This is a genomic window from Pseudomaricurvus alcaniphilus, assembly GCF_011440395.1.
Taxonomy (GTDB): Bacteria; Pseudomonadota; Gammaproteobacteria; order Pseudomonadales; family Cellvibrionaceae; genus Pseudomaricurvus; species Pseudomaricurvus alcaniphilus.
On the sequence record NZ_JAAOIX010000009.1, the window covers coordinates 114499 to 172169 of the forward strand.

The following is a 57671-nucleotide window of genomic DNA, read 5'->3' on the forward strand; positions in this document are numbered from 1 at the left end:
CGATATCCAGCTGAGCTTCGAGCACGTCCTCCAGCTCTTCAGCATCCTCCAGTAGCGCCTCGGCACCACCGGCAAACTGGCACAGCTCCAGCTCTGAGGCGTCGCCGTTAAATGCATCCGTATCGTTGTCACGCCAGTAGGCGCTGCCGGCCAGCTGCAGGCCGTCGCTGATAAAATGAAAGCCGTCGAGAGACGCCATGCGCATGTGGTTGCGGGTATTGTCCGGGGCGGTAAACACAGCGCGGCGATCTTCCTGCAGCAAGCCCAACGGTGAGGCGCCATTGCCCGTCAGGTCGCTGTCGCCCTGTTGCAGTGCCAGGTTGAGGCCGGAGCGGTCGGCATCGCGCCAGCTGAGGCTGCCATACCAGCGCAGGGTCTCCGAGGGGGAATGATCGCGCCAGCCGTCCTCCCGCAGGCTGTCCACATTTACATAGTAGCCCCACTGGCCGTTGTTGCCCCCCGCTTCCAGCACGCCTCGCTCGCGCCCCCAGGAGCCGGTCGCCATCTCCAGCTGCCGTCCGTCAAAATTGAAACCGTTCTTCATTGTCGCGACCACCGCCCCGCCCAGGGTATTGAGGCCAAACAGCGGGTTGGCACCACTGTGCAGGGTCAACTCGGCGATGGCCGAAGCCGGCAACAGGTCCCAGTTGACCGCATCGCCGAGCGGTTCGTTCAGGCGCACGCCATTCTGGTACACCGTCATGCCCTGGGGCAGCCCCAGCAGCGGCGAAGCGGTAAAGCCGCGAAACTGCAGATCGGGCTGCAGCGGGTTATTTTGCGCCGAATTAATGCTGACACTGCCGAGACGACTGTTGGCGAAGTCAGTGACATCCAGCTGATGGGAGCTGCGCAGTTGTTCGGCAACAGCGTGTTGCACCCCATAGGGCAAACGCTGCAAATCCGGCGCCAGGCCGCTGACCGGAGTTGCCGCCACCACTTCCACCTCCTCCATCGGGCCCGCCTGCAGGGCAGCACAGGGCAGCAAAAAAGAGGGCAGCAAAAAAGAGGGCAGCAGCAAACTGCACCAAAGACAGCGCAGAGCCAGGGTTCGGCATTGCCGGGGCAGATTGAAGAATGACGGTTGCAGCAGTGCAGGCAAGTGCATAGCGGAGTGCCTCTCGGCAGCGTAATTATTATCGATGTGGCGCTGCCAGCCATCCTAGACCGAGCCCGACAGAGGGGTAAATGCTGCTTTCGAACCAATCACTATGGTTCCCGGGGAGGATGGCCTTGCTGAGGCCTGCCCCCCCGGAAGCAGTTGGCGACCTGCGCCGATTTAGACAACTGCACGCACTGCCAGCACCCCTGCGGCTGGACAAACAGACTTAACGCTCGCTACACTGGCGGATTGATAAAACGTAACGCACGTCATAGCTGCTACCAAGCGGGCTGTGGTTGCCGGACACCAGCCGCAACCGGCACCCACGCGCAAGAACTGAACAGTGGTTCATACCGCCGCCTCAAACGGTGGCATTAAACATGACTGGCAGAACTCTATAGTGATACGGTTCTGCAACCATTAGTGCCAGCATCAACGCAGCTGTTTTACTGGAGAAAACCATGGCCAGAGGCAATTCCAAGGCAAACAATTCCCACGCCACGATACTCAAGGTATCGATTGAACTGTTTGCACAACACGGCTTTGAAGGCGTTACCATGCGCCAGATAGCGCAAGCAGCAAAGGTTACCCTACCGGCGATTTATCATCACTTTGGCAACAAGGAAGAGCTCTACCGGGCGGTCGAAACTGACTTGTACGGCCAGCATGCCGACAGTCTGCTGGTTGACCTGCACGCCGCCGCCAGCCCGGAAGAGTGCCTGCGCCATTTTATCGGCAACCTGATCGACCGCCTCGAATCCGACCCGGCCTATTTCAAACTGGTACAGCGCAATCTGGTGGAGGATTGGCCAGAGAACCACCAGTTTTTGGTTGATCTGTCATTGCAGGGTGTATTCGATGAACTGAAAAAACTGCTCAACACCTTTATTGATGGGAGCGGTGACGGCATGCAGCCGATTCTTATCTTTTCAATGATTTTCGGCTTTCTCACCCTGCAACCAGTGGCGAGGATGGTGAGCGGCTACCGCCTGGCCAAAGTGAGCCGCGCCAAAAAGCGTGCTATGCTGATCGACAATATCATCAGCTTTATCAAAGTCAGTCCGGCGGAATAGAGCGCCCTAACCATGACCAGTGCCGCTAACAATAAAAAGTCCGCGCCCTATTTATCCCGCACCAAGGTAACGCCCCCCCAACTGCCCCCCCAGGTCATGCAGCGCAGCCAATTGCTGGATCAACTCTGCGCCTATCCGGCAACGCGCAAACTGACCGTACTCCAAGCGCCCGCCGGATACGGTAAAAGCACCACCATGCGACAGGTTATGGCGCGCTATCAGGAGTTGGGCTTTGTCACCATTTGGCTTAACTTCGACCACCGGGACAACGACATTACCCGCTTTCTGGCTGCATTCAGCCTGGCCGTCGCCCCCCATACCGATGAACTGGACGAAACCAGCTACAAGCAGCAGCGCAATGAAGAGTTGGCCCACCGAATTATTGAAGGCCTGACTACCATGGCGCACCCCACAGTCATCTTTTTTGATAATCTGGAGGTGATTAAAAACCCGGCCGTAGCAGGGCTGATCACTCGGGGTATTGAAGCACTGCCGGACACTTGCCGTATCTTTATCGGCAGCCGTACCCAGCCCGCCATCGGTATGGCGCGGCTGAACACCAAAGGCCAGCTGACCCATGTCGATAGCGACGCGCTGCGCTTCAGCGAGAGCGAAACCCAATTTCTGTTGACACAAAAACAGTCCGCCCGGCTCACGCCAAAGCAAATTCAGCAATTATACAAGAGCACCGATGGCTGGCCCGCTGCCCTGAAGCTGGCGACATTTGCCCTGCAGGGTAAAACCAATGCCGACCAGGTGATTGCCAACTTCTCCGGCACCAACGCCGCCGTTGCCGCCTACCTTGCGGAGGAGGTGCTGGCCTCACTGCCACAGAACACACAGGATTTCCTGCTGCAGAGCAGCATCTTCGAGGAAATGGATGTCGACATTTGCAACCGGGTCCTGCAGCGGCAAGACAGCTTGGCGATCCTGCTCGATCTACACGATCGCAACCTGTTTATAAATATCTCCGATGAACAGGCCAACCTGTTTCGCTACCACAACCTGTTTCGCAATTTCCTCCAGACTCAACTCCAGCGCCGCCACCCGCAACAGCTTGCCACTCTGCACCAGGCGGCCAGCCAGGTCTATCTGGATCAGGGCCGCCATGTACCCGCCATCTTCCACGCCCTCAAGGCAGGGGACACCCAATTAGCACTGACACTGCTGCAAGAACAGGCCGACCGCCTGGTCGGTCAGGGTCGCATCGGCCTGCTTACCAGCCTGCTTGGCCAGGTCCCCATGGGGCTGCTAGACCAGCACCTGCACTTAAAGCTTATCTATGCCCTCTGCATGACCTATACCCGGGGCCCGCAACAGGCCTATGACCTGCTCAAGGATATGGACAACAGCGATCTGCCGCCAGAACCCAAGGCCTACCTGCTGGCACTGCGGCCGATGCAACTGGGAATGATGGATCGCATTGAGGAGGCTCACGCCCAGGGGTTGGCTGCACTGCCTGTCATCCAGGACGACACCCCGAACCCGAAAACCATCTTGTCCCAAAGCCTGACCCAGACCAGCATCATTCTGGGCGAACACGATGCGGCACGCAGCTTCTGTGACCAGGCCCGGCGCCGGCCCAGCTCCGGCAACGACCTATTCAACCAGGTCATCGCAGAATCGGCAGAGAGCAGCATTGACCTGATGCACGGGCATTTGCAGCAGGCCAGCCACCGCATCAAGCTCGCCATGGAGCGCCGTGCCGAACCGGACAATAGCCAGCGCAACCGACGCGGCATTACCATGGCCAGCATCCAACAAGCGGAAATATTGTACGAACAGGACCAGTGCCAGGCTGCCCGCAGTCTGTTGGCCACGAACTCCGCACTGGTACAGGACGTCGGGCCGCCGGATTCACTCATTACCGCCGTCGTCATCCTCTCGCGTATCGTTGACGATGACGGCGATTACGATCACGCCCTGCAACTACTGATCGAACTGGAAAACAGTGGCCACCGGCTGCAATTGCCGCGGGTAGTTGCCAGTGCCCGCCTGGAGCGTTCAAGGTTGTGGCTGGCACACGGCGATCACCAGGGCGCGCAGGCGCAACTCAAGTTGGCGCAGAGCACCTACGACTGGGACAGCGCCGCAAACCTCTGGTTTAGTGCCAACGATACGCTGACGCCGAGCCTGGTCCAGCTGCGCTTGCAGATCCGCAGCGGCCAAGCCGACAAGGCCGTACCCGAGGCCCGCAGGCAGCTCAAGGCGGCCGAGCGCAGCCACCGCGCCCGTCGCGCTTTAAAGCTGCGCATCCTGCTGGCGGAAGCCCTGTTCGCCAGCGGCGACCACAACTCGGCCCGGCGCACCATGAGCCAAGCTATGGAGTATTCTGCAAAGGAAGGGTTTGTGCGAACGTTGCTTGAAGAGGGGCCGTCGCTTACTCCTCTCTTCAAGGACATGGGGGTCAGCTGGCCCCCCATGCACCAGGGGCAGGAGAGCACACCCACTGGCGAGCACAGCGCGGCCAGCGCTCAACTATCGCCACAGCGGGTTATTGCCGCCATGCCCGAGGAAGACCGCCTGACCAATACAGAAATGAAAGTATTGTCGGTCCTGGCGCTGGGGCTTTCCAATATGGCCATGGCGGAAAAGCTGTTTGTATCCGAGTCGACCGTGCGCACCCACCTGCGCAACATCAACCTGAAACTGCACGCCAGCAACCGCACCGAAGCGGTGAGTATCGCCAGGCAGATGGGGCTGATCAGCTAGCGTCATTACCACGCAGGTGGCGACCCGGCGTCCATGAACCCTGTAGATTTCAGGCGTTTGCTGGATCCCCGCCTGCGCGGGGATGACTAAAAGCAGCGCTACTGGACGGACACCAGCTAGCCGAGCAGCGCTTTGTATTCATCCCGCAGCAAGCGCTTGAGCAACTTGCCATTGGGCTCGCGAGGCAACTCGTCGCGGAAATCGACCACCCTTGGGCACTTGATATTGGACAAATGCTCGCGGCTGTAATCGATCAGCTCCTGCTTCAACGCCTCGCTGGGCTCTACCGCTTTCTCCAGCTGGATCACCGCCCGCACTTCTTCGCCCAGGTCCCCGTGGGGCGTGCCGATGACGGCGGCATCAAATACTTTGGGGTGACTGATCAGCAAGTTTTCCACTTCCTGCGGATAGACGTTGACTCCCCCGGAGATGATCATGTTGCTTTTGCGGTCGGTCAAGTAGAGGTAGCCATTCTCGTCCACGTGACCGATATCGCCAACCGTCGCCCAACCCTTGTCGTTGTGCGCCTCCCGGGTCTTGGCCTCATCCTTGTGATAACTGAAGGCAGGCCCATCGCTGAAATATACCAGACCGTCGGTGCCCGGGGGGCATTCGTTGCCCTGTTCATCGACTATGTGCACGACACCCAGCAGCGCGCGTCCAACAGTGCCCGGGTTGGCAACCCACTCCTGGCTGCTCACCATAGTCATGCCGATGGTCTCGGTACAGGAGTAGTACTCCGCCAGTATCGGCCCCCACCAGTCAATCATGGCCTGTTTCACCGGGATCGGACAGGGAGCGGCTGCATGCACGGCCACTTTCTGGCTGGACAGGTCAAACTGCTGCCTTTCCGCATCACTTAACGCCAACAGGCGACTGAACATCGTGGGCACCCACTGGCTATGGGTTACCCGGTAAGCCTCAATGGCACGCAGGGCTTCCAGCGGACGAAACTTCTGCATCACTACCATGGTTCCTCCCAGCGCGGTCACCCCCTGCCCCCACTTCAGCGGCGCGGCGTGATAATACGGGGCCGGCGACAGGTAAACGCACTGCGGGTCGACACCGAAGCCTTTGGCCAACAAACCGGCGATGACGCAGCTGCTGCCCAATGGCAAGCCGGTCATGGCCGGCTTCACGCCCTTGGGAACACCGGTGGTGCCCGAGGAATACAGCATCTCACTACCTTCCAGGGTGTCGTTTACCGGTTTATCAGAAAAACTGTTAAAGGCATCATCCAGCAGGGGCAAGTCGGAGTAGGGATCCAGACTATAGATCTCCGGCGGATTGGGCAAATTGCCCACTTCCGCCAGAATCGCCGGCGCAGTTGCCGCAGTCACCACCAGTACCCTGGCGTCGCAATCAGCGACAATATAGGCCGCTTCGGTGCCTTTTAATCGGGTACTGAGAAAAGAATAGTACAGGCCCACATAGTGAGCGCCCCACTGCAAAGCGGTACACTCGAGACGGTTTTCAACACAATAGGCGACGTGGTCACCCGCCTTGAGCCCGAGCCACTGATAGAGCCGACCGAGACGATTGGCAAAGGCATCCAGTTGCCCGTAGGTCATCTGCTCCCCGCTCTCGGCCATGATTACAGCCGCTTTGCTGGCCAGCTCGGGCAAATGGGCACCGGGAAATAATTTTTGTTGCATCTCGCTCACCGTGTCACTCCTCTAAAATTTTGTCGATCTCTCGGCCCGTCAACCAGGCGCGATCACCTGAATCAAACGCCAATATACTTATATAAACCGCAGCATCCGCTTTAGCAGTCGGCTGACCCGGTCGGTATAGGGCGGGAACAGCATCCTGATGGTCATTACGCGGGTCTTCAACACCGCTCGCTCGTGAGAAAACGCTCGCACCCCCCACTCACCGTGGTAACTGCCGATTCCGGAATTGTTGACGCCGCCAAACGGCAGATTGTGATGCAGGAAGTGAGCAGCCACATGATTGATACACACACCACCAGAGCTGGTGGCGGCAATCAGCTGGTCGGCATTGGCAGACGAGTTGGACCAAATGTAAAACGCCAGCGGCTTAGGCCCGCTATTGATTGACTCAATGACATTGTCCAACGAGCCAAACGGAATAATCGGCAACAGCGCCCCAAAAATTTCCTCGCGCATCACTTCGGCATCGGCCGGGATATCGGTCAGCAGTGTGGGCGAGACAAAACAATTGTCGATATCCACATGGCCGCCAAACAAAACCCGGGCACCGCGGTTGACGGCATCCTCCAAAAGCCCGGCCACCCGTGCTGCGTGGCGCGAATTGATGGAGCGGGACAAGGGCGCCTGCAAGCCTTTGTCGCCGTCGCCATACCACTCGCGCAAATGCTCGCAAAACAGGCGGATAAACTGCTCCTGCACTGCCTCGTGCACGTATATATGATCGGGCGCGATACAGGTCTGGCCAGTATTGATGTATTTGGCCCAGGCAATGGTCTTGGCGGCCAGTTTTATATCTGCCGTTTCGTCAACCACTACCGGCGACTTACCGCCCAACTCCAGGGTCACACTGGTCAGGTGTTTGGCGGCAGCCCCCATCACCACTTTACCAATGGCGGGTGAGCCGGTGAAAAAGCAGTGATCAAACGGCAAATTCAACAGCGCGCTGGCGACATTCGCGTCACCTTCAAAAATGGCCACTTCCTCTTCGTCAAAAACCGCCTCTACTATTTCCACCAGCACGGCGGAAAAATGCGGTGCCACCTCGGACGTCTTGATCATCGCCGTGTTGCCACAGGCCACCGCTGGCACCAGCGGCCCAAGAGTCAATGTGAGCGGGTAATTCCAGGGGGCGAGAATCAGGCAGCGCCCGCGCGGCTCGTAACGGGTCCACGCCTGCGTCCCCAGCATGGGCAGAGTGGGCCTGACCCTGCGCGGCTTCATCCACTTTTTCAGGTGCCGGCAGTAGTCACTGATTTCCATTAACACCGGCATCATCTCGGTAAAATCAGTTTCTACCTCCGGCCGGTTAAAGTCTTTCTGGGCCGCCGCCACGATGGCCTCTCGGCGCTCGAGAATTTCCCGACGCAAACGCTTTAGCTTGGTGAGACGGGAATCAATGGTTGATGTTTTGAGGGCTTGTGCCGTGGCCTTCTGTGCATCGAAGACTCGCTCAATACGCTCGCTCAGTTCCTGGGTCAGGGGTTCAGGTATCACTACAGTTCACCAACATGCCATTGTTGCTCCTATGATAGGCCATCGTCCTACATCATCAATTGCGGCGAATCGTCGCATCCGACGAACTCTGCTGTCATCGAGAAAGCCCTGATCTGCTCCCGCAAGAATGACCCGAGCGCCGGGGCTAGGCAGCCCCCGCAGCTTCGAACCCGGGCAAATCGTCGCATCCGACGAACACTACTCCCCTGCGCTGCCATAGAGTAACGATGGTGCTACAGCCCTCATGGGGACAACATCGAACTATCGGCACAGGTACATTAACCAAAAGAACCGGATCACTATGATTACCCGCACACTATTCAATGATGACCACGAGATGTTTCGCGACGCCGTGCGCAAATTTGCCCAACAGGAAATTATCCCGCATCTGGAAATGTGGGATGACAGAGGCAGCATTGATCGAGACCTGTGGCGCAAAGCCGGAGAATACGGTTTTCTCTGCCCAACCCTGCCGGTGGAATATGGCGGCACGGGTGTCGACCGTACGTTCAGTATGATTTTGCTGGAAGAGCTCTCCCCGTTGAACGGTATCGGCATCTCTTTCGCCATGCACTCCGACATTGTCGCCTGCTATATCAATCGCTACGGCAACGAAAACACCAAACAGAAATACCTGCCGAAAATGGCTTCCGGCGAACTGATCGGCGCACTGGCGATGTCTGAGCCGGGTGCCGGCTCGGACGTTAAAGCCATTCGCACCACCGCAGTTCGAGATGGTGATCACTACATTCTGAATGGCTCCAAGACCTTTATCTCCAATGGCTACGAAAGCGGCGTTGTGGTGGTGGTCGCCAAAACCGACCCGCAAGCCGGTGCCAAAGGCGTCAGCCTGCTGGTTGTGGACGAGACCATGGCCGGCTTTGAGAAGGGCAAGAAACTTAAAAAGGTTGGCCTGAAGTCCCAGGACACTGCTGAACTTTTCTTCACCGATGTGCGCGTCCCCGTTGAGAACTTGCTGGGCGAAGAAAATCGCGGCTTCTTTTACTCCATGGAAGAGCTCTCCTGGGAGCGCACCCAGATTGCGGTGGCTGCGGTGGCCTGCGCCAAGGATTCCATTCAACGCACGATCGAGTACGTCAAAGAGCGCGTGGTTTTTGAACAGCCGGTAGCCAATTTTCAGAACACCCGCTTCAAACTGGCGGAATTACAAACCGAAGCCCAGATAGCGGAGATCTTTGTCGATCGCTGCATGGAGCTGGAGCTAAAAGGTCAGCTCGATAACACCACCGCTTCCATGATGAAGTACTGGACCACCGACCTGCAATGCAAGGTGGCCGATGAGTGTGTCCAGCTTCACGGCGGCTATGGCTTTATGCAGGAGTACCCGATCGCTCGCGCCTGGGTAGATGCCAGAGCCCAGCGGATCTACGGCGGCACCAATGAAATTATGAAAGAGCTGATTGCCCGGGATATTCTGGGTAGATAAGCAGCGCAATTGCAACGGATCTGCCGACAGGGATAGCGTAGTTAGAGGTCCGGGTGGCGGGGTTGAATAGCGAAATGCAGTAGCTATGACCAATACTGTTCAAGGAATCCCTGCATACACCAGGGTTCCTTGATACTACGAGGGAAAGAGATTGAAACTGAACATCAAACCCATGGACGCCGCCTGGTTCTATATCGAAAAAGCTAACCCTCCAGCCCATTTTGGACCACTTATCATTCTCTCCCCACCTGAGCACGCGAACCCTGGCTATGTCCAGGAGTTCGTCAACCAGTGGCGTAATTGCAAGACTTTTGCCGCACCTTTCAACTATCTTCTAACCCGCAGCCTTAGGCCGAAGTGGCAAATTCTGGAAGACAGCCAGGTCGATCTCGAGTACCACTTTCGACACTCTGCCCTGCCCAAACCCGGCAGTGAGCAGGAGCTGGGCGTCCTGGTTTCACGCCTGCACTCACACCCACTGGACAGAAGCCGCCCCCTCTGGGAGTGCCACGTTATTGAAGGCCTGGAGCATGGCCGCTTCGCCGTCTACCTGAAGCTGCACCACGGGCAACTGGATGGCATGGGGGCAGTAAAGCTTATAGAACGGGTTTTTTCCACTGACCCGGCAGCGCAGAATCTCTTGCCCCCCTGGTCAATCGGCATGAACAGTGATGCCAAACACAGCGGCAGCGCAGAAATCACCAGCCGCAAGGCGACCAAAAAGTCTCGATTGCCCGAGCTCACTAAAAAAGCCGTTATGCTGTCAAAGGTGGGGCTGAAAGCGGCGAATTACGTTATCGATGCCTACGATGGCCTGCACCCGGAGCTGTCGGCACCGTTTAAAGCGCCAAACACCATCCTCAACGGCCGTATATCCGATCAACGTCGCTATGCCACCCAGCACTATAAGCTCGACCGCTTGAAGCGAGTGGCGAAAACCGCCGATGTCAAAATGAATGCGGTGTTTTTGTCTATATGCGGCGGGGCGTTGCGCCGCTATCTGGCAGAGCAACAATCGCTGCCGGCCAAGAGCATGGTGGGCCAGGTGCCGGTCAGTATTCGCGCAGCCGACGACAGCAGCATCGGCAATGCCCTGGCCTTTATCTACGCCAATCTGGGCACCAATGTGGAAGACCCGCTTGAGCGCTTGATAGGGGTGCATAAATCAGCTGAATCGGCCAAGTTCGTGCAAGAGAGCTTGCCCAAAGATGGTATCACCGCGTTTACCATGTTAATGACGGCGCCGTTTATATCGTCAGTTATCATGGGTATGGGGGGCTATCTCAGCCCCGCTGCCAACCTGGTTATCTCCAACGTCAGCGGCCCACGTCAACGCCTCTACTTCAACGGCGCTCGGGTTGAACATATTTACGGCCCGTCCGTGTTGTTTCACGGCCAGGCGCTCAACATCACTATGTCCAGCTATTATGACCAGGTCGACATTGGCTTTACCGGTTGCCGCGACTCCCTGCCTTCGATGCAAAAACTGGCGGTCTATACCGGAGAGGAATTACAGCGCCTGGAAGCAGCGCTGGGCATAAAACCGGCAAAGCCCGCTGTGGCCAAAGGCAAGCCAGCCACAGCACTAAAAAAGTGACGGGGTAGCGGCACCTGGACAGGACGCGGCGCTAGTGCACCGCGTTTTTAGCGGGCGCCGCGACTTGAGATGCGTAACCCAACAACTCTTCATCAAAGTCATGTACCAGGGTATCAAGCATACGGCTAACTGCAGTCTGGATTCGCACTCGCTCTATATGTGGCCAGGTAGATTTCTCACCCTCCTTGAACAGCTCCATAATTTCCCCTCGGGTTTTTCCGGCCAGGACCGTCAAGGGGTTATGCAATCGAGCGGTGGGTAATATCGTAATATCGCCGGTGTAGTTTTGCGACAGAACCGAGGTATACATGTTCATTATTTTCTTCACCCCGGCACTTCGCCGAAATACTTTGGCAATCGTTTTGCCGCTCGCCAGCGACAATTCCTTGGTGGATTTCAAACACAGGTTTTTCAGAATACTGCCGTATCCATGCTGTTCCGGCCTGTCGTCGACAAAGGGCAACACCAACGGATTGGTCTGGCTGACAATAAAATGATTTACGCCGTACAGACGCGACAAGCGACTCATAGGTAAATCATTACTGACCGACCCGTCCACCCACTGCTGGTTTTTCAGGTAGGGTACTTTGCTGCCATCGGAGTTTCTCGCCGCCAGAGTCACCGGCGCCACAAAACCGGGCGCTGCGCAGGAGGCCTGTACCGCCTCGCGAATAAGGGCATTGGGGGACGTAATGGCGTTGAGTAGACGTGACCTTTGCTGGGGGTCCGACGGAGTGATGGAAATATTAATGTGAATACCGGTGAGCTTGTAAGCCTCTTGAAAGGTGAGATCCGGAATCAAGCGGTCGATATGGTTGCGCATTTCCTCGCCCGATACCTGTTCATTCCGAAAGCTTAAAAATTTATTGAACAATCCAACTTCGCGCTCAATCTCCAGCTTTAAATAATCCGGGTCGAAAATATTTCCCAACTCTTCTGAAGTATGAGTCCCGAGCAACGCTGCAGTGACCGCGCCACCACTGGCCCCGGAAACCACCTTTGGCAGCAATCCCTGCTCCCAAAGGGTCTTGACCACACCGAAATGAAAATAGAGCAGTGTGCCCGCACCACTCAGTAACAACGCCGAACGCCCATAACAGTGACTCACGCGCAGGAAAAATTCCCGCTTTTCCTCCAGCGCAATAGAAGTCACGCTATCACCAGCCAGATACTGCAGTGCAGCCGCTACTTCTTCGTTGTAATCGCGAATCAGGTTCTTGGTGCCAAATTTCGCCTTGCCATACAAGGCTGCCCCACCCATTCCGTCGAGATTGCCGTGAATTCCTTCATTGAGGTAAAAGAGCAATTCCCGATCATTTCCCTGGCGTCGCAATTCGCGCAATTTTTTCAATCGAGCACTGGTGGCAATGTAATTGTAGAGCGATGTACGATTCAGTTTTTTCCATTCATCCAGCCCATAGCGTCGATCATATTCCTTGGCGTGATACGCCCATTGCTGGTAATTGATCGCGCCTTTCATGGCGCTATCCGCTTGCCTTTTGAATTTCAGTATCATCTACACTAACCCTGCATGCCGCTCAAAAAAAGCAACCTTTAGCCCATGCCCATACCGCCTGACACACCGAGTATTTCACCCGTTATGAACCCGGCCTCGGCAGACGCCAAAAACAACACCGCTGCTGCCACTTCTTCAGGCGTTCCAAGCCGGTTCATGACAGTGGCACCTTTCATGATATCCAGCAACTTGTCCCCCCCGGTCTCTACCGCGCTCTGCAAGAGTGGGGTATCAATAGGGCCAGGGGTAATCACATTGGCGGTGATACCCTTGCGACCGTTTTCCCGGGCAATGGATTTGGTAAAGGCGTGCACGCCCCCCTTGGCCGCCGCATAGACCGAGCCTCCATAAGAACCCTGGCGCCCGGCCTCGGATGAGATATTGATAATACGGCCATAACCTTGCTCCTGCATGGCTGGCAGCGCGGCATGGGTGGTGGCCAATATCGCCTCCAGATTGATCGTCAGCAGGTAACTCCAATCGTCCCGGCAGGTTTTGGTAAAAACCGCGTGCTGGTCCATACCCGCATTGTTCACCAGAATATCGAACGGCCCCTGTTCAGCGACTACTGATTGCGTCGCATCCAGGTCCAGCAGGTCAAAGACCACCGCCCGGGCACCGGTTTCGTCGGCAATCTTCTGTGCCGATTGCGCATCCCGCGCGGCAAACACCACCTCAGCCCCGGCCTGGCAAAAGATACGCACAATGGCGGCACCAATACCTTTGGAGCCGCCGGTGACAAAAGCACGCCGCCCTTGCAGGGAAAAAACGGGAAAACTCATAAACTACCTCTCGTGCTCAAAGGCGCCTCAAGTTTAACGGCACCACTACTAGTTGGAGCTCTGGCCTTACTGTCCGGTAAAGCTGGCTTCACGCTTTTCAAGAATCGCCCGCATGGCTTCCATGGAATCCCGGGTTCCGGCCAGAGACGCAACCGTACGAGACTCATCATCGAAACCCGTCTCAACCGCGGCCCCCATACCGTTCCAAAGCAAGCGTTTGGTTTGTCCCAGCGCCAGCGGTGCACCCTGTGCCAGCCCCTCGGCATACTCCCGGGTTTTCAGCGCCAGCTCATCCGCCGCCACCACCTGGGTCAGTATTCCCAGCTCCAGCGCCTGCGGCGCAGAAATCACCGGATTGGTCAGCAGAATGTGCATGGCCTGGCGAAAACCCACCAGGTTTTGCAAAGTGACCGACAAACCGGCATCCGGCGACATACCCACCCGGGTAGCACCGGCCAGGAAGTTGGCTGAATCCGCCGCGATCACCACATCCACCGCACAGACAAAACCAAAGCCGCCACCACCGGCGGCAAAACCTTGCACCGAGGCGATGACCGGTACCTGCAGGCGGATCATGGAGTTGACCACGGCTTGTAAATGCAGGGTTGCCTGACGAATGTAATAGGGCAGCTGGTCGCCTTTGGCGACAAAGGTTTTGATATCACCGCCAGCACAGAAATTCTTGCCCGCCCCCTTGAGGATCAAGACCCGCAAACGCGGCTCGCCGTGACAGATCATCAGGGCTTCGCTCATGGCGATAAGCATTTCATTGTTGAGGCAGTTGGCGGTCTCCGGGGTATTCAGGGTCAGCTCCCCGATGCCCTCGGCATTGATGCTCAGGAGCACTGGGCCCGAGCCAATTAGAACTTCTGCCGCTGAATCTGTTGTCGTCACGCTGTTACTCCTAGGCAATATGATGAGTCAGTAGTGGATTATCCGTCAGCCAATAACAAAAAAAATCATAGGATCCGACGATTTAAGCCACTGTATTAATGCTTTAACGTGGGTTTCTTCAATGTTAATGGACATTACAGCAGATCATGACAACGCCCCCCCTGAATCGAGTTATCGAGCGCATCAACCGTACCTACGGCAGCTGGACGCGCAACACCACCATCGAAACCATGCGCGCGGACTGGGATGTTCTATTCAGCAGCGCTGCTGTCGCCGCCCAGGTCGAGGACTTCGAGATCGACGCTATGGCCTGCCGTTGGGTGAGGGCCGCAGAAGTGACTTGCCCCGCGATCGTACTCTACATCCACGGCGGTGGATTCAGGCTCGGCTCCATCGATTCCCACCAAAAACTGATGAGCGATATCGCCTGCTCCGTCGGCTGCCAGGTTTTGGGATTTAACTACCGCCTGCTGCCAGATCATCGCTTCCCCGCTCCCCTGGACGACACCCTGATCGCTTACCGCTGGTTACTTGCACAGGGCTATCCCGCGGAGCACATTGTGGTCGCCGGAGATTCTGCGGGCGGTGGTCTCGCCGCCAGCCTGCTGCAGTTGCTGCGGCTGGAAAAGCAGCTGCCCATGCCGGGCGGATTGCTACTGCTGTCACCCTGGCTGGACATGACGCTCAGCGGCGATTCCTATGACTCCCGCGCCGAGCTGGACCCGGTACACCAAAAGAAAATGCTGCAGCTACTGGCCAGCCAGTATGCCGGCGACTCAGCCGAGCTGGACAACCCTCTGCTCTCACCACTGTTTGGAGATTTAACCGATTTGCCCCCCACCCTGATCCAGGTGGGTGACTGCGAAGTGGGACTCGACGACGCGGTCAGCTATTCCCGCAAGGCCAAAGAGTCGGGCAGCCCGATTCAGCTCAGTATCTGGTCCAGCATGATTCACGTCTTCCAGATGTTCGCCGACGAGCTGGACTCCGGGCGCGAGGCGATCCAGAAAATCGGCGCTTTTATCAGGGCCACAGTAAGTAACTGAGAACTAATTGAGCCGGCGTTTTCAAGCCCCTTACGGGGCCAACACCCGCCACGGCCGCGCGCCGCCGGAGGCCAATCCCGACGCCGTTTTAGTCCCGCTGGCCCTGACCGAGGGCCACAATGCCGCGCTCGAGCAGCGCTCCCAACTCCCCGGAACTCAGTTTCAGGGTGTCCAGCAACACCGTCTCGGTGTGCTCTCCAAGCAGCGGCGCCCGCTCTGCAGGTCTTCGGCCACTGCCAAAATTAAGCGGCGAGGCCGGGGTCAAGGTCGGCCCGATACGGGGCTGCTCAACCTTGCTGAACATCGGGTTTGCCGTCGAGCAGGCCGCATCACTGGCCACCAGTTCCTGCACGGTCTGGTACTTGCCCCAGCACACCCCGTGGCGATCAAACAGCGCCGCCACCTCGGCATAGGGTTTGGTCTCGATTACCCGGGCAAAATACCCGGCGATCTCATCCCTGGATTTGAAGCGATCCCCCTCCAGCTTGAAGTTGCGGCCGAGCCGCAGCGCCAGCTGCTCCATGTCGCTCTCCAAGCCACAGGACGCCACCAGGTTTTGCCACTGCTTGAGGGTCAGCCCGACCACCATCACCCGCTGCTTATCGGCGCTGACAAAATCGCGGCCAAAGGCGCCGAACAGGTCGTTGCCAAAACGCGGTCGCTCAACGCCTCGCTCCGCCTCGGCGATAAAACCCAGGTTGGACATAATGGCCAGGGCCACGTCTTCCAGCGGCAACTTGACGTGCTGCCCCTGGCCGATGCCCGCAGCATTCCGGGTTTTGCTGCGCAGCCGCTCGGCGGCCAGCAGCCCCAGTGCGGCCATCTGCCCGGTGACCAGGTCCCAGGCCGGCAGCACATGGTTGACCACCCCTTGATAATCGCCGGGACCGGTCAGGTAGGGCAGGCCTACGCGCGGGTTGAGGGTGTAGTCCACCGCCGAGCCACCGTGACGGTCGCCCTGCACCGTCAGCTGGATCAGGTCACTGCGGTGCTGCTTGAGCCGGTCGTAATCGAGCCAACCCCGCGGCGGCATGTTGGTCAGCAACAGGCCCGCATCCTCACCCGGGGCGGTGATCAGTCGCTGCGCCAGCTCCTTGCCTTCCGGCCGGGTAAAATCGATCGCCACCGACTTCTTGTGTTTGTTGAGCCCGGCCCAAAACAGGCTGACATTATCCCGACCGGAGTCGCCTTCCAGTACCGGCCAGCGGCGGTAGTCCAGGCCACCTCGGGGCGGGTCTATGCGGATCACCTCGGCGCCCATTTGCGCCAGTGTCATCCCGCCGGAGGGGGCCGCCACAAACGCCGACACTTCCACCACCCGCATTCCGTTCAGCACATCACTCATAGGTGTCGTCCTCAGGCCGCCGCTTTCGCCAGCGACATTTCCAGCAAACTTCTGGCAATCACTTTCAGCGCCAGGGTTTCCTCGGCGCCCTCGAATATGGAGAGTACCCGGGCATCCACAAAGTAACGGCTGATGGGGGTCTCTTCGGCGTAACCCATGCCGCCGTGAATCTGCAGCGACTCCCGGGTGATAAGCTCGGCGCTGCGGCAGGCAAACAACTTGACCAGGCTGGCCTCCATGCGGCCGCCGCCGCCATCCAGCACCCGGGCGGTGGTGTAAGCGAGGAAGCGGCTGACCGTATAGCGGGCCGCCATCTTCGCCAATTTGGCGCCGGTGAGCGGGTAGTCGAGCAGGGGCGAGGCAAACACCTTGCGGTCCTGGGCGTACTGCAAGCCGGCCAGCAGGCCCGCGCGCATCACGCCGCTGGCGCGAGCGGCGGTCTGCATGCGCCCGCCCATCATGCCGGACATGGTGTAATAGAAGCCCTTGCCCAGCCCCCCCTCTTCGCCGATCACGTTTTGGTCCGGGACAAAGAAGTTATCAAAGGACAGGTCAAAGGAGTGCATGCCGCGGTAGCCGATGGTGGGTATCGCCTTGCCGATCAACTTGCCGCCATTGGGCTGCTCGAACGTAAACTCGTGGCCTTCGAACGCGGGCTTTTCCGCCAGCAACAGGCTCAGGCCTTTGTAGCCTTTGCTCTTGTCCGGGTCGGTGCGGGTGACCACCATCAATACGCCCGCCTTGCCGGCGAAGGTACACCAGGTTTTGGCGCCATTGAGCAGCCAACCGCCCTCGGTTTTGGTGCCGCGCAGGCTCAGGCTGGCCACATCCGAGCCGTAATCCGGCTCGGTAATGGCGATACCACAGAGCGGGTCGCCCACCGCAATGCGCGGCAGCCAGTGTTGTTTCTGGGCCTCGGTCCCGCCGCTCAGCAGCGCCCGGGAGAGAATTTCCGGGCGCGTAATCAGGCTGCCTGCGGCCGCCAGTGATGCCTCCGACAGCGCTTCCGTGACCACCACCATGGTCAGGTTATCGTCGCGCTCATCTGGCGCGCTGCCACCGTACTGCTCGGGCACGGACAGGCCGAACACGCCCATTTCCCGCAGCGGCTGCAACAATTCCCCTTCCGGTACAATCAGGTCGTGGCGGTGGATGGATTCCGCCAGCGGCGCGACCACGTCCCGGGCAAACTTGACGAACATGTCCTGCACCATGGCCGCGTCGTCGCTGATCGCCAATTCACCGCCGCTCAAACGGGCGATATCCATTGGCGCCTCGGCCATCAGCCGGGCGGTCTCGTGCAGGAATCCGGTCCCCAGTACTTGCTGGCGGAACGCCTTTAGCGCCGGCTGGTTGATCAGCCTGTGCAGCTCATCGTCACTCAGGCCGAGTTCCAGCATGATGGCTTCCAACCGGTCACGGATGGACACCATCGCCTCGGCGCTGTAGATCAACACCAGCCGGGTATTGAGCGCATCATCGTGCTCCGCCATGGCCTGCAAGCCGCTCTCGGCCGCCAGCAGCTCGGCCGTGGCCCAGGCCAGTTCAAACGAGGGTATCTGCTGTTGGTCCAGGGCCGCAGCATTTAACTTGCCGCTCTCCTGGCAGACATCGGCCAGTGCCGCGGTTACGGTTTCCGTCAGCGTTCGCAGGCTCTCAACCCAGCCGCGGACCTGCGCCACGTCTGGCAAATGGGTGGTGTGGTTATCTGTCATAATCGTATCTCTCGTAGTGATCTTGCTCAGCGCGCCGGGATTGCCGCGATCGCCTCGGCCCGGGCAACCAGTTCACGGGCCCGTAAAATAACCGGCAAATCGACCATCTTGCCCTTGAAAGCAAACACCCCCCGGCCCTCGGCTTCCGCCCGGGCAAATTCGGCCAACAAGGTGCGAGCGTCGAGCACGGCAGCTGACGCCGGCGTAAAGGCCTGGTTGAGTACTGGCACCTGCTTGGGGTGGATGCAAAACGCGCCGACAAAGCCCATGGCGGTGGCCTGGATGGCGGCGTGCTGCAGGGCATCCAGGTCACTGAACAGGGTGATAGAGGCCGGAAAGCCAAACGGCAGGATTCCCGCCCGCCGACAGGCAAACACCACCTGCTGGTTGGGGCCGTACAGGGTTTCCGGCAGGGGCAACATCGCCGCCGAGGCCGAGAAATCTTCCGAGCCCAAACTCATGCCCAGCAAACGCGGTGTGCTGCTCGCAATGGCATCCAGGTTGGGCAGGGCCCGCACATCTTCTATCTGCGCCAGCAGGCGGATGCTGCCCGGGGGCAAACCCCGTTCGCCTTCCAACCGGTCCAGCAGCGCAGCCGCTTTGAGCACCGGCGCGGCGGTATTGACCTTGGGCAATAGCAACGCCCGCACAGCGGCCGTAGCGGCGGCCTGGATATCCTCTGGCAGCCACTCGGCATTGACGCGCACCAGCACGTCAATGCCATTGGCGGCCACCTGCCGGGCGGCGGCGGGCAGCGCCAGGCGCGCGGCGGCTTTCTGCTCCGGCGCGACACTGTCTTCCAGGTCGAGGATGATGCCGTCGGCGCCGCGGGTGTGAGCCTTGCCGACAAATTTTTGGTTGTTGGCCGGGATAAACAGCAGGCTGCGCCATACCGGTGCCGATTGTGTGGTCATGCCCGGGCCTCCCCGGCGGCCAACCGTGCACTGGCGGTCATGCCGATAAAGCCGTCGTGACTGCGGGTCCAGAGTGTTACCTCATTGCCCTCGCGCCGGCCGCAGATGCTCAAGCGATCCGTATCAAACAGCGGGCGCTGGGCGCGAAAACTGAACGCCACTATGGGGTTGCGGGCATCACTCGCGCAGTATTCCCGCACGCTGTTGGCCAGCAGTGTGGCCTGCAGTGGCCCGTGCACCACCAGCGCCGGGTAGAACTCCTCGGCGATCGCGTACTGGCGATCGTAGTGGATGCGGTGGCCGTTGTAGGTCAGCGCCGAATAGCGAAACAGCAAGACCGGGTCGGGCTCAATATCAATGCACCAATCGGCCGCCTCGGGTGCGGCTTTACCCGGCGGCAACGGCGCCGGGCCAGTGGGCATTTGACGATAGACAATGTTCTGCTCTTCCTCGATGCAGACCTCCCCGGCCTGCTCGATGCTGTGCTTGACGGTGACGAACACCAGGGTACCGCTGGCACCTTGCTTCAGGTCGACCTGGCTCACCCGCGAGCGTTTTTGCGCCACACTGCCCAGCAGCAGCGGCTGGTGCTGGGTAAACTGCCCCGCCGCCCACATCCGCCGCGGCAGGGGCACCGGCGGTAAGAAGTCACCGGTTTTGGGGTGGCCGTCAAGGCCAGTGGCCAGGGCACTGGGTGTATCGACAAAGTACAGCCATTGCCAGGCGGGCGGCAATGCACTGCCCGCCACTGGCAGAGGGGGCTGGTAGCCCTGCCGCTCCAGCGCCGCGGACAAGGCGCAGGCCCGCTGCGGCGACAGGTCGTCAGTGACCACCTTTTCCCGACCGATCCAGGTTTGCAGATGCGCCAGGTCTATTGCCACAGACGGGGTACTCATACGCGCTCGGCCTCCAGCTGTAACAGGGATTGCCCCAGCTTGACCCGCCGGCTCAACCACAGGCTGGGGCGATAGCGGTCATCCCCGGTGATGGCTTGCTGCTGCTGCAGAACCTGCAGGATTTTCGCCCCGCCGACCCGCTCACCAATACTCAGGGGCCCCTCGGGATAGCCCAGCCCCAGGCGCACCGCATCTTCCAGGTCGTCCACACTGGCGATGCCCCGCTGGACGATATTGGCGGCAATATTGACGATGGTTGCCAACACCCGTTGCAGCACAAACCCCGGGCTGTCGCCAATGACCGTCGCCGCCACGCCATCGTGGGTCAGCAGGGCGTGGGCGAGATCCCGAGCCGCCGCTGCCGTAACGCAGGTCAGCATCAGGGTGCGGTGTTTATCGAGACCGGGCAGCGGATCGACCGCCACGGTCTTTTCGGCATCAAGGCTGAGTCGGGCGCAGTAGTGACTGGCGTCTTCGCCCCAGGGCTGGATCAGTAGCAGGTCCGCCTCACGGGCACTGCTGCAGAGGTTCAAGCCCGCCGCGCTGACCAGGTTCTTGAGACCCGCCGCCTGCTCGGCCCGCTCGTCGACCCAGACCGAACCCGCGCCGGGCAACTGCGGCAGCGCTGGCGCAGCGCTATCGACTCGCTTGCCGTCAGCGTATGGGTACCAGCCGGCACCGGACTTGCGGCCGTAGAGACCGGCGGCCATGCGCGGCGGCACCAGGGCTGATGGCCGGAAGCGCGGCTCCTGCTGAAACTGCTGGTAGATCGACTCCATCACTTTGCCGGACACGTCCAGGCCGGTGAGGTCCATCAACTCAAATGGGCCCATCTTAAAGCCCGCGGCTTCGCGCATCAGGGTGTCGATCTGTTGCGGCGTGGCCACCTGTTCTTCCACCACCCGCAGGCCCTCGGTGTAGAGACCGCGGCCGGCGTGGTTGACCAGGAAGCCTGGCTGGTCGGCGGCGACCACCGCCCGGTGACCGGCACCTTCCACCACCGCCTTGAGGGATGCCACCACCGCCGCCTCGGTGCGCACCGCGGCGATAATCTCGGCCACCTTCATCAGCGGCACCGGATTGAAGAAGTGCAAACCCGCCAGGCGCTCGGCGCGCTGGCATTTGGCCGCGATGTCGGCGACCACCAGAGAAGAGGTATTGCTGGCCAGGATCGTGTCGGCGGCGACGATTCCTTCCAGCTCACAGAACAGCGACTGCTTGATGGCCACGTCCTCGACAATGGCCTCCACCACCAGGTCGCAATCGGCCAGCGCCTGCAAATCGTGGCCGGCAATCAGGTTGTCAGCCAGGCTCTGGCCCACCGCCGCGGGCAGCCGCCCCTTGTCGATGCTGCGCTGGATCATGCTGCTGACATGCGCCACAGCACTGGCCACCGCCGCCGGGGCCATATCAAAACACACCACCGGGTGGCCGGCCTGGACAAATAGCTGCACGATACCGCGCCCCATGGCGCCGGCGCCAACTACCCCGATCTTGTTAATTTGCTTCATTTCATTTTCCTGTGAATTCAGCGCTGCGTTTTTCCAGAAAAGCGGTCATGCCCTCGGTTTTGTCGGCCGTATCAAACAGCAGCAGGAACTCGCGGTTTTCCAGTTGCAGGGCGGCCCCTAACGGCAGGTCTGCGCCCTGGGCCAGGGTTTGCTTGATCGCTCGCACTGCCTTGGGCGGCAGCTTGGCCGCCACCTGGGCCAGCTCCAGTGCCCGCGGCAGGGCCTGCCCCTCGGCAGTCATTTCACTGATCAGCCCCAGCCGCTCGGCCCGTTCGGCTTTCAGGTTTTCTCCGCACACCAGCATCAGGCTCGCCACCGCCTTGCCCACCGCCCGCACCAGGCGCTGGGTGCCGCCCGCGCCGGGCATAATGCCGACCCGGGCCTCCGGCTGGCCAAACTGGGCCTTGCTGTCGGCGATGATCACATCGCACATCATGGCCAATTCGCAGCCCGCCCCCAGGGCAAAGCCGTTGACCGCCGCGATGACCGGCTTCTGGCAGTTGGCCACAGGTGACCAGTACTGGCCCAGGTCGATATCGGCCACCTCTTGCGGACCCTTGTTCACCAGCAGGTTGAGATCGGCACCGGCGGCAAAAATCTTCTCCCCGCCGGTAATCACAATCGCGCGCACCGAGTCGTCCGCGGCCAGCTCTGTCACCGCCGCGGCAATGGCCGCGCGCAGGCTCAGGTCGAGGGCATTGCGTTTTTCCGGGCGATTGAGGGTGACGATGCCCACGCCGGCGTCGCGCCCGATAAGTACTGCCTGTTCCGGGGTGTCAGTCATCGCCTGGCTCCCGCGCTATGGCCGAGAAGTCGGGTTTGCGTTTGGCCATGGCCGCGCCATAGCCTTCGTTAAATTCTGCACCGAGCAGCAATACCGCCTGGTCGTCTTCTTCCCGCTGCAACTCTTCCGCAAGACTGGCCGCAGGGTGATGCAAGCGCTGCTTGAAGCGGGCAAACGCCGCCTGGGGCAACTGCGCCAGGGTTTCGGCCTGGGCAATGGCAGCGGCCATAATGTCCCCATCCCCCACATACTCATCGGCCATGCCGACAGCGTAGGCCTCTTCCCCCGAGGTGATCTTGCCGGCGGTCATCAGCTGGCGCGCCCTGGCCACTCCCACTCGCCGCGGCAGCGTCAACATGGCACCCCAGTCGGGCACCAGGCCCAGCCCCATAAACGGAAAGATGATCTTGCTGTCTTTGCCGACCACGATGCAGTCGCCCAACAGCGCCATGCCCACCGCGGCTCCGGCACAGAAGCCTTCCACCGCCGAGACTACCGCCACCGGAAAGTGGCCCAGCAGCTGGCACAGGCGATGGATATGCTGCATCCGCGCGCGGGCGCCGGCTTCGTCCAGCCCGCCCATGCTGTCCAGGTCACCACCGGCGGAAAACACACCGTCCACCCCGCCCAGCACCACCGCGCGGACGCTACGGTCGGCGCGCGCGGCAAGCAGCGCCTGGTACATCTGCTCGCGCACCTCAAAGTCGATGGCGTTGCGCTTGGCGGGCCGGTTGATCAGGATGCGGCATACGCTGTCTGTCGGCCTGTCGACCACGACCACACTCATCAGACGCCCTCCAGCCCGACAATGGAGACCGCACAGACGTTCTGGGACGGCTGCCCGCCGAGGTTATGAATCAAACCGGTCCTGGGGTTGGACAGCTGGCGCTCCCCGGCGCGTCCCAGCAACTGCAAGTACACTTCATAGAGCATACGGATACCGCTGGCGCCGACCGGGTGGCCAAAGCATTTCAGGCCGCCATCGATCTGGCAGGGAATCTGGCCGTCGGCGTCGAACACGCCGTCCATAACATCGCGAATGGCACCGCCCTCCGGTGACAGGAACAGGTCTTCCATGGTCACCAGCTCGGTGATGGAGAAACAGTCGTGCACCTCGGTCAGGCTGATCTCTTCGCGCGGCTTGCTGATACCGGCTTCGGCGTAGGCTTTACGGGCGGCGATGCGGGCGGTGTGAACGTAGGAGCCGTCCCACTCATTGCCCTGCATCTCCCAGCCGTTTGAAGCCACGATTTGCAGCGCCTTAAAGGTCACCAAATCGGTCTTGCCGAGGCTGCGGGCAATCTCCGGGGTAGTGACAATCACCGCCGCGGCACCGTCCGACACACCACAGCAATCGAACAGGCCCAGGGGTTCGGCGATGACCGGGGCGTTCAAACACTGCTCTTCGGTAATGGGCTTGCGCAGGTGTGCCTTGGGGTTCTTGGCACCGTTGGCGTGACTCTTGACAGACACATGGGCAATGGCACGCTTCAGGTCCGCGGCATTGACTCTGTGCCTGGCGCGATAGGCACTGGCCAGCTGGGCGAAGTTGGCGGGTGCCACCGCGGCGGGGTACCACTGGGGTATATAGGTGCCGACGGTGGCGACAGGCAAACCGCCATAGCCGGTATCCTTGAGCTTTTCGACACCCACCGCAATGGCGATATCACAGGCTCCGGCGGCGACCGCGTAGGCCGCGGCGCGAAAGGATTCAGAGCCACCGGCGCAAAAGTTTTCCACCCGGGTTACACCGATGCCCGGCAGGCGCAACGCGATGCTCATGGGCAACCCGCCGCGGCCCGTGCCCACGTCATCCATATGGGTGGAGAACCAGCCCGCGTCGATCTGCTCGGGAGCGATACCGGCATCCGCCAGGGCCTCATTATAGGCCTCCACCATCAATTCTTCGGGGCCCACATCCCAGCGCTCACCAAAACGGGAACAACCCATGCCGAGGATGGCGACCTTATCTTTAATACCTGCTGCCATGATCTACTGCTCCTCGCTGGCTGATGACTGTTTGTTGCCGGCGCCCCGTTGCACGGGGGTCGCCTTCCAGAAGTAACGCTTGAAACCGCGCAGTTCGTCGATATCCTTAATGCGAAACACCATTTCCACTTCCATGCCGGTGTCAATGTCGCCCTTCTGCACATCGGTGAAATCCATCAACAGGCGACCGCCGCCGACAAAGTCCACCTGACCGTACTGATGTGGCGGCGCCATATCGCTGGAGAGGTATTCCGCCGACCAGCTGAGAATATGACCGGTTTTTTCCGCCAGCGGATAAGGCTGCTGGGTGTCGAGCCGGGGCGCGCCCGGGGTGTAGCTCAGGCGAGTGGGCGGGAAGTGCACGTCACCACTGACCGAGCAGCGGCCGGCGACAAAGCCCAGCAAGGCTTTGCGATAACGGTAGGCGGTGGACAGGGCGGTTTTCTTGTCCTGCTCACCCCGCATGCCCTTGTCCAGCTGCAGCTGCCCCTTGTAGGCCAGGAAGCGGGTGTAGTTGGTTTCCTCCACCGAGCGGGTCAACCAGCCTGACACACCGCGCACCGGGCTGAAGTCGTTGATGGCATCGGTCACTCGCAGCAGCATGGCGCGCGCGCCGGAGCCAAACTGGCACAGCAGAATCAGCTCACCGGGCTGGGCTTTTGCCAGCACCTGGGCCAACATCAGCAGCCCGTGCGCCGCACCGCTGTCACCCACGGTGGATTCCAGATTGTCGGCGATGGCGTCTACGGCAATGCCACACTTGCTGGCCAGCTGCTGGTCCATGCGCTTGAAGGTGGTGGGAAAAATAAAGTGATTCACCTCCGCCGCGGCCACGCCGGACTGGCTGAGGACATCACCGATAACGGTGGGCAAAAATCGGGCGATGCCCTCATCACGCACCCAGCGCTCTTCCCAGTGGTAATCCGTGTCGCGATCGGATTGGCGGAAGTGGTCGACAAAATCCACCGCCAGTGCCGCTTCACCCAGGCATTCGGCAATCACACCGTCAGTGCCCAGCGTCAGTGCGGCGGCGGCGTCGCCGTAACTCAATTCCTGGGGGCTGGCCGCCAGGGTGTTGCGATTATCTGCAGCGGCCAATAGCACCTTGCTGCCGCGCGCATCACTGGTCGCCAGCGCCTGGGACAGGCCCGCCAGGGATGCCGTTTGCGCCCCGCTGATATCCACAGCCGATAACTTCTCGGACAGATTCAGGGCCTCGGCCAGCAAGCCGGCATTGAGCCGGTCGGCAAAGGGCATGGTGGTGGACGCCAGCATGACCTGCTCAATGGCAGAGCGGTCACCGCTCTCACCCAACAAATCCCGGGCCGCCGCCACCGCCATGGTGATGCTGTCTTCGTCCCAGTTGGCCACGGCGCGATGACCCCGGCCGCGAATATTGGGGGCAAACCAGGCATTGGCTTTTGCGACTGTCTCCCGACTCAGGCGACGCCAGGGTATGTAGGCGCCGTATCCGGTAATTCCTGCTTTCATGTGCTGCTCCGCAGTGCGATAAATTCCAGACAAACAACCCACAGGCAGTTTGCCAGTTATAAAGCCATGCTACGGGGAGACAACAGCGGCGGAATCGTCGGTAACGACGAATTGCTTTAAGGGGCGTGAAACAGGACCGTTTCAGTAAATTCACACACTTCCTCACCCTGCTGATTGACAAGGTGGTGGACAATATCCATGACGGTCATGCCCTTGCTGGTAACCCGTGTAATGCGGGCTTCACCTTGCACGTGAATGGTATCCCCGACAAACACTGAGCCTTTGATTTTGGAATCAATACCGGTCATACCGGCAAACTTGCCCACCGGGTGCCCCTCCATGACATGATCGACGATTGACATCATCTGGGTGGATACCAGGCCCTGGCCGAGGGAGATCAGCATTACGCCCGGCGCAAAGCGCTCACGGTTGCGCCCCTGCATGTTCTCCCGGATAAATTCCATATCGATAAAAAATGGCTCATGCAGGCTGATCAGGTTAACGAAATTAACAATATCCGTTTCAGTGATGGTGCGCGCGTGGGTGCGAAATAAATAGGGTTTGAAAGCCGGTGCTGCCTCAGTGTCTGCGGTCATATGATTACTCCATGGGTTGGTAGCGCATTTAACTGGGCAGAGCATACTGCGTATGGCGTGCACTGTTTTCGTCTATAGCGACGAAACTCCGGCAAATCGCGCAGGCAGACAGCAAAAAGCCCGGCATCACTGCGAAACCGGGCCTTGCAACTGCTCAAGCGTCAGTTCATACCGCCTTGTGCACCTCGGGGAAGAGCGCAAAGTCTTTGGCAATGACCAGGTCCCGTGTCCGAAACTCTGGCTCCAGCAGGCGAAACACCTTCTCATTGTTATAGAAGGGTGTGGTTGGCCACATATGGTGCACCAGGTGATAGTTCTGGTACTGCAGCAGGATATTCATCAACCCCTCTTTACCTTCGCGAATACTGGTTGCCATGGAATAATTAGTGGCCTGCTTCAACTCCTCCTGGTCACCATTCCAGTGATTGTGGGGCATCCAGAAGAAGGTAAAACCAACCGCTATAAACATCAGCCGCGAGGGGATCAGCGACAACCACACATACTCTGCGCCGAAGCCCGCCCAAATCAAGCCACCAATCACCGCGCAACCAAACACCAGATAGGGGATCAGGTTTTTAACCAGGGTGGCCTTTTGCGGGCCGCTACTGCGCAACAGGCGCAGCAAATACATTACATCGATCAGGCACCAGCGCAATGGCAATGTGTATGACTTACCGTGGCTCCAATAGTCCGGATCCCTGGCAACATCATTGGTAAAGCGGTGGTGTTCCATATGAGCCCAGCGCAACAACTCCAGGTTGGCGTAGGGCAGTGGCACTGTAATCGCCACCTGGGCAATCAAGTCGTTCAGGCGCTTGTTTTTCGCAATGCTCCGGTGAGCGCCATCGTGAATCACAGCAAAAAACCAGTAGTAGATAAACGCCAGCACCAGGGCCGCACCCCAGTAAGCTAAATACCCCATAAGCGCTGCGGCCATCACACCAATGCTGGCAGCAATGCCCCCGACGGCCAGAAACACAACCGGCCAGGAAATATCGGGTATCGATGTAAGCTCGCGGAAGTGCGCCTTCTTGTCCGCAGGTACTGTTAACGGTCTGGTAATATCACCGGCCATGGTTATTCTCCTCTCTGAGGTTTGAAATCGGATAATCACTTTATGCTGCACATTATCCCGCAACCGGTTAAGACCGATCAGCTCACACACTGCCAATAGGGGATCATTAAGTGACAATCTCGGCATCAAATGATACCCTCTCCCTACCCCATCCGCGCACTAACAGGGCCGCAGCAAAAGGGCAAAAGCCTATTGTTCCGGCAAACAGCTATGGACAAAACACGGTTTGCAGCAACCTACTCCCGCATGCTGGCCCGCGCCCTGGACCTGAGGCGTGACGCACTGCTGCCCCTGCTGGCGGGCACTGATGTCAAGCCCGATGATATCGAGTTCGAACGGGTCGAACTGACGCCCCTGGAGCAGTACAAGATCATTAGCAACGCCTTGCAATTGAGCCAACAACCGGCCCTTGGCCTGGTGGTTGGCGAACAGGCCGAATTATCCACCCACGGCATACTCGGCCTGGCCTCCATGAGCGCCGCCACCCTCTATGAAGTACTGGAGATATTTGCCCGCTATCATCACGTCAGGGCACCTTTCTTCGAACTGAAACTGGAAACCGCCGGCGATAACCTGGTGATCAAGTTAAAGACGCTCGAACAGCTCGAACCAATGACAAATCAATTTTTGCTCGAGGCGGGTACATCGATGATGCAATCAATGGTGGAGCACATTGTCGGGCGCGAAGTGAAAGAAGCGCAGCTGTCTCTCCCCCTCGACGACAGTGCAGACTGGCGTGCTTATCGAAACTATTTTCACGGCACGATCATCCGCTCGGAAGATGACTATGCCCGCTACTCCATTCCACTGAGCCTGGCCAAAAGCCCCAGCCCGAGCCGTGATGACGTGCTGCGACAGCGGGCCGAGGAAGGCTGCAAGTCGATTCTGGAAAAAGTGGATGCCCATTCGACCAGCAGCGGCAAAGTGGAAGAACTACTCACTGTCCATGGCGGCACCCACCTCACTCTTGTGAACTGTGCGAAGCTACTCAACGTTTCACCACGCACGTTGATCAGGCGGCTAAAAGCGGAGGGGACCACGTTTAACACGCTGATCGAAGCGCGACGCAAGGCACAGGCGGTCCGGTTACTGGCCAGCCCCGGCATCAGTGTCGAGGCCATCAGCCTGGAACTGGGTTATGACCACGCTGCAAATTTCAGACGGGCCTTCAAGCGCTGGTTCAAGATGACCCCCTCGCAATACCGGCAGCAGCAGCTGGACACCTGAGGACACTTTTGCATTCGGCTACTATATGCCGCCGCTGGCACGAACAGCGCTTGAAAGCGACTCAATCCTCGATCAGGTCGTAGTCCTCCTTGGCGGCACCACAGTCCGGACAGTACCAATCTTCGGGCAAATCCTCGAACCTGGTGCCTGGGGGAATATCGTTATCCGGATCACCCTCGGCCTCGTCATAGACGTGGCTACAAAACCTGCATTGCCATTTACGCATTTGTCACCTCATTACTCTTGCTAATCTGCATCTCTATTCTTGCTTCACAGGCAGCCTGGGAGACTACTCGATTCCAGCATAGTCCAGGCACAGCAGTCTGCATTCGTCGTAAGCGACGAATGCAGAGCTTCGCCGGAGCAAAAAACAAGAATCGTCGCTATCGACGACTGCGATGACTCCTGCCTGCCGCATAATCCATCGAAACACCAAGGTAGGAAATTATGACTCAGCGCGTTCTTTTTATTACCGGTGCCGGCAGCGGCATGGGGCAAATGACAGCCCTGCAGGCACTCGATGCCGGCTGGAAAGTTGCTGCGGTGGATCTCAATGCCGCCGGTCTGGAGCAGCTCGGCGAGAATGACAACTTGCTGCGAATTGCCCTGGATGTCACCGATCACCAGGCCGTTGCGGCGGCGGTAGAACACTGTGAAAATACTCTGGGGTCGATCACCCGCGTGGTGCACGCCGCCGGTATCATGCCACTGGGCGAACTGACTGATCAACCGCAGGCAATGGTCATGAAGATCATGACCATTAATTACGGCGGCATGGTCAATGTGGTCGACACCGCGGTGAAAAAAATGCTGCAGCGTGGCGAGGGTGAATTTGTCAGCTACGCCTCCATGGCCGGGCACTGGCCCATTATGTACATGGGAGCCTACAACGCCGCCAAACACGCAGTGGCCGCCTATACCGAAGTGCTGTACCACGAAACCCGCAACTCCGGGGTCAGGATCGTTTGCGTCTGCCCGCCCATTGTCGCCACGCCGCTGCTAAAACAGGCGCAGGACACCGTATGGCCCAAACTGTTTGACATTTTCCCCGCGCTGGAGCCACAGGTAGTAGTGGACGCGGCTGAAAAAGCATTGACTCGGCGACGTGGGCTTTGGGTCTTCCCGGGCCCGATGACCCGCTTGACATGGTTATTGCGACGCTGGTGCCCATCCCTGCTGTGGCAGGTGGTGCACTGGGCGGAAAAAAAATAGTCCCGACAAACCGGCCGCAGCAACACAGCACGGCTGGCACTCACGCTGCCAGATCGAGCACATGAGGCAATACAGGAAAACGGCCGTACAGAAAATCTATACGGCCGTTTTTATTTCAGGAAAAGGCGCCCAGATAGGCGCTGATGGTGAGCAGGGAGGCGACTACTACCCAAGCGTCACAGCACAATTTCAACGGCAGGGGCGCTGCGCGCACTTCCATAAAGTTGCTGATGACCAACCTGACTTTTACAAAAGCCAGTAGCAACATGGTAACACCGCTCCAGGTGGATACCTGCTCAACAGAGACTTGATCCAGCCCCAAATACCAGGAGATCAGGGTAAGCACGACAAGCACTGCCAGAACGATGCTGTTTCGGTGTAACAGATAGGCTTTCATGGTTTATTCCCTTCGCGCCATCAAGGCAACAGGTACAGCAACGGAAATAGCACAATCCAAAGCAGGTCGACCATATGCCAGAAAGTAGCGCTACTCTCCATTACCATTGGCGACAGCTTGTCAAATCCGCAGCGGCGCAGGCGCAACCACAGGTAGCTAAGTACCGCGAGCCCAATTAACAGGTGCAGAAAGTGGATGCCGGTCAAGACAAAATAAAACATAAAAAATTCATTGCTGACCGGTGTTATGCCCAGCGCGAACTTTTCGCTGTACTCAAAATATTTGATCAATCCGAAGCCCAGGCCACAGAGAATCGCCAAACCCATACTGTGCTTGCAAACACTGAGCTGTCGACGGCGAAACGCGGCAATCGATGTTGCCACCAGCCAGGAACTGGCCAGTAACAACACCGTATTCAGCATGCCGAAGTGCAAGTTGAGCTGCAGCCGGGACTCCCGGTAGAGCTCCAAATCCACAGAGCGATACGCCAAAAAGACACAGAAGAAGAGGGTGAAAACAAGCATATCACCCATCACCAGAACCCAAATGCCTACCTCGCCTGGAACGTGGCCCTTGTTTTCAACAGGGTTGACGCTGGTTACGCTTGCATCTGTCATCGGCGGCTCATACTGCATAATGATAAGTTCTCTCAAGCGTGATACTAGCAAACGTGGCTTCTGGACAACAGAAACGCACGGCGACTTAAGCGAATTGCTCCCCGGCCGCAATCTTTTCCTGCAGGATCGCCGGCGGATTAAACAGCTCGCCATAACGATCCGCCAGCTCCCGGCAGCGATCGGCAAAACGACTCAAGCCATAGGTGTTCACAAACTGGATCCAACCGCCGGTCCAGACCGGTGCGCCAATACCCATGATAGAACCGATATTGCCATCGGCAGCAGAGCTCAACACACCCTCCTGCAAACACTTAAGGGATTCGATCACCTGGCGAAACAGGATACGGTCTTTAATATCTTCCAGCGGCATCTCGAGACCCGGCTTCACATACAACTCGTACAATTTTGGCCAAATTTGCTTGCTGCCATCAGCGCCATACTCATAGAAACCACCTTTGTAATGTCGACCGGCACGATCAAATTGGTTAATCATGCGACTGCCAACCCGATCGCTGCTCTCGACGTTGTACGTCGTACCGTAGAGCCCCAGGTCGCGCTGGGTTTCATTCACCTTGCGCATCAATTCCATACTGACTTCATCCAGCACCGTCAGCGGGCCCACCGGCATGCCCACCTGCTTGGCCAGATTATCGATCAGAATCGGATCGACGCCCTCCTCAAGCAGGCGACAGCCTTCGTCGAAGAAACTGCCGAAGGTGCGGGAGGTAAAGAAGCCGAGGGAGTCTTTTACCACAATCGGCGTTTTGTTGATTTTGCGGGCGAAATCAAAAGACTTTGCCAGCGCAAAATCAGACGTTTTCTCGCCGCAAATAATCTCCACCAAAGGCATCTTGTCCACTGGCGAAAAGAAATGAATGCCGATGAAATTATCTGCCTTGCGGGATGCTTGTGAGAGCATGGATATAGGCAGGGTTGAGGTATTGGTGGCAAAGATACCACCCTCGGCCAGCTTGGGCTCTGCCTGCTGAGTCACCTTGCCTTTGAGATCGGCATTTTCAAACACCGCTTCAACAATCAGGTCGGCACCGTCCAGGTCATCGTAGTTGTCGGTCGGCTTGATCAGGTTCAGCAGGGCGGCTTTCTTCGCCTCGGTACTGCGGCCCCGGCTGATGGCCTTATCCAGCAGCTTTTCCGCGTAGCCCTTGCCCTTCTCAGCGGCCTCCAACGATATATCCGCCAGTACCACTTCGATGCCGGCCTTGGCAGCCACATAGGCTATACCCTGCCCCATCATACCCGCGCCCAGCACGCCGATTTTTTTGACATCACTCCTGGCCACATCCTGGGGCCGGCTCTTGCCACCGTTGATGTCATTCATCTGGAAGAACATGGTGTTGATAACGTTCTTGGCTTGGGGTGTTAGCGCCAACTCCGTCAGGCCCCGGGTTTCAACAATCAGCGCCGCGTCAAAGTCCAGCAGGCTGGCCTCCGCCGCCACCGCCAGGATTCTCGGCCCTGCGGGCAACAGGCCACGGGTCTCTTTGCCCAGCATTGCGCCGGCCGCATTGACGCCCATAGCCACATTGGGGTTGTTGACGTTGCCGCCGGGGATCTTGTGTCCCTTGCGATCCCAGGGCTGCACCGCTGCGTCTGCGCCGGCCGCCAGAATCCAGGCTTTCGCCGCCGTCAGCAATTGCCCCGGCTCTGCCACCAACTCGTTTACCAGACCGGCTTCCAGCGCTTGCCGGGGCTTCAGCCGGGTACCTTTGAGCAGCAGCGGCAAGGCATGCTGCAAGCCCAGCATATGCACCGTGCGAACGATGCCACCGGCGCCCGGCAACAGGCCCAGGGTCACTTCCGGCAGAGCGATCATCACTCCCGGCTGGTCCAGCATGACCCGGTAATTACAGGCCAGAGTGATCTCGCAGCCACCGCCCATGGCGGCACCATTGATAGCGGCCACCACCGGCACCGGCAACCTCTCCAGCCGCCGCAGGTCATTCTTGGTGATTTCAATATTGCTTTGGAACGCAACCTTGTCACCGGGTTGAATGGTCAGGATTTCGTTCAGGTCGCCACCGGCAAAGAAGGTCTTCTTGGCAGAGGCAATTACCACTCCGCGCAAGTCCTGCTCAGCTTCCAACCTGCTTACCGCGTCACCCATCAATTGACGGTAGGCCGTGTTCATGGCGTTTACCGGCCCATCCATATCCATGGTAATGGTGACGATATTGTCCTGGTCTTTTTCGTACTTGAATTGATCGTTGGATCCAGCCATCGTTAAACTCGCTTATAAATTTTCGGAAATAGTCTTGAAGGTGATTACAGGCGCTCGATGATCGTGGCGATACCCATGCCGCCGCCCACACAGAGAGCGATCAGGCCGCGTTTGAGGTTGCGCCGCTCCAGCTCATCCAGAACCGTGCCCACCAGCATGCCGCCGGTAGCCCCAATGGGATGGCCCAGAGCGATGGCGCCGCCGTTAACGTTGGTATTTTCCGGGGCAATATCCAGGTCACGCATAAAGCGCAACATGACCGAGGCAAACGCTTCATTAATTTCAAACAGGTCGATATCAGCCGCTGTGAGGCCGGCTTTTTGCAGAGCTTTTTTCGCCGCCGGGCCGGGGCCGGCCAGCATCAGCACAGGTTCGGTAGAGAGGACCGCCGTCGCCACCACGCGGCCCCGAGGCTTCAGGCCCAGCGCCTGGCCGGCTTTTTCGCTGCCGAGCAACACGGCGCTGGCACCATCGACGATGCCGGAGGAGTTGCCGGCCGTATGTACATGGGGAATGGCCGCCAGCTGCGGGTATTTACGCAGCGCTATATCGTCCAGCCCCATATCACCCATGGCCTGGAACGAAGGCTTGAGGCTGCCCAGCACCTCCATGGTCGTGTTGGGCTTGATAAATTCGTCTTTTTCCAGCACCACCAGACCGTTGTGGTCACGCACAGGCACCACGGAGCGGTCAAACCGACCACTATCCCGTGCCTCGGTGGCACGCCGCTGGGATTCGAGGGCGACCGCGTCCACATCCTCGCGGCTATAGCCGTCCAGTGCTGCCATTAAATCGGCGCTAATACCCTGGGGAACCAGGCCCAGCCGGGCGGATATCTCCGGGTCGTTAAAAATAGCCCCGCCGGCTGAGCCCATGGGCACCCGCGACATGGATTCGACCCCGCCGGCCACAATCAAATCTTCCCAGCCTGAGGCGATACGACTGGCGGCCTGATTCACCGACTCCAGCCCCGAAGCACAGAAACGATCCAGCTGCACGCCGGGGACACTATCGTCCCAGCCGGCGGACAAGAGCGCACACTTGGCGATATCACCGCCCTGCTCGCCGACTGGCTGGCCGCAGCCAAGGATCAAATCATCGACTTGCGACGTATCCAGGTCATGGCGCTGCTGCAGTTCATTAAGCAATCCAGCCGCCAACTGTACCGGCTTGACGGTATACAGTGAGCCGTCTTTTTTACCTTTGCCTCTCGGCGTTCTGATAGCGTCGAAAATGTAAGCGGTTTCTGACATCGGGGGTACCTTGCATCCAATAACATTGATACCCGCCAGAATAAGAAAAACGAGGCCAATGGACATCGTCTGATGCGACGAGTTGATCACACGGCGGAATGTCCACCACTGGCAATACTTAAATCCAAAGCCGTGGGTGGGCACCAGCGAACGCAGGCCTGGCAGGCACCAGGTCCCGCCACCAGAGTGGTTGACATCGCGCCCGGATGCCAGGGCCCTTGGCTGGCGTGTTTTATGCTAAACTGCGCCCAAATTTCGACAGTGATTCACTATGGCAGAGCAGATAATTCCCCGCCCTATCGCAGTACAACGCACACTGGCCATCTTCAGCGACCCGTGGTCCTTCTCGGTACTGCAAGAGCTGTTTTTTGGGGTGCGCAAGTTCGACGACTTCCAGCGTAACCTGGGCATTTCTCGCAGCGTGCTGGCACGCAGATTAAAACACCTGGAACAGGAACAGATTATCGGCCGCCACCTGTATTCGGACCGCCCCAAGCGCTACGAGTACAAACTGACGGAGCGCGGGCGTGACATGTACCCGATTTTTATCGCCCTGCGGCGCTGGGGTGAAACCTGGCTGGACAACGCCGCCACACCGGAACTGAAACTGGTGCACAAGACCTGCGGCCACGAGCTTATCCCAAGCCTGGATTGCGCAGCCTGCCAGAAAGAAATCAAGGCGGAAGACATCGCCTATCAGGTCGATGCATAAAGGGCACCTCTAATAATTGCTCGCGACCTCTGGCTTTCAGGAAATTCGGCTGGCAAGGCGCGCGATTGAGTCGGACTGGTTGTCCGGCGAATGAGCGCAACGCAGCTAGCGGGATTTCCTGAAAGCCCCGAAGGGCGCGGCCTGAGCGGCACCATTACTGCGTTGCCTTGCTCGCAAAGGACAACCGGAACGCCGGACCGCAGCCTTTGCCTTCGCAAGGCGCCTTGTAATGGCGCCGCTCAGATTGCGCAGAGGCTGCGATCAATTATTAGAGGTGCCCTAAAGTAAGAACGCGACTGCAAGCTCATTTCAAGTCGGGCCAGTGGCACGCTGGCGAGCCGCTTGCGAGGCCCGCCGGGATGCATTGGTACTTTATAAAACCTCCGTTTATCCAGAGGTTTCTGCGGTACACGGGTACACCGCTTTTTTTGCAACGGAAAGCTGTTAAAAATGTGAGCACATCAAAATCACATTTTCGACTTCCACATCTTCGGTTGCCGCAGGACGATTAATTCCGGCCTGAATTAATCAGGGCTTGATTAAATCAGGAACGCCAGGTTGGGCAGCGCCTTGGCAGCATTCACCAGTACCACATTCTTGCGCACTATCCTGAATTCACCATCGACACGGCGCAGCGTGAACTCGTTGCGCGACCCCCACATTTCATCGTCGGTCTCGCCGCTGACGAAATAAATAGCATTGCTACCCACACGCACTTCTTCACCTGCGTCTTGCAGCAATTCCACATTGGATACCACGCGCCGCACCTGAATCTCAGGCTGGGCCGCAAAGCGTTTGCCCGACAGGAACTGGTTGACCCGCACCGAAATTCTGGAGCGATTGTCGTAAATGATCGACATTTCCAGTTCCGGATCGATATCACCGCTGTTGGCAGGCACCCAGTAGATGCCATCGTCGGCCCACAAAGCCTCCCAATCCCGATAGCGATTCTCATCCGCCAGCCGGGCTTCGAGGTATAAAAACTGCTCTACTTCTCGCAATAACGAGTAATTAATTTCAGCCAGACTCACTTTCCCGCCTCCATCAGACTTTTGTAATGTTTCCAGATACCACGGGATGGCAGATCATCGGTAGAATCCCCCACCAGGTAGCCGTCCTCATCCAGGCGCTCACGGTGATTGCCGCGACCGGTATAGGTGCGATAGCCAGTCCTGGTCTTCAGCCCTTGATGGGTACGCTCGTACATCACTGAATCGTCAGCCAATAGGAAGCCCGCAGGCCCCACCGAACCCATTGTCTGCTGGCGCAAGCGGCGATTGATATCCGGCGAGCCCTTGAACTGAATCGCGGTCACGTGCTGCACGGTTTCCGAAACCGATATGGGCTCGATCACGAACAGCTGAATTTCGGCAATAAACAGGTTCGGGAAAATCATCACGTGGGGCGTACCATCGATCATGATTTGGCGCGCCTTTTCATCACCGTAGGCCGCCTTCATCTGCTCAACGTATTCCGGCAGCCGCTCCTTATTGGTATTGAACCAGCTCAACTCTTCACCGCGCTTGCGGAACTCCGGCCGCAGGTCGATTTCAGTATGACCGTTGCCGTAATCGCGACTCAACGAGGTCGACTTGTCCCCATACAGCTCGTTGATGCGACTGTCCGAGACCATGAATACCGAAGCGTGGACAAAGCCCGGGTGATAACCATCGGTTTCATTTTCGACCAGCAACTTCCAGTTACCTTTGACCTTGTGCTTCAGGTATCCCGTGGTCACTTCGATTTCACCACTGGGTGAATTCGCCAGCAGGCGATCAATAGTCTCTTTGGCGCCACCTAAATGCTCCTCCAGTGACGGCCCCTCTTCGGCGAAGGAGCCAAACACAAAGCCACCGTAACTGGCTACTCGGGGCACGCGGCCCAGTGCGAGATCGGCCTTGTCGACATTCTTGAAACCATCGGGATAGGCCTGCCCCAGCAAGCGCCCATCACTGGCAAACGTCCAGGAGTGATACGGACAGGTGAAGGACCTCGCATTGCCCTTGGGCTTGGTGCACAACTTGTTGCCGCGATGAGTGCAGGTATTCACCAGCAAATTGATCTCACCATCCTTGCCGCGGGTCATGATGATGGGCTCCAGACCGATCGACTTCATGACGAAATCGTGCGTATTGGGCACCTCACTTTCGTGGCCTACGTACACCCAGGTGGTGTACCAGATTTTTTTCAGCTCTTCCTGAAACACATCGGGATCATTGTAGAGACTGCCAGCCACCCCATCGGAGTGGATCAGGTCAGCGTATTTGCTGGCTGCGCCCTGCTTGTTCATGCTCATTCCTCACCACAGTAAGTTCTCTAGAGAAACTAACTATATTGAAACCCCAGCCCCCTGTCAACAGAACAAAAAGGGGACGGAGGGATTATTTTTTGATCAATTCGGCTTGAGCGGGCCCAGTCGCGGGGGAAATTACCGCCACAAGACCACCTTTAGCCCTCCCACGGGAAACCAGGGCCCGCTGGCAACAGCGTCACATGAAATTTAAAAAGCGGTGTTTACCGCACAGTGCGTGGCTAAATCTCGCGTTGTCTGGACCTCTGTCCACCTGCCCATCTACTATGGGCGGGACACTGGATTGAAAAATAAGACTTGTTAACACGGCAGACGCCGGTGAAATCACACAGGAGAAAAGTTATGCCCGATAATGCTTCCAAACGCGACCCCGCCCCCGGTGTATTGCCCATGTTCGTGGAGCGCTGGTCGCCGCGAGCCTTTGCTGACTTTGTTATCGACCAGGCCACCATGGTGCGCCTGCTGGACGCCGCCCGCTGGTCACCCTCCTGCTTTAACGCCCAGCCCTGGCGTTTCTACACCAGCAGCCAGGACAGCTTTAACGATTACCTGGAACTGCTGGTGGAGAAAAACCAGGTCTGGGCGAAGCGGGCCTCGGTAATTGGCTTTTTGGTGGGGAAAAAGCACTTCGAACACAACGGCAAGCCCAACCCGACCTACGCCTTCGATTGCGGTTCGGCGTGGATGGCCATGACCCTGCAGGCGCACAGCGAGGGGCTCTGCACCCACGGCATGGCGGGCATCCACCATGACAAGGTGGCGGAATACTTCAGCCTCGACAGCGAAAACGAGGAGGTGTTGATGGGGTTTGCCATTGGCAAGCTGGGCGACCCGGCCCAGCTGGAGGAGGACGTACGGGCCAGGGAGTTTCCCTCACTGCGCAAACCACTGGCGGAGATATGGCCAACCTTCGCCGAAAAAAGCGGCCGCCGGTAAACGCCCGGCCTGCTATTGCAAGAGCATGAATATGAACAAGAGCGAGCTGATCGCTGTGCAGGCCTCCCTATCATGTATCTCTTTGTCGATGTCGCGGTGTTCAATTCCTTCCCAAAAGGGCCGCGATCACCTCGGCTTCACCAGCAGGCGGGCAGCCACCACTGGCCCCCAAAAGTGATGAGCCTGACTTCCAAACCGAGGCTCCCGCTAATCGATTTTAATTGTCAGCGCCAGGTTGCGGGTTTATCCTTGCTTTAGCCCCCGCAGGCAATCAATTGCAATTGCCTGCGGGCACCCCGCCGGCCATTTCAGAAAGGACGCTCCCTATGAAAATCAAGACATTACTGCTGGCAGCGCTGTCTACCGTCGCTGTCTCCGGTTGCATGAACGCCGCCCAACACCGGGCCCAGGTCCAGGATGACAGCGGTGAGCGCATGACGGTTGGGGTGGTACAAAAAGAGATCCGCATCGGCATGAGTGGGGCTGACGTAGCCGCAGTGCTGGGCTCGCCCAACATCGTATCTACCGATGAACAGCGTCGCGAAGTGTGGATCTACGACAAAATATCCACGGATGTCTCCTATTCGACCAGCTCCGGCGGCATATCGTCGCTGATTCTCGGGGCGGGCAGCTCGGTGCTGGGAGGCGTCGGCGGCGGTGTTAACCGGGATGCGGGCGCTTCTTCCAAGTCCCAAAAGACCCTCACCGTCATCATCAAGTTCGATGAGAACAAGCTCGTCAGGGATTTTGCCTACCACACCTCAAGGTTTTAAAGACCTCCCGGACGAAGGACAAACTGGCGTGAAAAAAGCCTTTTATCTTTGCTTCATACTGCTATTCCTGGTCGCTTGCTCGCCGACAATCCCTAAGGACGCCTTTGTTCTCTCGCCCACCAGCCTGGAAGACCGCCAGCTGCAAAGCAGGAAGTTTGCCACGCTGGACCGAACTGTACTGCTGGCCGCCGGTGCGGCGGTACTGCAGGACATGGGTTACGCCATAGATGAATCAAACGCCAGCCTGGGTGTTTTGACCGCATCGAAACAAGCCGACGCCACCAGCGGTGCGCAAATTGCCGGGGCCGTGCTGGTCGCACTGATCGGCGGTGGCTCCATGCCCATAGATAAAGAACAAAAGATTCGCATTTGCCTGGTAGTAAATGAGAATTTGAGTGACAGCGAATCGTCCATCGCCAGAATTACCTTTCAGCGGATTGTCTGGAACACTCAAGGCCAGATCAGCCGGGTCGAAACCCTGAAAGAGCCGGAGTTGTACCAGGGCTTTTTTGAAAAACTGTCGAAATCCGCTTTTCTTGAGGCACACCAGATATGATCAACCGACTGCTACTGCCGGCCATCGCCGTGACCCTATCCATGCTGGTGGGTTGCGCCAGTCAAAACAGCCATGTGCTTGCCGGCGGCAGCCAGGTGGAATTGCGCAGCATGCAAACCCGGGCTTTTGACACCAGCAACAAGGAGTTGATGCTGCGCACCGTCATAGCGACCCTGCAAGACCTGGGATTTATCATTGACAAGGCCGACAGCGATATCGGCACGGTGACGGCGACCAAGCTCAGCGGCTACCAGATTCGCATGACCGTTACGGTTCGAGCACGGGGCGAAACCCAATTGCTGGTGCGCGCCAACGCCATGTATAACCTGAAAGCCATCGAAGACCCGCAACCCTACCAGGATTTCTTCAACTCCCTCTCAAAGGCGATCTTTTTAACCGCCCACGATGTGGATTAAAGCCTCGAGTCAGCACCTTGGCTTTATGCTCCGCCGGTACTCTTCGGCCGTTGCACGAGGTTAAAACTGATGCTGATTCGCAGCCCTTCATCCCCCTCAAGCTGACTGAGATTGGGCTCCACCTCATGCACCAGCCAGGCGGGAAACAGAATGATCCGCCCGGCGAGTGGCTCAAAATACACCTCGGACCAGTTCAATGCCTGGTCTCTTCCCTCTTTACTGATTCGCGGCCGCAGTATTTGTGCCTGTATCCTGGGGTCGGTGAAATAGATGCGGCCACTGCTCTCGGGTGACTGCACATAATAGACTCCGCTCCAGATGACCCCCGGGTGGATATGCATGCGATTAAAGGCGTGCCGGGGGCTGACATTAGCCCACATATTATCGATACCGGCGACAAAATCGGAGTCGTATTGCAAGTCATCGAAAACCTGCTGGGCGCAATGTTCTACCGCTTCAACCAACGGGCCAAACTGCGGGCGGTGATTCAAATCATCCTGGCTGTGCCAGGCTCCCGCCTGTTTGACGTTAGACCGATGCAGGCCAACTTTATCCTCCTCGCGCAACCCGTTAATACCGGCCTTCAGGCCGTCGTTTAATGGAACGGCGTCGTCCAGGTCTTTAAAGTAAATCAGGGTGGGAAAGTAAAGTTCTCGCTGTAATACACCCAGGCGATTATCGTTTTCACTCATGCAATGCGCTCTCCATTACATTTTCAGGCTGCTCGAAACGCACAGTACAGCGAATACCGGCCGGCAACTTTCCCTCCGGATTGTCCAGCCGCAGCCGCACGCCAAAGGTGCCACTGGCGGCATCAAACACCTTGTCCACCACTTCTACCACCGCCCGGTAGCGACCGCTGATCGGCGCCACCGGCTCGACTATGGCGACCTGTTGCAGCTTGATCTCGCCGTAGCGAGCAATGGGTAGAAATACTTCTACGTTGAGCTCGAAGATTTGCGCCAGGGTCAGCAGTTGTACTTGCTCGTGAATATACTCGCCGGGCACCTTGCTGACTTCGGTGACTATGCCGTCGATCGAGCTGCGTATTGTTCGCCGCTCCAGCCGTGCCTCGGCCAATGCCAGCTCCGCATTCGCCACCTGGCGCCGAATAGAGGCCGATTCGAGCTCCAGCCCGGCGATGGTTTCCTGCACCCTGGCCTCGTCCAATACCTTGTGCGACAGAATATCTCTTTTCGCCAAGGTTTCCGCCCGCTCCCGCTCAAGCTTTTGAAAGCCCAGGCGCGCCTCCCCGGAGCGGATTTCCACATCCTGCCCGGCCTGCAGTCGGGCCAGTTCCACCGTCAGCGCCTCCATGCTTGAATCCAATACGGCCAGCACCTGGCCTCGCTTGACCACGTCGCCACGCTTCACCCTGACTTCCTCAATAATGCCCTCATCGTAACTGCCGACCAGGGCGAGAGTCCGGGGTTCGATGGTGCAATCAAACTGATTTTCGTCGCCGGCATAGGTCTGGGCGCTGACCGGTGTCATCGCGGCCAGGGACGACAGCACCAGAAACCCGAAGTACAGCAGCGGCGAGCCGTTATCGTTGTTCATTATTCCAGCCTCCCGGCAAAGGACAACGCTGTGCCACTGTGCTCATCCCAGCGCATCAGTTCACGCCGGGCACGCCGGTGCCTGCGCTCCATGGTGCGCTGGGCCCGTTGAAACAGTCTCTCCCCGAGCGACCGTCCAGCGGCCCCGGCCAATCCAGCATCGATAATAAGTGCATCCTCCAGCGATAAATATATTTCCACTTGACCGGGCTCCCCTTGACGCGCGCAGCGGCCGAACAGTTGCCGGTCGATACGGCCCGAGTCATGGCGCTCCGACATAATAATATGCAAACCTCCCAGCGCCTGGACCTCGGGAGACAACCGGATATCAACCCCTCGACCGGCCATATTGGTGGCCACTGTCACCTGGCCCAAATTGCCGGCTTGCGCAATGATCTCAGCCTCGTGCAGGTCCTGGGCGGCATTCAACACCCGATGCTGCACGCCCGCGGCCTGCAGATAGCGACTGGCCAGCTCGGAACTGGCTACCGAACGAGTGCCGATCAGCACCGGCACACCGCGGCCTGACAACTCCCGGGTGCGCGTCACTATACGCTGCCACTTGCTGTCGATATCGGCCAATACCTCGGCCTTGCAATACACCCGCGCCAGCGGCCGATGGGTATGAATACTGGCTACAGGTAACCGATACACGGCCCACAGTTCGCGCGCCGCCTCCCGCGCCGTTCCGGTCATGCCTGCCAGTCGCTGATAGCGGCGAAAAAAGCGCTGATAGGTCATTTGCGCCAGGGGTATTGTCTGGCCTGTTACCCTACAGGATTCTTTCACCTCCAGCATCTGGTGCAGGCCGTCACCCCAGGAGCGGTCAGGCATCACCCGGCCGGTGTTCTCGTCAATGATTTCGATTTTATCGTCACGCACCAGATAGTGTTGATCGCGCACAAACACATGCAGCGCCAGCACTGCGTTGCGCGCCTGCGCCTCACGGTACAAACGACCGTGCCACGCGCCGCGCAACTGCTGCGAGCGCTGCAGCAACGCCGCTGCACCTTGATCCGTGAAGCGCACCTGGCGCTGTTCGCCGTGGTACCAATAATGCTCTCCCTCCTGCAAACCCGCGACGATAGCCAGCGACTCGGTAGCGATCTTAAGCTCGGTATCGGGATCGGTCCGCTCCGAAATAATCAGCGGCGTGCGCGCCTCGTCAATCAGTACACTGTCGGCTTCATCAACAATAGCAAATTGCAAACCACGCATCACCGGCTCGGCCCTGACCTGGGGAGAGTGCGCAATTCGCGACAACTTGATTCGCAATGAGCTGTTGCTGTTTTGCAGTGCCATGCGATCACGCAAATAATCAAACGCTGCTTCTTTATTGGTGCAATAGGTTATATTTTGCCGGTAGGCATCCCGTCGCTCGGCAGCGCTCATACCACCAATAACCAGCCCCACTCCCAGCCCTAACGCCGCGTAAACCGGCGCCATCAACTCCCGGTCGCGCTGGGCCAGGTAATCGTTCACCGTAATCACATGCACAGACTGGCCGGCAAAGGCCGCTGCCGCCGCCGCAAGAGTCGCGGTGAGCGTCTTGCCTTCCCCGGTTTCGAGCTCCGCAATCCTGCCCTGCAGCATGGCGCGTCCGGCCAGCAATTGCACATCATAGTGACGCAGGCCAATGGAGCGGCACGCGGCTTCGCGGGTCGCCGCGAAAGCCCTGGCCACAGCGTCATTATGCAAACCACTGCGGACAATATCGGCTCGCACCTGCTCGATGTATTGGCTGAAGCCGGAATCATCCAGCTGTTCAAGGCCCGGCCCCAGGGCGTTTACCGAGGTGACAAAACGCCTGCTGCGTATATCTTGTAACGGCGCCAACAATTGCAAACCGGCTTGCCGGGCAGCGCTGCCAACCACTCGCTGCCAACCACCCCGGGAATCCGGCCGTTCGGGGTAGATGCGCAAGCCCGGCAGGCTCAGGCGCGGGGCTGCGACGACAGACTCAGACACTGAAACGACTCAGGAACAGCTGCCGAATGCGGCGATAGGCCTGGTAGGCCAGCGATTCACTGCCATGACTAAAGCGCACATACACGCGGCTGCCAACCCCGCCGGCGGTGGTGGAATTCGCCACTTTCAGCTCCAGTTGATACAGCATTTCCAGCGCTGTCATGCCGCTGGGATCTGTGGGATCCACGGCAATCTGGCCGCCACCCTGGGTAGAAAACGCCGCACTGGGTAATTGCTGAGTCACAAATGGCAGTTCGTGTAACACACTGGCAGAGCGCACCGCCGAAAAGCAATCTGCGGGGCGCACCCTGATATCCAACGTCTGCTCGCGCACCAGATCGATAGCACTTTGCGGCACCAATACTCGCACGATGGGGTCTTCCAGGTTGGTGACATAACCCAGTGACTCGCCTTTGCGAAAGAATTTTCCTTCCAGGTCCCGCGGCATCCGTAACAACACATGACCACTCGCCGGGCTCAGAACTACCATCTCCTGCTCGCGCTGGACATTAATCGCCAGCTCCGCCTCAGCGTGCTTGATCTGCTCCGCCACCACCCGAGCCTCGGCCCGATCCACAACCTGCAGCGCGGCGTAGCGGGTCTGCAGTTCATGCAATTCCGCGCGTAAAACTCGCACCCGGGCGGGCAGCAAAGGGTCGGTCATTTTCAGAATCGGCGTTCCCGCAGCCACCAGTGCATTGGGCTCAACCAGCAACTTCTCGACGATACCATCGGCATTGACGTGCAGGACGGTTTCGGGCTCCCCCCAAACAACGCCCTCGGTGACCGTGGCGAACGGCACCGGCACCAGGGTAAGCAGTAACGTCAAGACAGTGCCCACCGCTCCCGTCACCATTAATGCCTGGGGACGCTGTTCACGCAGCACTGGGCTGTGCAACAAAAAGCCGATCATTTTCAGCAGCGGCCAGACAAAAATCATCAGGCCCGCCCATATGCCCAACACCACACCTACTACGAAATACTCTGAAGAAATAAACAGGATAATGGTGGTGGTGATAAAAATTCGATAACAGAAAGAGGCGATCGAATAGAACAAAAACCAGCCGGCTTCGCCCCTGGCTGTCACCGGGGATACCGCCTCCTCCACGCCAAATAAATAGCGCTGGATCAGATAACCCAGGTAACGATTCGCCCGTGTGGCCAAATTGGGTATCTCGATTAAATCCGAGAGCACAAAGTAGCCGTCAAAGCGCAGCAGCGGGTTGCCATTGAACAACAGGGTGGAGACCCCGCCGATCACCATAATATTAAAGGCAAACGCGCGCGCCAGGCCCGGCTCAATATTTAGCCAGACAAACAGCGCCAGGAATGCCAGAAACACTTCCACCAACATACCGGCTGAGCCAACCAGCGCACGATGCCATTTGCTTGGAAACGCCGACGAAGCGCTCGCATCCACATAGGGCACGGGGATAAACACCAGGAACATCAGGCCGATTTCGTGAACCTCGCCACCCCTGATTTTCACGGCATAGCCGTGCCCGAGTTCGTGCAGCGCCTTGATAAATGGATAGGTGAGAAAGAGCAGTAACAAACTCTCTGCCGCCAGAATCCGATCGCCGACATTGGCCGTGAGCTCGGACCAGTGCGCCAGAGCCAACAGCACCCCGGTCACCGCCACACAGACAAACAGCAACAGACCCACCCAGGAAAACAACGGCCTCACCAGCGGCAGGGTAAGATTGAGAAAGCGGTCGGGATCAAATAGCGGCAGCCGTACCGCGAGCGGATTGATAAAACGTTGCAGCAGCTTGCGTCGCGCCTGCTTCTCCGCGCGCATGGCTATATCGCGCAGATCCGGGCTGCGATCGGCCTTCAGCAGGTCACTGTGATGCAGTTGCGCCAACAGCTTGATGACTTCATCCTGGGTAAGGTTGTCATCACCCAGTTCCTCGCAGGCCATGGTCCAGATTTTTTCCACCGTGCGCTGGCCATCCATCAAGCTGATGACCAGGTAGGCTGCAGGGGTAAAACGGTGGTGTTTGCCCGAGGCACGATCCTGGATCACATACCAGCGCTTGCCGCGAAACGCCTGTCGATGAATTTCGGTGTGCTCACGCAAGGCCGGGCGCAGTTCACAGACTCGATACCAGGAATTACTCTTGAGGTTTGTCGCCATTGACTGAGCCCGTCGTCGCGCTAGGGCCACCAGGCCCAAAGCTTGAGCCGCAACCAGTTGAGCAGGTCGCGGGTCCAGATCTGCACCAGTAACCGTTCGCCCACCTCCGTTTTACCCACCCCCTCCATACCCGGGCGCAAACGCGGGTGGGCATCGGTCAGGGTCGCCTCGACGCGGAAGAAGTTGCGCCCGTCACGAGCCTCGGTAATTGGCACCACCTGCACGATGGTGTAGGACAAGGTGTCATTCAACAGGGATGCGGCTTTCATCTGCCCGGTCTGGCCCGGATGAATATCCAGCACCTGGGTCTCATCCACCTCGAGAATCACCCGGTAGGAATCCAGCGGCGCCAATTCAAACAGCTGCTCGCCCCGACCAACCGCCGCGCCCACGGACTGGCTCAAATCACCGGACACCACCAGGCCGTCAAAGGCCGCGGTCAATTGGGTGCGCTTGAGCTGTTCGGCCAGCAAAGCGATGTGGGCATCGGCCTGCTCGATCTGGGCGCGCACTATCTTGCTGCCAGGCCGATCTTTGGCTGCCATCATTTGATCGTATTCCGCCAAGCGCTGCTGGCGGGTGGTTACCCAGCGGGTGTGCTCCAGGGTAAGATCGCGATCATCCAGCGTGGCCAACACATCGCCCTGCGTCACCTGGTCACCGGCACGGGCCGACTGGCTGGAAATATAGCCGTCAAACGGCGCCACAATCACCCGCTGCACCTCGCCTTCAAGGCGCGCCGGAGATGCGACTCGATAACTGCCCTCCAGCACGGAAAACACACCCACCAGCAAAGCCACAGACGCGAAGGCAATTTTACGGCCGAGCAGTTCCGGGCCGATTAATCGCTGTACCTGACGGCTGACAGAGTCCCAGACTTTGCGCCCAATAAAGCGGTCATCGCGGCGCTTTTGTTCCAGAATCGGCCCCGCCAGCGCCCCCACAGCATCGCAGAGATCTATAATTTCCTGGCTGAACGGCTGCCCGGCAGCACGCTGAAACAACAACGCACCGGCGGGCTTATCTGCCACCAGCAGAGGAATGGTTAAAATCGTTGTGTCGCCCAGCAGGCCCGCGAGTTCGCCATGCTCCCGGGCTATCTGGTAAGCGCTGCCTTCCGGTGGCGGGTAGAGCAGCGCCATCTCCTGGTCAATGGCCTCCTGCATCGCCGCCGCGAGAGACTTGACCAGGTTCATCTGGCGGCCAAATTCAGCACTGTGGGACAGAGCCACCAGGTTTAACTGTTGTTTTTCCAGTGCCCCCAGGGCCACCAGCTGGCAATCCAGGCGAGTCGCCAATTCGGTAACGAGCGCTTTACCGGCGGAAGAGTAACTCTCCTCGTCGAGCAACAACCCAACCAGGTCGAGCGCCATACTGGAGCTGGATAATGTCTGCTTGCTGCCCGCCACAATCCGGCGCAGAAAACCGAGCTCTATCCAGCCTGCGCCCCACTGCAAGGCACGCATCAATTCGCGCAGCTTGTCTTCGCTGCGATCGATCAGTTCGACTGCCACCGCACCTCGGGCCTGGCCGTCCATGAGAATCGGATAAGCTGTGCAGCAGAGCGAACTGGCAGCAGCTGTATGCCCGGTCACCACCCCTTTTTTTTCTTCGATGGCGCGCCTGGCAGTCTGCAGCAGTGACGTAGGACCATCTCCCCGCTGCGGCCAGAACGCGGCCGGTGCAAGTCCGGAGTGATGTTCATCGTATAAGTAGACCGCAGCCCGGCAGGCTCCATCCAGCATGGAGCACTGCAGCTCCAGCCAGAACTCGGCCAGCTCTGGCGCCGACTTCGCCAGGGCCAGGCGTTGCCACAAGGTGGCATCGAGGTAGGAAACCCGCTGGGATGCATCCCTGGCCGCGGGGCTCACGGGGGACTGCGGGGCATCACTGCCACCCCCTGACATATTCATTTTCCATTCACCACTGCAATCACCGCCGGTCGTACGCTCAGTAGGCCAATCACTTTAGCCCGTCGTGACAACAAGTGCCAATCACTGTGGCTTCACGTCCAACTTGCCGTAGCGCTCTTCGTAACCGCGCAAGTTGGCTTCCAGTAGAAGAGAGAGCCGCTTGGCCGCGTGAGGAGTCATGATTATGCGATCGGTCAAACGAATGGTCACTTCACCTGCACCACCAAAACCGGTGGTCAAATTGGTGCCAAAAAACAATCCACACTCCTCCCGCGTCATCGAGACATTAACAACATTGGCGTAGGAGGTCGACATCGCCGAGTCGTCCCACTGCAGCTTGGGCGCGCTGGCTTTCTCACCATTAGCCGGTGCCTGGTTGGGTTCGGAGTTCATTGCTTTTGCACTATCTTCAGCCATCAATCATGTTTCCCATTTATTGAAGTATTGTCCAACGTTAACAAATCGCGGATCTAAACTCTCGTTTAATCAAACAACAACCAGGTTGAATCCGCTTCGTCCAGTTCACTGGCCGCACCTTTGAGCCGAGCCACTGTATCATCCGCCCAGGGGTTGGTGCTGAAAAAGCTGTCGTCGGTGTCATCGAAGATAAGCTCTTCCACATCCACCGGACTGTCGCTGCCGTCCACCGCCGGGTTCAAACTGGTGACCGTCGGCAGCGCGATCGTATACTCATCACTGGCGTTGCCGAACAGGGCCGCATCGTCATCACTGCCCCCCTCCAGCTCATCATTATCGGCACCACCCAGCAGCAGGTCATTGCCAGCCATACCGGACAGGATATCCAGGCCGTCACCACCGACGAGCACATCGTCCCCGCCACCACCACTGAGCTGGTCATTGCCCTTGCCGCCAAAGATCAGGAACGGCACTTCAACATCAGCCGCGACATTGACGCTGTCCTCCCCATCACCGGCAAACACGACCGCACCTGACAAGCCCGCCGAGTCGAAACTGCGGGTGCCGCCAAGAAAGCCTGCGGTCACATCCAGTTGCCCGGTAGTCCCGTTATGCTGCACGGTAATAGCGTCATTGTTTTCCGTACCCACAATCTGCAGTACGCCATCGCGCACCGCAACTCCGGTGACATAGGCAAGGGTCTCCAGCTTGTCCGAGCCTTCATCGTAATCGGCCAGGGTTACACTGACCTTGTAGACACCGGCGCCGCTATAGGTATGGCGGCCAAAAAAGGAACCCTCGCCATTACCGTTTTGATTGCTGCTCACCGACGCTACGGTGGTGGTGCCGTCACCCCAGTCAATCAACGCTTCGTGGCTGTCGGCTACGCCGAGATCAGAGAAAGTGCCCTCGATATAGGCGGTACCACCCTCGGCCAGGCTGCCAACCCCGGTTTGCGGCAACACCGGCGTAATGGTCTGGCCGTAGTAGGGGTAAATGGTGTAAATGTCATCGTAATCAATGACCCCGTCACCATTCAGGTCCGCCGCGGCAATCAGGGGGTCTGTACTTGGGTCCAGGCCAAAGCTGCTGGCAACAATCGAAATATCGTAGAGATTGATAAGGTTATCGCCATTGAGGTCAGGCAGAGGCGCCTCACTGAGTTGCAAGGACAATATCTCAGGTGCTGCATTGGCCACCTGCACGGTAAGCTGGGCGGCTTTAACATAGGTTTGGGTGGCGGTGATAACATCCACCGTAACAAGGTTATTGATCAGTCCATCGGCGAAGCTGTGCTCGACAGCACCGGCACTGGTATAGGTACTTTCACTGCCGTCACCCCAGTGGACCACGTATTGCTCGACTGCGATGACGGCACCGTTAGGCCCGGGCTCCTTGAATTCGCCGAGGGTAAGGGAATAGGGCGTGCCCTCCAGTGCAGTTGCCGCTCCAGCCACGCTCAACACCGGTATTTTTATAACCTCCGTTACCTGCACCACTTTCGAAGCTACCCCAGTGTGAAGGCCGTCCTCATCTTCCAGGCTCACCACGATCAGCTTGTCTTCACTGCCGGTGATACCGCTGTAGGTATGGGTTACCGGACCGATGGCCAGGCTCTCTTCCACCACACCGTCACCCCAGTCCACGATTATATTGCTGATCGTATCCGTACCCGGGTCGACAATGGCGCCGAGGTTGAGCGTGTAGACCTGGTCTTCATCTACGGCTGGTGCGCCGGTCAGGGCGATCAGGGGCTTAATATTGCGCACATCGACATCGAGACTGGTAGCGTTAAGGAAGTCGCCGTCTTCGTCCGTCAGGGTAACGCTGATGGTGTAAACCTCATCCCCATCGGCGTAAACGTGGTTGACCTCCAGTGTTGGAATACTGCCATTGCTGCCGGGTGCCGGTGCCGCAACCTCCTGTGGGGTCGAGCCATCCCCCCAGTCGATGGTGTATTTCGTTACCGTGTCATCACCGGGGTCATAGGCCGGGGCAATTTGTAATACGAAGTTACTGCCTTCGTTCACCCCTACCGCGTCGGCAGCCACTGCCGCGCTTCCAGCTAGTTGTGCTGTTACAGTACCGAGACCACCTAGCACCGTCGTCGGCGCCACGTTCTCAACGGTCACAGTCAGCGACTTCTGGTAACTGCCATCTTCATCGGTGGCCGTCGCCACCAGGGTAAAGGTGTCGGCGCCACTGTCGTCGGTGTAGACGTGCTGCGCAGTCTCGGCACTGCCTGGCAGGGTCTCGGAGCTGCCATCACCCCAGTCAATCTGCCAGGTGGCGAGAGTATCCGCCCCGGGATCGGTCGCTTCCAAAGTCAATAAATAGGCCTCACCCTCAACAATGGTCGAGGCACCGGTAATTGACAGCTGCGGTGCGATATTGGCCACCTCGACCGATTTTTCGGTCATATAGAGACCGTCTTCATCCTGCGCCGATATTTTGATAACCCGCAGGCCATTGTCGGCGAACGTGTGAGTCAGCGAGGCCGTCGCTGCGTTAACTACCTGGCTGCTGCCATCCCCCCAGTTCACGGTCCACTTGCTAATGGTGTCGTTACCCGGGTCCGTGGCACTCAATTCCAGTGAGTAAACCTGGCCTTCCGTCGCGGTATCCGCACCATCCACATTCAGCGTGGGCTTGACCTCGCGCACGCGCACGCCGGTAAACAGCTCTTTGCTGCCGCCATCCTTGTCGGTAATGACTGCCCGCACTGTGCGGGTACCGGAATCCATCAGTAGGCTGGCCGGGGCACTTACCTCACTGTCGCTGGACTCAAAAATTTCGAAGCTGCCATCGTTGTCAAAATCGTAGGAGTATTTGAATCCCGAGCCGGCATCAGTCGCGGACGGGTCACTCTGGTTAATGAAACGGATGGTGGCAGCAGCCCCCTCATCCACCGGTGAGTTGGGTGCCTGGGTTGAATTGACCAGCTGCGCCGTGGGCGCCGCATTGAGCACCGTCAAACCCGCTGTGTTGGTCGCAGTGTCAATACCAATACCACCAGTACCCGAACCGTAGCTGACCGCCACGCCAATGGTATAGGTCGCCGTGCCATCATCGAGGCCAAGGGCTGCCAGGTCCGCTATCGACAAGGTGATGTCGGCGCCGGCAACACTGCCAAAGTCAGCTTCGTCACCAAAGACGCCGTCGTTATCCAGGTCCCAGCTAAAGCCGGTTGGGGTACCCGCCGCTGTGGCCCGCAGGGTCACCGCCTGGCCTTCAAATATCTCCAGGTTGTTGGTCGTACCGACACTGCGGATCGAAGGCGTTGCCGGCGCAACCACCACCGGTGCCGCCGCCTGGGTGTAAGGCGTGATATCAGGATCACCCGCAAAGGAGCCGGTGCCGTCCTCATCGGTCACCACCAGAACCGGGGTGAAGGTGCCGGTGGTCTGGTAAGTGTGACTGGCAAATGCAGTATCACTGGCAAACACTTCTCGCTCTGAACCATCGCCCCAGTCAATTTCCCAGGCCATAATGGTGTCATCACCGGGATCAAAGGCGGAAAAATCCAACCGGTATGGCGCCCCGACCAGGGCAGCATCAGTACCCGTAACAGAGATTTGCGGAGTGGTATTGCCGATGGTCAGCAACCCCGTATCCAGAGTGACATTCAACAAGTCATCGGTGACTTCAAAGCTGATATCATAGCTGCCGTCATCACCCATACCCAGATCAACCAGCGCCTGCCAACTCAGGACCGGGTCGGTGCCAATGGCGTCACCAAAGACACCGTCGCCGTTCAAATCCCAGCGTGTATTGAGAATCGCCGTGCCGGTCGCGGGGGTCGCCAGGCCGTCAAGCGACAGTTGGTCTCCCTCGGAGATAGTGTAGGGACCACCAGCGTCCGCCTCGGACGGTTCGAAGCCCGGCACGCTTTCAATACTGGTGTAGGTTACCGTACCAAAACCGGGTTCCGTACCCGCCTCAAATGCGGCGTACAACACCCTTACCGAACCATCCGGCTGCAGCGGCGACAGCGGTGTAATCGGCCGCGGTTGCGGCTCACCAGTCGCGGGGTTGGTGACCAGGCCCGAACTGAAGCGCAGCACATCGTCGTCGGCGCCACCCGCAAGGGTTATACCGGCACCGTGCGGCAGTTTGTTACCGGCAATCTGGATATCGTCATTGCCACCACCCAGGTCAATGTCAAAATCATTGCCAACGGCCAATTCGCGGATAACCACCGAGTCTTCGCCGCCACCGGTCTGGATATTGACACTCGCGGCTCCGACTGTGGCCGACCTGGCGGTGACGATGTCGCCGTCCGCACCGGTCCGGACTATGGTGTCGGCACCGACGTTAAGTAAATCGACCCGGTTAAAGCCGTCGCCCATATTGATATCGAGCCGATCCACGGTGGCCGCATTTACCTGTTTGAGAACATCGTCAGTGCCGCCGAAAATCAAATCCAGGCCTTCCATGGCGGCGTAACTGACCACCAGCGGTACGCTTTCCACCGTTTCGGCAACCCGGTTAAACACTGCGATACCGCCATTGTTACTCGCACCCAGCTCGTCGGCGGCGGCAACAAAGACCTTGCCCATCGCCACCGCCAGGTCGGCCGGGGAATCGAGACCGGTGCGGCCGCGCAAAACCTGCTCCAGCGTCAGTTTGCCGGTGCCAACGTCGCGATCAAACACCGTCAACGTAGCACCCACACCGCCGCTCACATACAGCTTCTCGCCATCGGCAGAGACGGCCACGTCATTGGCACCCGCAATACCGCGAATACCATTGACCCGTTCGAGCAGGGTTTCTTTATGCTCCAGTTCACCGCTGCTGCCATCGCGGGCAAACACCGCGAGACCACCACTGCTGCCGGTCACGTAGACAAAGGCTTCGTCATTGCTCAGGGTCACCGCACTGGCACCAGTAAAGCCAAGTGCTGTGAGGTCGATCGTCTGTGCTACCGTCGAGGAGCCAAAGTTCGCCCGCGCAGAAACAGTAAGATCATTGCTGGTTGCACTCACTGCATAGATCCAGTCGCCCGCGTCATCCACGGCAACATCGTCCACATCCAGGCCGGTATTTTCAGCGGCGAGTAACAAGCTGCCGTCGCTGCCGCGATTAAAGACACTCCCGCCGTCATCGCCGCCAATAACCAGGGTGCCACCATCGGCACTGATGGCTATGGTGTCGTACCTGTTGTCACCGAGGCCGGTGGCATTGGTGGCGGCCAAGTCAAAGGCCAGGTCACCAGTGGTTACGTCGCGTGCAAAAACCGCTATCAGCTGGTCGTTCCCACCGGTGACATAAACGCTGGCCCCATCCGGGCTGACAATCACATCGGTTGCACCGGCCAAACCGTTGACACTATTGACCCCGTCCTTGAACAGCTGTCGTTGCGCCAGGTCTTCGGCGTTGCTGACCACCAGCGAGCCGCTGGCGGAATTGATGCCGTACAGGGTCCTGCCATCGGCGCTGGCTGCCACTGCCTGCAACCCGGAAAATTCCGGGGCGTCGCCGCCTTCGGGCCGTGGCGCGGAAATAAAGGCGGCTTCACCGTTACGCAGCAACTCGTGGGATATGGATACCACATTGCCGTCAATAGAGGCATTGATATAACTACTGGATGTGTTGGTGGGCACCAGTGTCACCCACACGTCGCCAACCCCCAGCCCGTTCAGGTCAGCGGTATTGCCGGAACCGCCAAATGCAGTGTCCCGGGTTACGCCGCCCACCAGCAAATCGGTGAGATGAGTATCCGATGCGGAATTACCCACCCCCAGCTTTGGATTGATTAGCGTGGTATCCGACAGGTTGATAAACAACAGCATGTCGTAATTGGTGTAATCATCATCTGCAAATCCGGCAACGCCTTTATCCAGCCGCACCACTGCCGCAACAGCCGGGCTGGAAAGCACCTTATCGGTGGCGTCAGCGCGAATATCCTGCAGCCAGAGTTTGTCCTGGGAGTCGCTCACCTGGGCAATGACCTGGTCCAGAAAGCTATCGAAATTGGTGATTTTATCGAGCAGGCCGTAGGCCTCAGAGCCGCCGGCAAGACCGGCAATCAAGGGGGTATTTACCACCCCTTCCATACTGAAATTGCGCGCGTTGGGACCGGCGCCGAGGTATACACGGGAGTTCGAATTGACGCCCGCATTCACCGTAATGTTATCGGGTATACCCTTGGCAACATCGACATTGGACTCCAGCACAAAGCGGCCGGAGCCGCCATCATTGGCCTTTTGACTGCTGATTACGCTGCCCGAGTGATTGATGTAATTTGCACCCACGCCACCTTTGATGTTCACTGATAACCGGTCTGCATCCACTACGGTACCAGAGAACTTGATCGTTCCTGCAGCGCCACCGGCGCCCGCTCCGCCGGGGCCACCTATGCCGCCTACGCCGCCATCGCCGCCAGCGCCACCGCTGCCGCCGCCACCACTGTGACTTCCGCCGGCACCGCCTTCCTGAATACTGCCCACGGCACTACCGCCTTTAGTGCCTGCGGCCCCATTACCGCCAATTGCAGATGCGGTGCTTGAGTTAACAAAAATTTCACCCTTGGCTGCAATTTCAAGTGCGCCACCACCGGCACCTCCTGCACCACCGGTGCCGCCAGTTCCACCACCGGAGCCGTAGCCACCGCCACCGCCACCTGCGCCAGACTCCCCGCCGCTAAACGTACCACCAGCTTCGCCGCCGCCTCCGGCACCGCCACCGCCACCGGCGCCAGCACCACCGCCGCCGCCGCCTGTACCACTGGAGCCACCGCCTCCTCCGGACAATGCGGTGCCTCCGGTAAAATTGTAGCCCGGGTTACCGACGGCACCGGCGCCACCATCCTCTCCGGGACCGCCATTGTCGCCTTTTTCCCCACTCCCAGGTGCACTTGTTATTTCGCCGCCTTCACCGTCTTCACCGCCACTACCACCGTACCCTCCATAACTGCGAGCACCGCCAGCATTAGAGAAACCGTTTATACCATCACCACCGCCGTTGCCATAGCCGTTGGTATTGCCAGGGTCGCCGTCGGCGCCATCGCCGCCAAAGCCGCCTCTGTAACCGGTACCCGGCTGCTCAAAACCGCCCGCGGCTCCGGCTCGGCCACCGCCACCGCCGCCGCCGCCAGAACCGCCGCCGCCGGTATTGTAACCTCCATCCCCTCCAGAAAATCCCGACTGTCCCGGCTCACTGCCACCGCTGCCGCCCGATCCACCGAGCCCACTACCAAAGGGGCCGGATGGCGCACCGCCTTCTCCAAATCCAGGGCCGCCATCTTCACCGTCCTCAGCCGGTTCGGCTGATGAACTACCGCGGCCACCACCGGCCCCACCATCTGCGCTGCCCGCGCCGCCACCGCCGGGCCCAGCTGTTGAATTGGAAGCCGAGACATTAAAGGTCACACCTGTGCCAACGGTGACATCATCGCCCGCCAACAGGGAAAGACCTTTACTCCCGGACGCTCTAATGGTCGAATTATTGGCAATGACCAGGTCGCCGGCGAAGCGAATCTGGGCGACCTGATTCGACTCTGTAAAAACAGTGCTAATGCCGGCATCTGCGGCAGAAATACTGGGCCCCCCGACAGACGAGTCCCAGCTCGAAGCGATAACATAACTTTCGTAGCTGCCGTCGGAAGTGGCATCGACGTAAATAATGCCCGACGAAAGCTTGCCGCTGTTGGTGTTAAAATTGACCGAATACATCAAATAGGTTGGCAGCGAGCTCTGGGTAGCCTCAACCCCGGTGCCACTTACCAGGCTTTCCGCGGCGATGTTATCGATCAACACCGAACCGGCAGTCCAGCTAACGTTACGCAATGCGGTAAAGGAGTCCGGTAACTCCACCCGGGTAAAGCCGGCACCGCCAGTCACTTCAATCGACTTGGTGACCCGGCTGCCATTGAGAGTGGTGCCCGTTAGCAAGATGGTTTCAGTACCCGCCTCCAGCCTGGCCACAGACAGCGCATGCAAGGCAAAGCCATCGCCATCCTTGTGGCGCAGGGTAAATACGTCACTGCTGCTCGCCGCTTGCGCTGCTGCGCCCAGCTGTGTATTGCGCTCAATGGTATTGGTGCTGGAGAGAACGAAGTCATCTTCTGTGTGAGAGGTTAACCCACCGGTGTAACTGTCGAATTCTATGGCGCTGGAAAAATCGGTAAAGCTGGAGAAGCCCGCCGACTCAAGCACTACCTTGGCCTGGGCCAGAACTACATTATCGCCATTTATGCTCGCGTCAGCCGCCCGTGACAGCTCTTCGAAAGTCAGGCTATCCCCGGCAGATGCCCCACCCACGACCCGGATCTTGTCCGCGCCATCGGTATACAACAGATCGATACCGTTGCCACTGAGTACGCCGTTGTTCACCACCCAGTCAACACTGGCGGTATTGGCGTCGCCATTGGCATCGACAGAGTTGTCCACCAGCAAACTGTCCACATTAAAGCTCAGGTCGCTGAAAAAGTTGGCGTAGCCTGCCCCGGTTGCAGGCAGTACCAGTGGGTCGACAATAGCCAGCTTGAGGGTGTCAATGCCGCCGTCACCGCTAACCCGGGTGGCGGCACCAATTCGCTGGATGGTAATTTCGTCATCGCCAGCGGCGGCGTCTACCTTCACCGTTAACCCGCTGACATTGTGGTCAAGGGTCAGCTTGTCGCTGTTTTGCCCGAGCTTGAATTCCGCTTCCTCGAACTCCGCGAAGCCAACCTGGCCAATGGGGCCAAGCCCGGACAACAGGGCACCGCTGGCATTTTCTCCCAAGCTGGCACCGCTGGTAGGCGTAGTGACAGCAGTGATATCAAACTCAATCTTGTCACTATCATCCGCTGTACTATCACTGCCGGCATTTATGCTTAGCCCGTTGCCGCCGAGCACTTTAATAAGGTCACTCTTCAACCCGAGATTGATGATGACTCCGGCGGTCGCCTGCTCGACCCGCACAATGTCTTCCCCGCCACTGGAACCCGGATCCATGGAGATGGTGGTGGTAATACTGGTGTCGCGTAAGGTCAGGTCATCGTCAGTGGCGGCCAGGGTAATATCCAGGCTGCTGAAGCCCTCATAGCCGATTTGACCTGGGCCACTCATGGTAAAGCCAGTGATGCTGTCGCCATCGACAAAACCCGGGATGCCGGAAATCGTGTTGGCGGTGTCGTCAACGGCCAGTGAGCTGTTGCTGCCTGCGCCGCCATCGAGCACCAATGGTGCGCCAATATTGGCCAGGCTTCTGGCGGCACCCGGACGGGCATCGCCAATAGTGACCGCGTCACTAGCGCCGCGCAGGTCGACATGGGTTTCTGTGGTCAGGTCCCAGACCAGCAACCGGTCTTGTCCGTCACCGTCGGACAAATTAATGTCGATCAAATTGGCACCGCTGGTGGCCAACACTTGCTGGTCATAGGCGCCGGCCT

Annotated in this window: 43 protein-coding genes (2 of these 43 only partly in view); 12 read left to right on the top strand and 31 right to left on the bottom strand. The window is 58.6% G+C overall.

The genetic code is table 11. The features are described 5' to 3' along the window. Positions 1–1105 carry the start of a TonB-dependent receptor gene (locus G8764_RS16900; protein WP_166165856.1) on the bottom strand. It extends 1460 nt beyond the left edge of the window, so 1105 of the gene's 2565 nt are visible here — the first part of the coding sequence; it begins with the start codon at positions 1103–1105; its stop codon lies off the left edge, out of view. 455 nt (positions 1106–1560) lie between these two features. Here G8764_RS16900 and G8764_RS16905 point away from each other — a divergent pair, with 455 nt between their 5' ends. Continuing rightward, positions 1561–2172, top strand: a complete 612-nt coding sequence (locus G8764_RS16905) for a TetR/AcrR family transcriptional regulator (protein ID WP_166165857.1) — start codon at positions 1561–1563, stop codon at positions 2170–2172. A 12-nt stretch (positions 2173–2184) separates the two neighbouring features. Next, positions 2185–4884, top strand: a complete 2700-nt coding sequence (locus tag G8764_RS16910; RefSeq protein WP_166165858.1) for a winged helix-turn-helix domain-containing protein — start codon at positions 2185–2187, stop codon at positions 4882–4884. 116 nt (positions 4885–5000) lie between these two features. On the opposite strand, the gene G8764_RS16915 is transcribed toward G8764_RS16910, so the two are convergent. Further along, entirely contained in the window at positions 5001–6539 is a 1539-nt protein-coding gene (locus G8764_RS16915) for an acyl-CoA synthetase (protein ID WP_166165859.1), read from the bottom strand. Positions 6540–6626: 87 nt separating this feature from the next. Next, positions 6627–8051: an aldehyde dehydrogenase family protein gene (locus G8764_RS16920; protein ID WP_207951934.1), complete on the bottom strand. Its 1425-nt coding sequence runs from the start codon at positions 8049–8051 to the stop codon at positions 6627–6629. 301 nt (positions 8052–8352) lie between these two features. On the opposite strand from G8764_RS16920, the gene G8764_RS16925 reads away from it, so the two are divergent. Together G8764_RS16925 and G8764_RS16930 are read left to right on the top strand one after the other, a co-directional pair. After that, the gene (locus G8764_RS16925) at positions 8353–9498 is read left to right on the top strand and encodes an acyl-CoA dehydrogenase family protein (RefSeq protein WP_166165860.1); all 1146 of its coding nucleotides are present in this window, start codon (positions 8353–8355) and stop codon (positions 9496–9498) included. 151 nt (positions 9499–9649) lie between these two features. Next, complete coding sequence (locus G8764_RS16930; protein ID WP_166165861.1) at positions 9650–11095, top strand: WS/DGAT/MGAT family O-acyltransferase; 1446 nt, start codon at positions 9650–9652, stop codon at positions 11093–11095. A gap of 31 nt (positions 11096–11126) precedes the next feature. Here the strand turns inward: G8764_RS16930 and G8764_RS16935 are convergent, their stop codons facing one another. From G8764_RS16935 to G8764_RS16945, 3 genes are all read right to left on the bottom strand, one after another. Then, on the bottom strand, positions 11127–12611 hold the full coding sequence (locus G8764_RS16935; RefSeq protein ID WP_166165862.1) for a DUF3336 domain-containing protein: 1485 nt from the start codon (positions 12609–12611) through the stop codon (positions 11127–11129). 38 nt (positions 12612–12649) lie between these two features. Next, positions 12650–13393, bottom strand: coding sequence for an SDR family NAD(P)-dependent oxidoreductase (locus G8764_RS16940; RefSeq protein WP_166165863.1), 744 nt, complete (start codon positions 13391–13393; stop codon positions 12650–12652). A gap of 66 nt (positions 13394–13459) precedes the next feature. Beyond that, the gene (locus G8764_RS16945) at positions 13460–14287 is read right to left on the bottom strand and encodes an enoyl-CoA hydratase-related protein (protein ID WP_166165864.1); all 828 of its coding nucleotides are present in this window, start codon (positions 14285–14287) and stop codon (positions 13460–13462) included. Between the two features lie 146 nt (positions 14288–14433). Between G8764_RS16945 and G8764_RS16950 the strand changes: the two genes are divergently transcribed. Next, entirely contained in the window at positions 14434–15333 is a 900-nt protein-coding gene (locus G8764_RS16950; protein ID WP_166165865.1) for an alpha/beta hydrolase, read from the top strand. Positions 15334–15421: 88 nt separating this feature from the next. Here the strand turns inward: G8764_RS16950 and G8764_RS16955 are convergent, their stop codons facing one another. The 11 genes from G8764_RS16955 to G8764_RS17005 all read right to left on the bottom strand — a co-directional run bounded on the left by G8764_RS16955 (position 15422) and on the right by G8764_RS17005 (position 27649). Continuing rightward, positions 15422–16678 carry a CoA transferase gene (locus G8764_RS16955; protein ID WP_166165866.1) on the bottom strand — a complete coding sequence of 419 codons (1257 nt, stop codon included), beginning with the start codon at positions 16676–16678 and terminating at the stop codon, positions 15422–15424. An 11-nt stretch (positions 16679–16689) separates the two neighbouring features. Next, positions 16690–18393, bottom strand: a complete 1704-nt coding sequence (locus G8764_RS16960) for an acyl-CoA dehydrogenase family protein (RefSeq protein ID WP_166165867.1) — start codon at positions 18391–18393, stop codon at positions 16690–16692. Positions 18394–18419: 26 nt separating this feature from the next. Beyond that, on the bottom strand, positions 18420–19307 hold the full coding sequence (locus tag G8764_RS16965) for an HpcH/HpaI aldolase/citrate lyase family protein (RefSeq protein ID WP_166165868.1): 888 nt from the start codon (positions 19305–19307) through the stop codon (positions 18420–18422). Beyond that, the gene (locus G8764_RS16970; protein ID WP_166165869.1) at positions 19304–20203 is read right to left on the bottom strand and encodes an HTD2 family dehydratase; all 900 of its coding nucleotides are present in this window, start codon (positions 20201–20203) and stop codon (positions 19304–19306) included. Before G8764_RS16970 ends, G8764_RS16965 begins: the two co-directional genes overlap by 4 nt. Beyond that, the gene (locus G8764_RS16975) at positions 20200–21714 is read right to left on the bottom strand and encodes a 3-hydroxyacyl-CoA dehydrogenase (protein WP_166165870.1); all 1515 of its coding nucleotides are present in this window, start codon (positions 21712–21714) and stop codon (positions 20200–20202) included. Before G8764_RS16975 ends, G8764_RS16970 begins: the two co-directional genes overlap by 4 nt. A 1-nt stretch (position 21715) precedes the next feature. Then, positions 21716–22498 carry an enoyl-CoA hydratase-related protein gene (locus G8764_RS16980; protein ID WP_166165871.1) on the bottom strand — a complete coding sequence of 261 codons (783 nt, stop codon included), beginning with the start codon at positions 22496–22498 and terminating at the stop codon, positions 21716–21718. Next, positions 22491–23285 carry an enoyl-CoA hydratase/isomerase family protein gene (locus tag G8764_RS16985; protein ID WP_166165872.1) on the bottom strand — a complete coding sequence of 265 codons (795 nt, stop codon included), beginning with the start codon at positions 23283–23285 and terminating at the stop codon, positions 22491–22493. The genes G8764_RS16980 and G8764_RS16985 overlap by 8 nt, the downstream gene beginning before the upstream one ends. Beyond that, positions 23285–24487 (bottom strand): acetyl-CoA acetyltransferase, encoded by a 1203-nt coding sequence (locus G8764_RS16990; protein WP_166165873.1) that lies wholly within the window; start codon positions 24485–24487, stop codon positions 23285–23287. Before G8764_RS16990 ends, G8764_RS16985 begins: the two co-directional genes overlap by 1 nt. Positions 24488–24490: 3 nt before the next feature. After that, entirely contained in the window at positions 24491–25978 is a 1488-nt protein-coding gene (locus G8764_RS16995; RefSeq protein WP_166165874.1) for a 3-oxoacyl-[acyl-carrier-protein] synthase III C-terminal domain-containing protein, read from the bottom strand. A 116-nt stretch (positions 25979–26094) separates the two neighbouring features. Beyond that, positions 26095–26574 carry a MaoC family dehydratase gene (locus G8764_RS17000; RefSeq protein ID WP_166165875.1) on the bottom strand — a complete coding sequence of 160 codons (480 nt, stop codon included), beginning with the start codon at positions 26572–26574 and terminating at the stop codon, positions 26095–26097. 166 nt (positions 26575–26740) lie between these two features. Continuing rightward, entirely contained in the window at positions 26741–27649 is a 909-nt protein-coding gene (locus G8764_RS17005; protein ID WP_166165876.1) for a fatty acid desaturase family protein, read from the bottom strand. A 210-nt stretch (positions 27650–27859) separates the two neighbouring features. Here G8764_RS17005 and G8764_RS17010 point away from each other — a divergent pair, with 210 nt between their 5' ends. Continuing rightward, on the top strand, positions 27860–28876 hold the full coding sequence (locus G8764_RS17010; protein ID WP_166165877.1) for a helix-turn-helix transcriptional regulator: 1017 nt from the start codon (positions 27860–27862) through the stop codon (positions 28874–28876). Positions 28877–28937: 61 nt separating this feature from the next. Here the strand turns inward: G8764_RS17010 and G8764_RS17015 are convergent, their stop codons facing one another. Further along, positions 28938–29102, bottom strand: a complete 165-nt coding sequence (locus G8764_RS17015; protein WP_166165878.1) for a rubredoxin — start codon at positions 29100–29102, stop codon at positions 28938–28940. 221 nt (positions 29103–29323) lie between these two features. Here G8764_RS17015 and G8764_RS17020 point away from each other — a divergent pair, with 221 nt between their 5' ends. Then, positions 29324–30088, top strand: a complete 765-nt coding sequence (locus tag G8764_RS17020; protein WP_166165879.1) for an SDR family NAD(P)-dependent oxidoreductase — start codon at positions 29324–29326, stop codon at positions 30086–30088. A gap of 115 nt (positions 30089–30203) precedes the next feature. Here G8764_RS17020 and G8764_RS17025 read toward each other — a convergent pair whose 3' ends face one another. The 4 genes from G8764_RS17025 to G8764_RS17040 all read right to left on the bottom strand — a co-directional run bounded on the left by G8764_RS17025 (position 30204) and on the right by G8764_RS17040 (position 34594). After that, positions 30204–30485: a cytochrome C oxidase subunit IV family protein gene (locus G8764_RS17025; protein ID WP_166165880.1), complete on the bottom strand. Its 282-nt coding sequence runs from the start codon at positions 30483–30485 to the stop codon at positions 30204–30206. Positions 30486–30505: 20 nt separating this feature from the next. Continuing rightward, complete coding sequence (locus G8764_RS17030) at positions 30506–31102, bottom strand: cytochrome c oxidase subunit 3 family protein (RefSeq protein WP_166165881.1); 597 nt, start codon at positions 31100–31102, stop codon at positions 30506–30508. Positions 31103–31187: 85 nt separating this feature from the next. Continuing rightward, a complete protein-coding gene (locus G8764_RS17035; protein WP_166165882.1) occupies positions 31188–33341 on the bottom strand; it encodes a 3-hydroxyacyl-CoA dehydrogenase NAD-binding domain-containing protein in 2154 nt (717 codons plus the stop codon). A gap of 44 nt (positions 33342–33385) precedes the next feature. Further along, positions 33386–34594, bottom strand: coding sequence for an acetyl-CoA C-acetyltransferase (locus G8764_RS17040; protein ID WP_166165883.1), 1209 nt, complete (start codon positions 34592–34594; stop codon positions 33386–33388). Positions 34595–34865: 271 nt separating this feature from the next. On the opposite strand from G8764_RS17040, the gene G8764_RS17045 reads away from it, so the two are divergent. Beyond that, complete coding sequence (locus G8764_RS17045; RefSeq protein WP_166165884.1) at positions 34866–35306, top strand: winged helix-turn-helix transcriptional regulator; 441 nt, start codon at positions 34866–34868, stop codon at positions 35304–35306. Positions 35307–35845: 539 nt separating this feature from the next. On the opposite strand, the gene G8764_RS17050 is transcribed toward G8764_RS17045, so the two are convergent. Further along, positions 35846–36337 (bottom strand): aromatic-ring-hydroxylating dioxygenase subunit beta, encoded by a 492-nt coding sequence (locus G8764_RS17050; RefSeq protein ID WP_166165885.1) that lies wholly within the window; start codon positions 36335–36337, stop codon positions 35846–35848. Continuing rightward, on the bottom strand, positions 36334–37596 hold the full coding sequence (locus G8764_RS17055; RefSeq protein WP_166165886.1) for an aromatic ring-hydroxylating oxygenase subunit alpha: 1263 nt from the start codon (positions 37594–37596) through the stop codon (positions 36334–36336). The genes G8764_RS17050 and G8764_RS17055 overlap by 4 nt, the downstream gene beginning before the upstream one ends. Positions 37597–37959: 363 nt before the next feature. On the opposite strand from G8764_RS17055, the gene G8764_RS17060 reads away from it, so the two are divergent. The 4 genes from G8764_RS17060 to G8764_RS17080 all read left to right on the top strand — a co-directional run bounded on the left by G8764_RS17060 (position 37960) and on the right by G8764_RS17080 (position 40298). Next, positions 37960–38553 (top strand): nitroreductase family protein, encoded by a 594-nt coding sequence (locus G8764_RS17060; RefSeq protein WP_166165887.1) that lies wholly within the window; start codon positions 37960–37962, stop codon positions 38551–38553. 326 nt (positions 38554–38879) lie between these two features. Continuing rightward, positions 38880–39326 carry a hypothetical protein gene (locus G8764_RS17070; protein WP_166165888.1) on the top strand — a complete coding sequence of 149 codons (447 nt, stop codon included), beginning with the start codon at positions 38880–38882 and terminating at the stop codon, positions 39324–39326. A gap of 28 nt (positions 39327–39354) precedes the next feature. Further along, positions 39355–39882: a hypothetical protein gene (locus G8764_RS17075; protein ID WP_166165889.1), complete on the top strand. Its 528-nt coding sequence runs from the start codon at positions 39355–39357 to the stop codon at positions 39880–39882. Next, on the top strand, positions 39879–40298 hold the full coding sequence (locus tag G8764_RS17080) for a hypothetical protein (protein WP_166165890.1): 420 nt from the start codon (positions 39879–39881) through the stop codon (positions 40296–40298). The genes G8764_RS17075 and G8764_RS17080 overlap by 4 nt, the downstream gene beginning before the upstream one ends. A gap of 23 nt (positions 40299–40321) precedes the next feature. Here the strand turns inward: G8764_RS17080 and G8764_RS17085 are convergent, their stop codons facing one another. The 7 genes from G8764_RS17085 to G8764_RS22570 all read right to left on the bottom strand — a co-directional run. Next, positions 40322–40990 (bottom strand): TIGR02466 family protein, encoded by a 669-nt coding sequence (locus G8764_RS17085; RefSeq protein WP_166165891.1) that lies wholly within the window; start codon positions 40988–40990, stop codon positions 40322–40324. Further along, the gene (locus tag G8764_RS17090; protein ID WP_166165892.1) at positions 40983–41858 is read right to left on the bottom strand and encodes an efflux RND transporter periplasmic adaptor subunit; all 876 of its coding nucleotides are present in this window, start codon (positions 41856–41858) and stop codon (positions 40983–40985) included. The genes G8764_RS17085 and G8764_RS17090 overlap by 8 nt, the downstream gene beginning before the upstream one ends. Continuing rightward, positions 41858–43825 (bottom strand): preprotein translocase subunit SecA, encoded by a 1968-nt coding sequence (locus G8764_RS17095; protein WP_166165893.1) that lies wholly within the window; start codon positions 43823–43825, stop codon positions 41858–41860. Before G8764_RS17095 ends, G8764_RS17090 begins: the two co-directional genes overlap by 1 nt. Continuing rightward, the gene (locus G8764_RS17100) at positions 43818–45965 is read right to left on the bottom strand and encodes a PqqD family peptide modification chaperone (RefSeq protein WP_166165894.1); all 2148 of its coding nucleotides are present in this window, start codon (positions 45963–45965) and stop codon (positions 43818–43820) included. Before G8764_RS17100 ends, G8764_RS17095 begins: the two co-directional genes overlap by 8 nt. Positions 45966–45985: 20 nt before the next feature. Continuing rightward, positions 45986–47878: an HlyD family efflux transporter periplasmic adaptor subunit gene (locus G8764_RS17105; RefSeq protein ID WP_166165895.1), complete on the bottom strand. Its 1893-nt coding sequence runs from the start codon at positions 47876–47878 to the stop codon at positions 45986–45988. A gap of 81 nt (positions 47879–47959) precedes the next feature. After that, the gene (locus G8764_RS17110) at positions 47960–48295 is read right to left on the bottom strand and encodes a DUF3467 domain-containing protein (protein ID WP_207951935.1); all 336 of its coding nucleotides are present in this window, start codon (positions 48293–48295) and stop codon (positions 47960–47962) included. Between the two features lie 65 nt (positions 48296–48360). Next, a protein-coding gene (locus tag G8764_RS22570) for a PKD domain-containing protein (protein ID WP_243748880.1) crosses the window boundary here: on the bottom strand, positions 48361–57671 show its 3' portion. The gene runs 4615 nt beyond the window's last position; the window shows 9311 of its 13926 coding nt (coding positions 4616–13926); the start codon falls outside the window, past its right edge; its stop codon occupies positions 48361–48363.

Bases quoted from the DNA above. Each gene is read 5' to 3' on its own strand.
- G8764_RS16905 (WP_166165857.1), top strand. From the start codon at position 1,561: ATGGCCAGAGGCAATTCCAAGGCAAACAATTCCCACGCCACGATACTC.
- G8764_RS16910 (WP_166165858.1), top strand. From the start codon at position 2,185: ATGACCAGTGCCGCTAACAATAAAAAGTCCGCGCCCTATTTATCCCGC.
- G8764_RS16915 (WP_166165859.1), bottom strand. From the start codon at position 6,539: ATGCAACAAAAATTATTTCCCGGTGCCCATTTGCCCGAGCTGGCCAGC.
- G8764_RS16925 (WP_166165860.1), top strand. From the start codon at position 8,353: ATGATTACCCGCACACTATTCAATGATGACCACGAGATGTTTCGCGAC.
- G8764_RS16935 (WP_166165862.1), bottom strand. From the start codon at position 12,611: ATGATACTGAAATTCAAAAGGCAAGCGGATAGCGCCATGAAAGGCGCG.
- G8764_RS16940 (WP_166165863.1), bottom strand. From the start codon at position 13,393: ATGAGTTTTCCCGTTTTTTCCCTGCAAGGGCGGCGTGCTTTTGTCACC.
- G8764_RS16950 (WP_166165865.1), top strand. From the start codon at position 14,434: ATGACAACGCCCCCCCTGAATCGAGTTATCGAGCGCATCAACCGTACC.
- G8764_RS16955 (WP_166165866.1), bottom strand. From the start codon at position 16,678: ATGAGTGATGTGCTGAACGGAATGCGGGTGGTGGAAGTGTCGGCGTTT.
- G8764_RS16960 (WP_166165867.1), bottom strand. From the start codon at position 18,393: ATGACAGATAACCACACCACCCATTTGCCAGACGTGGCGCAGGTCCGC.
- G8764_RS16965 (WP_166165868.1), bottom strand. From the start codon at position 19,307: ATGACCACACAATCGGCACCGGTATGGCGCAGCCTGCTGTTTATCCCG.
- G8764_RS16970 (WP_166165869.1), bottom strand. From the start codon at position 20,203: ATGAGTACCCCGTCTGTGGCAATAGACCTGGCGCATCTGCAAACCTGG.
- G8764_RS16975 (WP_166165870.1), bottom strand. From the start codon at position 21,714: ATGAAGCAAATTAACAAGATCGGGGTAGTTGGCGCCGGCGCCATGGGG.
- G8764_RS16980 (WP_166165871.1), bottom strand. From the start codon at position 22,498: ATGACTGACACCCCGGAACAGGCAGTACTTATCGGGCGCGACGCCGGC.
- G8764_RS16985 (WP_166165872.1), bottom strand. From the start codon at position 23,285: ATGAGTGTGGTCGTGGTCGACAGGCCGACAGACAGCGTATGCCGCATC.
- G8764_RS16990 (WP_166165873.1), bottom strand. From the start codon at position 24,487: ATGGCAGCAGGTATTAAAGATAAGGTCGCCATCCTCGGCATGGGTTGT.
- G8764_RS16995 (WP_166165874.1), bottom strand. From the start codon at position 25,978: ATGAAAGCAGGAATTACCGGATACGGCGCCTACATACCCTGGCGTCGC.
- G8764_RS17000 (WP_166165875.1), bottom strand. From the start codon at position 26,574: ATGACCGCAGACACTGAGGCAGCACCGGCTTTCAAACCCTATTTATTT.
- G8764_RS17005 (WP_166165876.1), bottom strand. From the start codon at position 27,649: ATGGCCGGTGATATTACCAGACCGTTAACAGTACCTGCGGACAAGAAG.
- G8764_RS17010 (WP_166165877.1), top strand. From the start codon at position 27,860: ATGGACAAAACACGGTTTGCAGCAACCTACTCCCGCATGCTGGCCCGC.
- G8764_RS17015 (WP_166165878.1), bottom strand. From the start codon at position 29,102: ATGCGTAAATGGCAATGCAGGTTTTGTAGCCACGTCTATGACGAGGCC.
- G8764_RS17020 (WP_166165879.1), top strand. From the start codon at position 29,324: ATGACTCAGCGCGTTCTTTTTATTACCGGTGCCGGCAGCGGCATGGGG.
- G8764_RS17025 (WP_166165880.1), bottom strand. From the start codon at position 30,485: ATGAAAGCCTATCTGTTACACCGAAACAGCATCGTTCTGGCAGTGCTT.
- G8764_RS17030 (WP_166165881.1), bottom strand. From the start codon at position 31,102: ATGACAGATGCAAGCGTAACCAGCGTCAACCCTGTTGAAAACAAGGGC.
- G8764_RS17035 (WP_166165882.1), bottom strand. From the start codon at position 33,341: ATGGCTGGATCCAACGATCAATTCAAGTACGAAAAAGACCAGGACAAT.
- G8764_RS17040 (WP_166165883.1), bottom strand. From the start codon at position 34,594: ATGTCAGAAACCGCTTACATTTTCGACGCTATCAGAACGCCGAGAGGC.
- G8764_RS17045 (WP_166165884.1), top strand. From the start codon at position 34,866: ATGGCAGAGCAGATAATTCCCCGCCCTATCGCAGTACAACGCACACTG.
- G8764_RS17055 (WP_166165886.1), bottom strand. From the start codon at position 37,596: ATGAACAAGCAGGGCGCAGCCAGCAAATACGCTGACCTGATCCACTCC.
- G8764_RS17060 (WP_166165887.1), top strand. From the start codon at position 37,960: ATGCCCGATAATGCTTCCAAACGCGACCCCGCCCCCGGTGTATTGCCC.
- G8764_RS17070 (WP_166165888.1), top strand. From the start codon at position 38,880: ATGAAAATCAAGACATTACTGCTGGCAGCGCTGTCTACCGTCGCTGTC.
- G8764_RS17080 (WP_166165890.1), top strand. From the start codon at position 39,879: ATGATCAACCGACTGCTACTGCCGGCCATCGCCGTGACCCTATCCATG.
- G8764_RS17085 (WP_166165891.1), bottom strand. From the start codon at position 40,990: ATGAGTGAAAACGATAATCGCCTGGGTGTATTACAGCGAGAACTTTAC.
- G8764_RS17090 (WP_166165892.1), bottom strand. From the start codon at position 41,858: ATGAACAACGATAACGGCTCGCCGCTGCTGTACTTCGGGTTTCTGGTG.
- G8764_RS17100 (WP_166165894.1), bottom strand. From the start codon at position 45,965: ATGGCGACAAACCTCAAGAGTAATTCCTGGTATCGAGTCTGTGAACTG.
- G8764_RS17105 (WP_166165895.1), bottom strand. From the start codon at position 47,878: ATGAATATGTCAGGGGGTGGCAGTGATGCCCCGCAGTCCCCCGTGAGC.
- G8764_RS17110 (WP_207951935.1), bottom strand. From the start codon at position 48,295: ATGGCTGAAGATAGTGCAAAAGCAATGAACTCCGAACCCAACCAGGCA.